This window comes from Paracoccus shanxieyensis, from assembly GCF_009711265.1.
GTDB classification, from domain to species: Bacteria; Pseudomonadota; Alphaproteobacteria; order Rhodobacterales; family Rhodobacteraceae; genus Paracoccus; species Paracoccus shanxieyensis.
In genome coordinates, this window is record NZ_WMII01000002.1 from 1 (window position 1) to 57,671 (window position 57,671).

At 63.7% G+C, this 57,671-nt stretch carries 50 protein-coding genes, 1 pseudogene and 1 riboswitch (1 of these 52 running past the window's edge); of the genes and pseudogenes, 38 read left to right on the forward strand and 13 right to left on the reverse strand.

Annotation, left to right across the window (positions count from 1 at the left end):
- Positions 1–73 precede the first annotated feature (73 nt).
- The 5 genes from GL284_RS02010 to GL284_RS02030 form a co-directional block, all read right to left on the reverse strand.
- Positions 74–529: an ABC transporter substrate-binding protein gene (locus GL284_RS02010; RefSeq protein ID WP_155042993.1), complete on the reverse strand. Its 456-nt coding sequence runs from the start codon at positions 527–529 to the stop codon at positions 74–76.
- A gap of 257 nt (positions 530–786) precedes the next feature.
- Positions 787–2,070 (reverse strand): ArgE/DapE family deacylase, encoded by a 1,284-nt coding sequence (locus GL284_RS02015; protein ID WP_155042994.1) that lies wholly within the window; start codon positions 2,068–2,070, stop codon positions 787–789.
- 88 nt (positions 2,071–2,158) lie between these two features.
- Positions 2,159–3,508: an aspartate aminotransferase family protein gene (locus GL284_RS02020; protein WP_230383118.1), complete on the reverse strand. Its 1,350-nt coding sequence runs from the start codon at positions 3,506–3,508 to the stop codon at positions 2,159–2,161.
- Positions 3,505–4,629 carry a phosphotransferase gene (locus GL284_RS02025; RefSeq protein ID WP_155042995.1) on the reverse strand — a complete coding sequence of 375 codons (1,125 nt, stop codon included), beginning with the start codon at positions 4,627–4,629 and terminating at the stop codon, positions 3,505–3,507. Before GL284_RS02025 ends, GL284_RS02020 begins: the two co-directional genes overlap by 4 nt.
- Positions 4,626–5,762 carry a M20/M25/M40 family metallo-hydrolase gene (locus GL284_RS02030; protein WP_155042996.1) on the reverse strand — a complete coding sequence of 379 codons (1,137 nt, stop codon included), beginning with the start codon at positions 5,760–5,762 and terminating at the stop codon, positions 4,626–4,628. The genes GL284_RS02025 and GL284_RS02030 overlap by 4 nt, the downstream gene beginning before the upstream one ends.
- Before the next feature lie 227 nt (positions 5,763–5,989).
- On the opposite strand from GL284_RS02030, the gene GL284_RS02035 reads away from it, so the two are divergent.
- Positions 5,990–7,462 carry an amidase gene (locus tag GL284_RS02035; RefSeq protein WP_155042997.1) on the forward strand — a complete coding sequence of 491 codons (1,473 nt, stop codon included), beginning with the start codon at positions 5,990–5,992 and terminating at the stop codon, positions 7,460–7,462.
- Between the two features lie 271 nt (positions 7,463–7,733).
- On the opposite strand, the gene GL284_RS02040 is transcribed toward GL284_RS02035, so the two are convergent.
- The 6 genes from GL284_RS02040 to GL284_RS02065 all read right to left on the reverse strand — a co-directional run bounded on the left by GL284_RS02040 (position 7,734) and on the right by GL284_RS02065 (position 11,997).
- On the reverse strand, positions 7,734–8,540 hold the full coding sequence (locus GL284_RS02040) for an IclR family transcriptional regulator (RefSeq protein ID WP_155042998.1): 807 nt from the start codon (positions 8,538–8,540) through the stop codon (positions 7,734–7,736).
- A 30-nt stretch (positions 8,541–8,570) separates the two neighbouring features.
- Complete coding sequence (locus GL284_RS02045) at positions 8,571–8,960, reverse strand: RidA family protein (RefSeq protein ID WP_155042999.1); 390 nt, start codon at positions 8,958–8,960, stop codon at positions 8,571–8,573.
- 22 nt (positions 8,961–8,982) lie between these two features.
- Complete coding sequence (locus GL284_RS02050) at positions 8,983–9,753, reverse strand: amino acid ABC transporter ATP-binding protein (protein WP_155043000.1); 771 nt, start codon at positions 9,751–9,753, stop codon at positions 8,983–8,985.
- Between the two features lie 11 nt (positions 9,754–9,764).
- Positions 9,765–10,424, reverse strand: a complete 660-nt coding sequence (locus tag GL284_RS02055; RefSeq protein ID WP_155043001.1) for an amino acid ABC transporter permease — start codon at positions 10,422–10,424, stop codon at positions 9,765–9,767.
- A 4-nt stretch (positions 10,425–10,428) separates the two neighbouring features.
- Positions 10,429–11,091: an amino acid ABC transporter permease gene (locus GL284_RS02060; protein WP_155043002.1), complete on the reverse strand. Its 663-nt coding sequence runs from the start codon at positions 11,089–11,091 to the stop codon at positions 10,429–10,431.
- A 66-nt stretch (positions 11,092–11,157) separates the two neighbouring features.
- The gene (locus GL284_RS02065) at positions 11,158–11,997 is read right to left on the reverse strand and encodes a transporter substrate-binding domain-containing protein (RefSeq protein WP_155043003.1); all 840 of its coding nucleotides are present in this window, start codon (positions 11,995–11,997) and stop codon (positions 11,158–11,160) included.
- 192 nt (positions 11,998–12,189) lie between these two features.
- On the opposite strand from GL284_RS02065, the gene GL284_RS02070 reads away from it, so the two are divergent.
- The 23 genes and pseudogenes from GL284_RS02070 (at position 12,190) to GL284_RS02180 (ending at position 41,364) form a co-directional block, all read left to right on the forward strand.
- Positions 12,190–13,263, forward strand: coding sequence for a D-TA family PLP-dependent enzyme (locus GL284_RS02070; protein ID WP_155043004.1), 1,074 nt, complete (start codon positions 12,190–12,192; stop codon positions 13,261–13,263).
- A gap of 113 nt (positions 13,264–13,376) precedes the next feature.
- Entirely contained in the window at positions 13,377–13,559 is a 183-nt protein-coding gene (locus GL284_RS02075) for a CsbD family protein (protein WP_155043005.1), read from the forward strand.
- A gap of 135 nt (positions 13,560–13,694) precedes the next feature.
- The gene (locus GL284_RS02080) at positions 13,695–14,255 is read left to right on the forward strand and encodes a PAS domain-containing protein (RefSeq protein ID WP_155043006.1); all 561 of its coding nucleotides are present in this window, start codon (positions 13,695–13,697) and stop codon (positions 14,253–14,255) included.
- Positions 14,248–17,682 carry a CheR family methyltransferase gene (locus GL284_RS02085; RefSeq protein WP_230383119.1) on the forward strand — a complete coding sequence of 1,145 codons (3,435 nt, stop codon included), beginning with the start codon at positions 14,248–14,250 and terminating at the stop codon, positions 17,680–17,682. Before GL284_RS02080 ends, GL284_RS02085 begins: the two co-directional genes overlap by 8 nt.
- A complete protein-coding gene (locus GL284_RS02090; RefSeq protein ID WP_155043007.1) occupies positions 17,675–18,043 on the forward strand; it encodes a response regulator in 369 nt (122 codons plus the stop codon). The genes GL284_RS02085 and GL284_RS02090 overlap by 8 nt, the downstream gene beginning before the upstream one ends.
- A 104-nt stretch (positions 18,044–18,147) precedes the next feature.
- Positions 18,148–18,348, forward strand: a riboswitch (cobalamin riboswitch).
- Between the two features lie 128 nt (positions 18,349–18,476).
- On the forward strand, positions 18,477–19,451 hold the full coding sequence (locus GL284_RS02095; RefSeq protein WP_155043008.1) for a DUF1852 domain-containing protein: 975 nt from the start codon (positions 18,477–18,479) through the stop codon (positions 19,449–19,451).
- 25 nt (positions 19,452–19,476) lie between these two features.
- A complete protein-coding gene (locus GL284_RS02100) occupies positions 19,477–20,508 on the forward strand; it encodes a methionine synthase (RefSeq protein ID WP_230383492.1) in 1,032 nt (343 codons plus the stop codon).
- Between the two features lie 185 nt (positions 20,509–20,693).
- Positions 20,694–22,343 (forward strand): Na/Pi cotransporter family protein, encoded by a 1,650-nt coding sequence (locus GL284_RS02105; RefSeq protein ID WP_155043009.1) that lies wholly within the window; start codon positions 20,694–20,696, stop codon positions 22,341–22,343.
- Positions 22,344–22,629: 286 nt separating this feature from the next.
- Entirely contained in the window at positions 22,630–23,679 is a 1,050-nt protein-coding gene (locus tag GL284_RS02110; RefSeq protein WP_155043010.1) for a TRAP transporter substrate-binding protein, read from the forward strand.
- Positions 23,676–24,284, forward strand: a complete 609-nt coding sequence (locus GL284_RS02115) for a TRAP transporter small permease subunit (protein ID WP_155043011.1) — start codon at positions 23,676–23,678, stop codon at positions 24,282–24,284. The genes GL284_RS02110 and GL284_RS02115 overlap by 4 nt, the downstream gene beginning before the upstream one ends.
- Positions 24,281–25,567 (forward strand): TRAP transporter large permease, encoded by a 1,287-nt coding sequence (locus GL284_RS02120; protein WP_155043012.1) that lies wholly within the window; start codon positions 24,281–24,283, stop codon positions 25,565–25,567. Before GL284_RS02115 ends, GL284_RS02120 begins: the two co-directional genes overlap by 4 nt.
- Positions 25,564–26,358, forward strand: coding sequence for a hypothetical protein (locus GL284_RS02125; RefSeq protein ID WP_155043013.1), 795 nt, complete (start codon positions 25,564–25,566; stop codon positions 26,356–26,358). The genes GL284_RS02120 and GL284_RS02125 overlap by 4 nt, the downstream gene beginning before the upstream one ends.
- Entirely contained in the window at positions 26,355–28,118 is a 1,764-nt protein-coding gene (locus tag GL284_RS02130) for a hydantoinase B/oxoprolinase family protein (protein ID WP_155043014.1), read from the forward strand. The genes GL284_RS02125 and GL284_RS02130 overlap by 4 nt, the downstream gene beginning before the upstream one ends.
- Positions 28,115–30,220 carry a hydantoinase/oxoprolinase family protein gene (locus GL284_RS02135; protein ID WP_155043015.1) on the forward strand — a complete coding sequence of 702 codons (2,106 nt, stop codon included), beginning with the start codon at positions 28,115–28,117 and terminating at the stop codon, positions 30,218–30,220. Before GL284_RS02130 ends, GL284_RS02135 begins: the two co-directional genes overlap by 4 nt.
- A 114-nt stretch (positions 30,221–30,334) precedes the next feature.
- Positions 30,335–31,051, forward strand: coding sequence for a GntR family transcriptional regulator (locus GL284_RS02140; protein ID WP_155043016.1), 717 nt, complete (start codon positions 30,335–30,337; stop codon positions 31,049–31,051).
- A 458-nt stretch (positions 31,052–31,509) separates the two neighbouring features.
- Positions 31,510–32,400: a UTP--glucose-1-phosphate uridylyltransferase gene (locus tag GL284_RS02145; protein ID WP_155043017.1), complete on the forward strand. Its 891-nt coding sequence runs from the start codon at positions 31,510–31,512 to the stop codon at positions 32,398–32,400.
- Positions 32,401–32,481 (forward strand): annotated as a pseudogene (locus GL284_RS02150) (NAD-dependent epimerase/dehydratase family protein); the annotation flags it as partial. It lies immediately after the preceding gene.
- Between the two features lie 145 nt (positions 32,482–32,626).
- Entirely contained in the window at positions 32,627–34,006 is a 1,380-nt protein-coding gene (locus GL284_RS02155; protein WP_155043018.1) for a DUF6212 domain-containing protein, read from the forward strand.
- Positions 34,003–36,669 carry a glycosyltransferase gene (locus tag GL284_RS02160; protein WP_155043019.1) on the forward strand — a complete coding sequence of 889 codons (2,667 nt, stop codon included), beginning with the start codon at positions 34,003–34,005 and terminating at the stop codon, positions 36,667–36,669. Before GL284_RS02155 ends, GL284_RS02160 begins: the two co-directional genes overlap by 4 nt.
- Entirely contained in the window at positions 36,666–37,220 is a 555-nt protein-coding gene (locus GL284_RS02165; RefSeq protein WP_155043020.1) for a hypothetical protein, read from the forward strand. The genes GL284_RS02160 and GL284_RS02165 overlap by 4 nt, the downstream gene beginning before the upstream one ends.
- Before the next feature lie 56 nt (positions 37,221–37,276).
- Complete coding sequence (locus GL284_RS02170; RefSeq protein WP_155097800.1) at positions 37,277–38,848, forward strand: hypothetical protein; 1,572 nt, start codon at positions 37,277–37,279, stop codon at positions 38,846–38,848.
- Positions 38,845–40,119 carry a glycosyltransferase gene (locus tag GL284_RS02175; protein ID WP_155043022.1) on the forward strand — a complete coding sequence of 425 codons (1,275 nt, stop codon included), beginning with the start codon at positions 38,845–38,847 and terminating at the stop codon, positions 40,117–40,119. Before GL284_RS02170 ends, GL284_RS02175 begins: the two co-directional genes overlap by 4 nt.
- 66 nt (positions 40,120–40,185) lie before the next feature.
- Positions 40,186–41,364 carry a polysaccharide pyruvyl transferase family protein gene (locus tag GL284_RS02180; RefSeq protein ID WP_155043023.1) on the forward strand — a complete coding sequence of 393 codons (1,179 nt, stop codon included), beginning with the start codon at positions 40,186–40,188 and terminating at the stop codon, positions 41,362–41,364.
- 111 nt (positions 41,365–41,475) lie between these two features.
- On the opposite strand, the gene GL284_RS02185 is transcribed toward GL284_RS02180, so the two are convergent.
- Entirely contained in the window at positions 41,476–43,434 is a 1,959-nt protein-coding gene (locus GL284_RS02185; protein ID WP_155043024.1) for an oleate hydratase, read from the reverse strand.
- 262 nt (positions 43,435–43,696) lie between these two features.
- Here GL284_RS02185 and GL284_RS02190 point away from each other — a divergent pair, with 262 nt between their 5' ends.
- Complete coding sequence (locus GL284_RS02190) at positions 43,697–44,818, forward strand: pyridoxal phosphate-dependent aminotransferase (protein ID WP_155043025.1); 1,122 nt, start codon at positions 43,697–43,699, stop codon at positions 44,816–44,818.
- A gap of 48 nt (positions 44,819–44,866) precedes the next feature.
- Here GL284_RS02190 and GL284_RS02195 read toward each other — a convergent pair whose 3' ends face one another.
- The gene (locus GL284_RS02195) at positions 44,867–45,349 is read right to left on the reverse strand and encodes an Lrp/AsnC family transcriptional regulator (protein WP_155043026.1); all 483 of its coding nucleotides are present in this window, start codon (positions 45,347–45,349) and stop codon (positions 44,867–44,869) included.
- Between the two features lie 124 nt (positions 45,350–45,473).
- On the opposite strand from GL284_RS02195, the gene GL284_RS02200 reads away from it, so the two are divergent.
- The 13 genes from GL284_RS02200 to GL284_RS02260 form a co-directional block, all read left to right on the forward strand.
- On the forward strand, positions 45,474–45,815 hold the full coding sequence (locus tag GL284_RS02200) for a DUF2849 domain-containing protein (protein ID WP_155043027.1): 342 nt from the start codon (positions 45,474–45,476) through the stop codon (positions 45,813–45,815).
- Positions 45,808–47,463: a nitrite/sulfite reductase gene (locus GL284_RS02205; RefSeq protein ID WP_155043028.1), complete on the forward strand. Its 1,656-nt coding sequence runs from the start codon at positions 45,808–45,810 to the stop codon at positions 47,461–47,463. Before GL284_RS02200 ends, GL284_RS02205 begins: the two co-directional genes overlap by 8 nt.
- On the forward strand, positions 47,456–48,187 hold the full coding sequence (locus GL284_RS02210; protein ID WP_155043029.1) for a phosphoadenylyl-sulfate reductase: 732 nt from the start codon (positions 47,456–47,458) through the stop codon (positions 48,185–48,187). Before GL284_RS02205 ends, GL284_RS02210 begins: the two co-directional genes overlap by 8 nt.
- A complete protein-coding gene (locus tag GL284_RS02215; RefSeq protein ID WP_155043030.1) occupies positions 48,184–48,555 on the forward strand; it encodes a DUF934 domain-containing protein in 372 nt (123 codons plus the stop codon). The genes GL284_RS02210 and GL284_RS02215 overlap by 4 nt, the downstream gene beginning before the upstream one ends.
- Before the next feature lie 53 nt (positions 48,556–48,608).
- Positions 48,609–49,448 carry a ferredoxin--NADP reductase gene (locus GL284_RS02220; RefSeq protein WP_155043031.1) on the forward strand — a complete coding sequence of 280 codons (840 nt, stop codon included), beginning with the start codon at positions 48,609–48,611 and terminating at the stop codon, positions 49,446–49,448.
- Positions 49,449–49,573: 125 nt separating this feature from the next.
- Positions 49,574–52,144 carry a type I DNA topoisomerase gene (gene topA, locus GL284_RS02225; protein WP_155043032.1) on the forward strand — a complete coding sequence of 857 codons (2,571 nt, stop codon included), beginning with the start codon at positions 49,574–49,576 and terminating at the stop codon, positions 52,142–52,144.
- Between the two features lie 176 nt (positions 52,145–52,320).
- Positions 52,321–54,057 (forward strand): gamma-glutamyltransferase, encoded by a 1,737-nt coding sequence (gene ggt / locus GL284_RS02230; protein ID WP_196216791.1) that lies wholly within the window; start codon positions 52,321–52,323, stop codon positions 54,055–54,057.
- Positions 54,058–54,112: 55 nt separating this feature from the next.
- The gene (locus GL284_RS02235; protein WP_155043033.1) at positions 54,113–54,817 is read left to right on the forward strand and encodes a CoA transferase subunit A; all 705 of its coding nucleotides are present in this window, start codon (positions 54,113–54,115) and stop codon (positions 54,815–54,817) included.
- Positions 54,817–55,461 (forward strand): 3-oxoacid CoA-transferase subunit B, encoded by a 645-nt coding sequence (locus GL284_RS02240; RefSeq protein WP_155043034.1) that lies wholly within the window; start codon positions 54,817–54,819, stop codon positions 55,459–55,461. The genes GL284_RS02235 and GL284_RS02240 overlap by 1 nt, the downstream gene beginning before the upstream one ends.
- Before the next feature lie 94 nt (positions 55,462–55,555).
- Positions 55,556–56,134 (forward strand): hypothetical protein, encoded by a 579-nt coding sequence (locus GL284_RS02245; protein WP_155043035.1) that lies wholly within the window; start codon positions 55,556–55,558, stop codon positions 56,132–56,134.
- On the forward strand, positions 56,131–56,541 hold the full coding sequence (ybgC, locus tag GL284_RS02250; protein ID WP_341870483.1) for a tol-pal system-associated acyl-CoA thioesterase: 411 nt from the start codon (positions 56,131–56,133) through the stop codon (positions 56,539–56,541). Before GL284_RS02245 ends, ybgC begins: the two co-directional genes overlap by 4 nt.
- Before the next feature lie 99 nt (positions 56,542–56,640).
- Positions 56,641–57,336, forward strand: coding sequence for a protein TolQ (gene tolQ / locus GL284_RS02255; protein ID WP_155043037.1), 696 nt, complete (start codon positions 56,641–56,643; stop codon positions 57,334–57,336).
- Positions 57,337–57,671: the 5' portion of an ExbD/TolR family protein gene (locus GL284_RS02260; RefSeq protein WP_155043038.1), read on the forward strand. 136 nt of this gene lie beyond the right edge of the window; 335 of the gene's 471 nt are visible here — the first part of the coding sequence; its start codon is at positions 57,337–57,339; the stop codon falls past the right edge of the window.

Genomic DNA, 57,671 nt, shown 5'->3' on the forward strand with positions numbered 1-57,671 from the left:
TCTGTCACAAGAATGGTCGCGCCACTGTCGGCGCTTCTCAGTTTGAACATCTGCGCCTCGGCGATTTTGCGGGTTATGACAGCCAGCATAGGGCAAAACGCCACCGTCGGCATGCTGTCCATATAATGTCGGCCAGCAGGGTCATCATCACCTGCCCGGTCTTGTCGACCTCGGCCCAACGCTTCAGCGAGGCCACAGCATCGGCCGAGGTCACATCGCTGCCGTCGTGGAATTTCAGCCCGTCGCGCAGGGTGAAGGTATAGGTCTTGCCATCCTCGGACACGGTCCAGCTGGCCATCTGCGGCTGCGGGGTGCCGTTGCTGTCGCGGGCCAGCAGCGTGTCATAGACCATATAGCCGTAATTGCGCAGGATATACGCGGTCGAGATCTGCGGATCGACCACCCGCAGCGGCGCGTGCGGAACCACGGTCAGCACCGTTTCCGCCTGCGCCGACAGGGCAGACGTGCCAAGCGCCAGCGAAAGAAGCGTGGCCTTGAACAGGCCGGAAGTCAGATTTCTGGGCAGCATCGTCAGATCCTCGGACCAGCGTGAAAATGGAAGGACGATTGTCGTCAATCATCTGATCCAAGGATAAGCGGCAGGGTTTTTATCTGGCAACGCCCAACCCGGCAGAAAGCGCCGAAAACGGGAAAAATCGGCGGTTTCTGCACGCGCTGGAGGTAAATGCATTAAAATTCATATACTTAAAACAAGTGCGGTCTGGCCGATATTTAGGCGGTTGATGAATATCGCCCCAGACCGTCCGTGGGGCGCTGAATTTGCGCCTAGACAGCCTCCGTCCCGCACCAGTCTGCGATGAACAGCGCCATGGCTTTCGTCACCTTGCGGACCGACGACAGGCTGACCGCTTCGTCGAAGCCATGCCCGGCTCTGGATTTCGGGCCATAGTTCAGAACGGGGATTCGATTGTAAAGCGCATAGACCCGCGCATCCAGATAGGCCCCGGAAAACGAGGTTTTCAGCGGCGTGCCGAAGGCGGTTTCATGCGCCTGCCCCAGCAGCGCCTCGGCGTCCGAGCCCGGCGCCAGCACATAGCCTTCGGCGTTGAAGCCGTTCTGGGTCAGCACCGGCGGGTTCTGGTTCAGGAAGCGGTCGCCACGGGCAAAGCCCGCGATATGGTCGCGGATCTCGGCATATTTCGCCTGCGCGTTCTGCCCGGCATAGATCGAGATGCGGACCTGAAACCGGCACCATGCCGGGACCGAGGATCCCCAGTCGCCGCCTTCGATCATGCCGATATTCATGTTGATCGGATGGTCGACCCCTGCGGTTTCGGGATGCGCGGCGGCTTCGGCATTCCAGCGGTTTTCGATGTCGCGCAGACTGGCGATGACGCGATGGGCCGCGTCGATCGCGTTGGTGCCTGCGCCCATCTCGCGGACATGGGTCGGAAAGCCCCGCACCTCGACCGTGAACCACAGCACACCGACATTGGCGCGGGTCAGTTCTTCGTCCATCGGCTCGGGGATCAGCGCGGCATCTGCGGTGTAGCCGCGCAGATAGGTCTGCAGCGCGCCGTTGCCGGTCGATTCCTCCTCGACCACCGACTGGACATAGACCGTCGCTGCGGGTTGCAGGCCGATGGCTTTCAGCGCCTGAAGCGCAAAGACATTCGCCGCCGCCCCCGCCTTCATGTCGCCCGCGCCGCGGCCATACATCCAGTCGCCGTCGATCTGGCCGCCATAGGGATCGTGCTGCCACATGTCACGCGGACCGATGGGAACCACGTCCAGATGGTGCTGAAGGATCAGCGACCGGCCGGTTTCCTGTTTCGGGTGATGGATGCCGACAACGATCGGCGCGCGCGAATGCTGCGGCGAAAACGGCGCGCCGCCCTCATGCGCGGTCAGCGCGGCCTCATCCATGTCGAAGCGGTCGATCTTCAGGCCACGGGCGGCATAGTCGCGCTGGATAAAGTCCTGAATGGCGAATTCCTGTCCGCGCTGCGACGCGAACGAGACCAGTTTCTGCGTATAGGCGATCTGTTCGTCAAAGCCTGCATCAACGGCGGCGAGGATCTTGTCGCGAAGCTGGGGGGAAAGCGGCATCGGGTGTCTCCTGTCGGTTGGTCGTGGCCGGGCGGTCGCGCCTGCGGGCAGAAAAAAGCCCCGCCATCTGAACGGCGGGGCTGCGAATTCAGGCAAGGACCTCGGCCATCACCTCGGCGCTTGCGCGCAGCAGCCAATCCACATCGGCATCGGTAAAGACCAGCGGCGGGCGGATCTTCAGCACATTGGCCCGTGGCCCTGTGGCCGAGATCAGCACGCGCTTTTCGCGCAGCCCGTTGACGATCCGGGTCGCCGCATCGGCATCCGCCGCCTTGGTGGCGCGGTCGGCGACCATCTCGACCCCGATGTAAAGCCCCGCGCCGCGCACATCGCCGATGCCGGGAAAGCGCGCCGCCAGACTGCGAAAGCCCGACTGGATCTTTTCGCCCATCGCCTTGGCATTGGCTTGCAGGTTTTCATCCCGCACCACCTGCAATGTCGCCATGGCCGCAGCCATGGCCACGCCATTGCCGCCGAACGTGTTGAAATAGCGCGTATCCCTGCCGAAGCGTTCCACCACATCCGGCACCACGGCAATGCCCGCGACCGGATAGCCATTGCCCATCGGCTTGCCCATCGAGACGATATCCGGGTCGATCCCGTGACGCTGAAAGCCCCAGAATTCATCGCCCGAACGGCCAAAGCCCGACTGCACCTCATCGGCGACAAACAGCCCGCCCGCCGCGCGCACCGCATCGGCCACGGGCTTCAGCACGCCCGGCGTGGCAAAGACGCCATCCGACGAAAACAGGCTGTCGGCGATGAACGCGGCCAACCCGTCGCCGTTGCGTTTCAGATGCCAGGCTTGCCGGGTGACATCCTCGGCCATCTTCTGACCCAGCGCGTCGGGATTGCCCAGATAGCTGTCGGGCGCGGGCACCGTGCGGACCCATTCGCCCAAGGGCGAGGCCTCGCCCAATGAAGCCGAGATGCCCGCGGTCAGGTCGGAATTGCCGTGATAGGCTTCTTCGGTGATGATGATGCCGCGTTTGCCCGTGGCATGTTTGGCGATGCGCAGCGCCAGATCGTTGGCCTCGGACCCGGTGCAGGTGAACATCATGTGCCCGCCCGCCGCGATCCGCCCGCCATAGCTGGGCAGCATGGTTTCCGCGTAATCCAGAATGCCCTCCTGGATATAGCGGGTATGGGTGCACAGCGTGCTGAGCTGTCGATGCACCGCCTGCACCACATGCGGATGGCAATGGCCGACCGAGACGACGTTGTTATAGGCGTCCAGATATTCGTGGCCCTGACTGTCGAACAGCCGCGTTCCCCGGCCTTCGCGCAGTTCGACCGGGTTCTGGTAGAACAGCCGATAGGCGGGACCAAGCAGGCGCTGGCGACGCTCGACCGCGGCGCGGCGGGCGGGGTCCAGCGCGGCCATGCTGTCGGCATTGAACGAATTCACCATCTTGCCACGGGTGGGAAGCGCGGTCATCGGGTCGTCTCCTTGAAGGTCAGGAAGGTCTCGGACAGGGCGTCGGGATCGCGCGACAGGAACCAGTCGAGCTGCGCCCAGCCCTGTTCGGTATTGCGCAGGATATAGGTGCGGTTTTTCGGAAACGTCCGGGTCCGCCACAGCGAGATCAGCCCGCGCGTCACGGCGCGGCCCATCACCAGATGCGGCAGCAGCGCGCGTTCTTCATCCGTCAGATCCGCCACCCGCAGATAGGCGGACAGGATGCGCTTGGCGTCATCCAGCAGATCGTCGCGGGGTTGTGTCGCCTGATCGCGCGGCAGCCAGTTCAGCATCGCGGTGGACACATCTATGGCCACGGCCGTTTTCACCACATCGCCAAAGTCGATGATGCCCGACAGGCGCGGCGGCGCGGTGCGGTCGACGACAAGGTTCGAGCGGCTGAAGTCATTGTGCAGCACCTGACGACGCAGCGCCTCGACGCGCGGGGCATAGGTCATATAGCGCGCCAGCGCGGCTTCCAGCAGGCGATGATGCGCGGGATCCTGAATCCCTGTCAGCAGCCCGGCAAGGCGCGGCAGCTGGCGGATGTCCCAGGCCAGAACCCGGTCGGCTGCGGGATGGTCGAACCCCGCCAGCGCCAGCCGCAACCGGCCCAGCGTCGTGCCGATTTCCGGCAGTTCGGCGGGCAGGGTCGCGGTGGTGTCCAGCACCGTCCCGTCCAGAAAACTGTACATCCTGACGATTCGCCCCGCGCCGGGGCCTGCCGCGATCAGGGGCAAGGCCTGACCGTCCAGCGTGTCGAACACACGCGGCACCGGCAATTCCGGATCGGCGGCCGCGATATGGCGCAGCGCGCGGACCTGCAGGTCAAGCTCGGCCATCTGCTCGCCGGGATTGGCGATCTTCAGCACATAGCCCGCACCGTCCGGCGACAGGATGCGGAACGTGTCATCCTGTTCGCTGGCGAAGCGGCGGAAATTCCCGGTGACGCCATACAGATCGCGCGCAATCGCCATCGCCTGTTCCACGGCGACCGAGGTGAACGGGGTCGAAAGCGATCCCATGTCCACGGCGGCGGGCGGCGATGCGGGGATCTGCGCGTGTTGCCGTTCTGCGTCCGGGCGGCGGGATGTCGTCATGCGGTCAGCGTGGTGAACAACCCGGCCAGCAGGCGGGCGCGCGGGATCAGGTTGTCGATGAAGATATGTTCGTCCAGCGTGTGCAGACCCGCCCCCGCAACCCCCAGCGAACACAGCGAGGGCACGCGCAGCGCCCCCGAGAAATTCGCATCCGACCCGCCGCCCTGCGACTGATAGGGCAGATCCATCCCCAGTTCGGCAGACAGGTCCTTGGCGATCTGGTAAAGCGCCATCGTCTCGGGCTGTTCGTTTTCCCAGACCGGGCGCACGACGGTTTTTTCGACGGTGAACTGCACGCCATTGCGGGTTCCGGCCAGCGCCAGCATCCGCTGCACGCCCTGATCCAGATCGGCCTGCACCTTGGCCATCGACAGGACCTGCGCCCGCGCGAAACTGGGCACGCAATTCACCCATTGCCCCGAGGTCACGTCATTCACCGAGAATGTGCAGTCATCCGAGGTCATCGCCTCGATCTCGATGATCCGATGCGCCAGTTCGCGGACGGCGGAAATGCCGCCCTTCACGTCAGATCCGGCATGGCTGGGCTTGCCCGAGGCGGTGATTTCAAAGCGGGCGATGGCATACCGCCCGGTGGTCACCGCATTGTCTTGGCCCGCTGGTTCGGGACACAGGAAATAGCGGTTTGCCAGCGCCTCGGCCTCGATCAGGCCACGGGTATAGGGCGATCCGATTTCTTCGTCCGGGGTGAACAGGAAGGTCACGGGCAGCGGCGTGACGATGCCCGCCCGCTGGATCAGGCGCATCGCCTCAAGCGCGATGTAATTGCCGGATTTCATGTCCTGAATGCCGGGACCATAGGCGCGACCCTCGGTGATGCGGAACGGGTTTTTGGCCAGCGTTCCCACCGGATGCACCGTATCCATATGGCCTGACACAATGATGCCGGGCTTGCCCTGATCGGGATGCGGCATCCGCGCCCGCACCGACGGCCCGCTGCCGGGCTTGCCCGGAATGATCTCGACCGAGGCGCCCGCTGCCGCGCAGTCAAAGGCCACCAGATCCATCATCCGCGCCAGCGCCGCCGGATCATAGGTCGGGCTTTCGCATTCGATCCAAGGCCGCAGCCCGGCAAGCATCGCATCCGTATCGAAGGGCAGGTCGGGCAGGGGCATCGCGCAGGCTCCGTCTGGTCGGGATCGGGGAAAGGCCAGGGTTGGTCTTGACCTAGTGAATGACGAATGACGATTGTCGTCAATGTTTGGGCAGAACATTCCCGAAGCCCGGAACAGATGCCTGCGGATTGGGCGGCGACGGGCGGAGCTGGTCGAAAATTCCCCGCTGCGTTGACAGTTTAACGCGCATCTCTAGCGTCGGGCACAACTGGCAAGGAACGAAAGACATGACACAGGTGATGAGCTGGGACGACTGGATCGCCCATGACGCGGTGGCGCTGGCGGGTTTGGTCCGCAAGGGCGAGGTGACCGCTGCCGAACTGGCGGCGCAGGCTGCGGCCGGGATCGCCAAGGTCAATCCGGCGATTTCCGGCGTGGTCGAGGTCTTTGACGATGCCGTGGCCGATCCCGCCGTGAATGGCGCCGATCCGACGGGGCCGTTCGCCGCTGTGCCGTTTCTGATGAAGGATCTGGGCCCGACCGTCGCGGGGCGGCTGCAAGAGCAGGGCTCATTCTATATGCAGGGCAACCGCCCGGCCTATGACAGCTTTCTGACGACGAAGATCAAGGCGGCGGGGCTGAACATCATCGGGCGCACGACGACGCCGGAATTCGGCTGCTGTTCCTCGGCCGAGAACCCGGCGATGTATGTGACGCGCAACCCGTGGGATCCCGATTATACCAGTTGCGGATCGTCGGCAGGTGCGGCGGTGACGGTCGCGGCAGGCGTGCTGCCGGTTCTGCATGGCAGCGACGGCGGCGGCTCGATCCGGATCCCGGCGGGCTGCTGCGGTGCGATTGGGCTGAAAGCCTCACGCGGGACCTATTCGATTTCGCCCTATGGGTCGGATTTCACCTCGGTTGTGTCGACGCAGGGCTGTCTCAGCCGCACGGTGCGCGACACCGCCACCTTTGTCGATGCCTGCCGGGGCGGTGCGCCGGGCGAATTCATGCCGTTCTGGTCGCCCGAGGAGCCCTTCGCACACCTGATCCAGCGCGACCCGAAGCCGCTGCGTATCGCGTTTTCGCATGAATGGGGCCCCTATAAGGCCACGCCCCATATCGCGGCCGAGCTGGCGAAGACCGCGGCCTTCCTTGAAAGCCTTGGCCATCATGTCGAGGAGGTGGTTCCGCAAGTGGATTTCGCCCGCGCCTACGGCGCGCAGACGCATTGCTATATCACCAATTTCGCGCAGACGGTGAACAGCCTGTTGCGGATGCGCGGTCTGGACGCGCCGCCCAGCGACCTGATCGAGCCGATGAATATCCGGATCTGGGAACAGGGCAAGGATGCAAGCTATACCTCGCGCGCGGATATGCAGCTTGATTTCAACGCGACGGCGCGGGCCTTCGGCGCGTTCTATCAGGATTGGGACGTGATCCTGACCCCGACCACTGCCCGCGAAACGCCAAGGATCGGCACGACCGAATATCTGACGATCACCGACAATCCCTCGGCGCTGGACTGGTTCGGCAATCTTTGGGGCTTCTTTGCCTATACGCCGCTGACCAATCTGTGCGGCACGCCCGGCATCTCGTTGCCGATGGCGGCACATGAAAACGGGCTGCCGCTGGGGATGCATGTTCAGGCCGCGCAGGGCAAGGACGGGATGCTTCTGCAACTGGCGGCGCAGATCGAGCGGGCGCTTGGCGGCGTCTGGAACGGCGGCCGCCAGCCGCAGGTGCATGTGGCGGCGTGACGGTGTGATTGTTTGTGGGGTGACGCCGACCTGACGTCAGGGCTTGCGAGGCACTGCCAGACCGGGATCGCGCGTGCCGCGATCTCATTCCGGTCTGGCGCGCAAGCACAGCCGTGTGGGCAGAGCCAACAGCCCAGTTCTTCATAGCTTGCCAAGCGCCGATCCGCCGCTTGCGCAGCCAGATACGAGGAGTGATTGCGCCGAAGGATATGTTTCCAGCCGCTCCGATCCTGCCGAACGCGGCCAGTTGTACTTACCTGCGAAGGCAAGGCTATCTCAGGCTGGCTCTTTGCCGTTCGTCCGGATGGTAGCCCAGCTTTTCCGAAATCTCGCCAGCGGCCGCCAGCAGGCTGTCCAGATAGGCTGAGCGGTTGCGCAGGCCATCCTCGCGCGGGGCAACCAGACACAAGGTCGCAATGCAGGCGCCGTCCGCCTGATGCACCGGCACGGCAAAGCAATGGGTGAAGTTCTCGACTTCGCTGTTGAAGGTGAAATAGCCGTCACGCGCGGCCGCGCGGACTTGAGCGATGAACTCTGCCGGATCCAGACGGCGGCCATCGGGCAGAGTGAAATCCTCGGGCGGGATCAGGTCGATGATCTGCGCATCCGACAGATGCGAGACCAGAAGCCGCCCCGAGGCGGTCCACGGAATGGACACCAATTCACCGACATTCGACGAAATGCGGAATGGCCGGATGCCTTCGCGCATCATGGCGACGGTATATTTGCGCCCCTCCAGCAGGCACATCTGCGCGGTTTCGCGGGTCTCCTCGGCCAGCCGGGTCAGCATCCGGTCGCATTCGCGCATCAGATCGACCTGCTCGGCATAGGCCGTGCCTAGGAAATACAGCCTGCGGCCGAGAAACACCCGGCCTTCGTCCTGATGATAATCCAGCATGCCATGCGCCAGCAGCAGGTTGACCAACTCATAGACCGATGAGCGCGGCGCACCGATCGCCGATGCGATCTCGTTGGGGCGCATCGGCTGGCGTTTGACCCTCAGGAACTCCAAGATCTCGAAAGCGCGGTCCAGACCCCGCGTCCGGCGCGTCGCGGTCTCGGGGGCTGGTTCGGTCATGCGGTTTCTCTCTTTTCTCGGGCGCAGGGATCAGGCGCGGTCGGCGCGATAGGCCACGCAATCGACCTCGACCCGGCAATCGACCATCATGCTGGACTGGACGCAAGCACGGGCGGGCGGGTTGTCCCCAAAATATTCGGCGAAAACGCCGTTGAAGCTCCAGAAGTCGCGTGGGTCGTCCAGCCAGACGCCGATGCGCACGATATCAGCGACATCATAACCAGCCTCGTTCAGGATGGCGATCATGTTCTCGATGGCCTTGCGGCTTTCGCTGATGATGCCGCCGGTCACGATCTCGCCCTTTTCCATCGGCACCTGCCCCGAGACGTAAAGCCAGCCTGCGGCTTCGGTGGCGCGGGCAAAGGGCAGGGGCTGGCCGCCGGCACCGCGTTCCCCGGCTCCGTAACGTGTGATCGTCATGGTCTGTCTTTCTTTCTTGGTCTCAGTTGAAGCTTGAGCTTTTCAGGAATTCGGCCAGCCGCTCGGTGCGGGGCCGGGCAAACATATCGCGCGGATTGCCTTCTTCGCAGATCACGCCCTGATTCATGAAGATCACGCGGGACGAGACATCGTGGGCGAAGCGCATTTCGTGGGTGACCAGCAGCATGGTCATGCCTTCGGCAGCCAGCCCCTTGATCACCTGCAAGACCTCGCCCACCAGTTCGGGGTCAAGGGCCGACGTCACTTCGTCAAACAGCATCAGCCGGGGCGACATGGCAATGGCGCGGGCGATGGCCACACGTTGTTGCTGGCCGCCCGACAACTGGCCGGGGAAATGGTCGCGTCGTGCCGCCAGTCCCACGCGGTCCAGCCATGTCTCGGCGATGGCGCGGGCTTCGGGGCGTGACATCTTTTTGACCTTGACCAGGCCCAGCATGACATTGTCCGCCGCCGACATATGCGGGAACAGATTGAATTGCTGGAACGCCATTCCGGTCAGCGCGCGCTGGCGGGCAATGTCCTTTTCGCTTTTCCGGCGGCGGGTCGCGCCCTCGGTGTGATAGCCGATCTCCTCGCCGTCCAAACGGATGCTGCCGCCTTGGAATTCCTCAAGCATGTTGATACAGCGCAGCATGGTGGTCTTGCCCGAGCCGGACGATCCGATTATCGAGATCACCTCGCCTTCGTGGACGGCGCAGTCGACGCCCTTCAGCACCTCGTTCGTGCCATAGGTCTTTCGCAGCTTGTCGATTTCCAGAATTGTCCTGACCATGGCGGATCTCCTCAGGCGGACAGGGCGGTCTTGCGTTCGACATATCTGCCCAGACGCTCGATCGCGAAGTTGACGATGAAGTAAAGCGCCCCGGCCAGAAAATAGAACTGGAGGCTCATGAAATTGCGCGAGATGACTTCCTGTGTGCGCAACAGCAACTCGGTCACGCCGATCACGGACAAAAGCGTCGAGGCCTTGACCATCTCGGCTGCGGTATTGACCCAGGCGGGCAGGCATTGCCGCAGGGCCTGAGGCCAAAGGACCGATGTGAAGGTCTGCCCGAAGGTCAGGCCGACGGCTTTGGCGGCCTCGGTCTGGCCGCGCGGGATGGCCTGCAAGGCACCGCGCAGGATTTCCCCCACATGCGACGAACAGAAGATCGCCAGCGCCAGCACGCCCGAGGCGAAGGGCGACAGATCCACCCCGACCCCGGCCGAGATGTAATAGCTGCCCAGCACCAGAACCAACACGGGCGTGCCACGGATGATATCGGTATAGGCCCGCACCAGCAGGCGCAGCGGCGCGCGGCCATAGGCCAGCGCCAGCCCGACAAGCACGCCAAGCGCCGAGCCCGCGACGATGGCCAGCGCCGAGATCGCGACCGTGACCCCCAACCCGTGCAGAATGACGAAGCGGGCGATCCAAAGCTGGTCTAGAAAGGAATGTGACATCGGATTACCTCGGCAGGGCCAGACGACGCTCGATCAGGCGCAGGCTGATGGCGATGAGGAAACAGGTCGCGACATAAAGGCCCGAGGTGACGATCCACGTTTCGATCACGCGGAAGCTTTCCACATTGATCTTGCGCGCCGCGAAGGTCAGTTCGGGCACCGCGATGGCGGCGGCCAGCGAGGTGTCTTTGAACAGCGAAATGACGGTCGAGGACAGCGAGGGCAGCACATTGCGCAGCATCAGCGGCGCGATGATGCTTTTGCGGATCTGCATCCCGGTCAGGCCGATGGCCAGTCCCGCCTCGGTCAAGCCTTTGGGGATCGAAAGCAGGCCGGCGCGGAACACTTCGGCCAGATAGGCGCCGGAATACAAGGACAGGACCAGCACGAAACTATGGATCTTGCTCAGCCGCAGCCCCATCTGTGGCAGCGCGAAATAGGCAAACAGCACCAGCACCAGAATGGGCAGGTTGCGGATCACCGTGACATAGGCGCGCGCGGGCAGCCGGACCAGCGGGTGCTTGGCCATCAGCGCGAAGGCGGTGATCAGGCCAAGGACCGCGCCGATCAGGATCGAGACCACGGCCAGACCCAAGCTTAGCCCCAGACCGGCCAGCAAGGCGTCGAAATTGCGCCAGACCACGGCGAAATTCAGATTGTAGTCCATCGGATGGGCTTTCGGGCAAAGGGCGGGCAGGAAAGGGCGGGGCGGGATGGCCGCCCCGCCCGGCGGTCACTTGTATTCGACCGGGAAGCCGATCTGCGGCGGGGTCAGCTCTTTGCCGAACCAAGTTTTGAACGAGTTGGCATAGAAGTCGAATTCGACGCCGGTCATCGCCTCGTGCAGGGCGGTGTTGACGAAGTTCAGCCAGTCGGCATCGCCGCGCTTGACCGCGCAGGCATAGGTCTGCGGGTTCCAGCCATAGCCCGCGTCCTTATAGCGGCCCGGATTTTGCGTCATGTACCATGCCAGCGACGACTGGTCGGTCGCCACCGCATCGGCCCGGCCCGATTCCAGCGCTTGATAGATCAGATCTACCGAGTCGTATTGATCGACCGTCGCTTCGGGCAGAGCGGCATGAACCATGTCCTCGGCATAGACGTTTTGCAGCACGGCGATGGTCACGCCCGATCCTGCGGACTTCAACGCCGCGTAATCGGCATATTGGCCGTCGGCCTTCAGCATCAGGCCGACACCTTCGCGGTAATAGGGAATGGTGAAGTTGACCTGCTGGGCGCGTTCGCCGGTCACGGTCATGAACTGGCAGGTGATGTCCACCTTGTCGGTGGTGATGTTCGGGATGCGCGCGTCCGAGGACTGGTTGACATATTCGACCTTCTCGGGGTCGCCGAACAGGGCCTTGGCGATGATATGGCCCATGTCCACGTCGAAGCCCTGCAGCTTGTCGTCGGCGCTTTTGAAGTGCCAAGGCGCATTGGTGCTGCCGGTGCCGACGATCAGGTGGCCACGGGCCAGAACCTCGTCAAGCTTGCTGCCTTCGGCAAGGGCAGGGGTGGAAAGCAGCGAAGCTGCGGCAAGTGCGGCCAGGCTGGCGCGGATCGAGATGGTCATGATGGCTCCCCTTGGATGAACCGGTGAATCTTTCTGTCCGTTATATCGGACATGTGTCTGTTTTATTGGATTGACACAGAAAGCGCGCGGCGTGATATTCTGTCAAGCGCGACGTTGAAAAATTTTGATGCGTCCTAGAAAATCGCCTGCTTTTTGGGCATCGTCCTGTTCCTAACCAAAGGCTGAATGCGCATGACCGACGACCTGCTGAACAGCATCGACACGCCCGCAGTGCTGGTCGATCTGGATGTCGCCCAAAGAAACATTCAGCGATTTCAGGATTATGCACGCGCGCATGGGTTGGCGGTCCGCCCGCATATCAAGACGCACAAGCTGCCCGCCATCGCCCGGATGCAGCTTGAGGCCGGGGCCTGCGGCATCACCTGCCAAAAGGTTTCGGAGGCCGAGGCGATGATCGCGGACTGCCCCCAGATCACCGATGTGCTGATCACCTATAACATTCTGGGTGCGTCCAAGCTGACCCGTCTGCGCGCGCTGGCGCAAAAGGTCCGGCTGTCGGTGGTGGCCGACAGCAAGGCGGTGGTGCAAGGTCTGTCAGGCGCTTTTGCCGACGCGCCCGCGCCGCTGGCCGTGCTGGTCGAATGCGACACCGGCGCGCATCGCTGCGGAGTTGCTTCGCCGCAAGCGGCAGCGGATCTGGCCCAAATCATCGCCGATGCGCCGGGTCTGACCTTCGGCGGGCTGATGACCTATCCCCCGGCAGGGGGCGAAGCCGGTGTCGAAACCTTCATGACCGCAGCCAAGCACCTGATCGAAGCGTCCGGTCTGGCCGTGCCCGTCATCACGTCGGGCGGCACACCCTCGATGATGCATGCGGCCGAAGCGCCGGTGACCACGGAATACCGCCCCGGCACCTATGTCTATAACGACCGCTCGCTGGTCGCGCGCGGTGTCTGCGGCTGGGAGGATTGCGCGCTGAGCGTGGTCGCCACTGTGGTTTCCGTCCCCGCGCCCGACCGGGCGATCATCGATGCGGGATCCAAGGCGCTGACCTCGGACCTGCTGGGGTTGACGGGCTATGGCCATGTGCTGGGCCGCGACGACATCACCATCGACCAGTTGTCCGAAGAGCATGGCCGTCTGGTCAGCGCCGGTCCCATCGGTCTGGCGGTCGGCGACCGGGTGCGGATCGTCCCGAACCATGCTTGTGTCGTGACAAACATGGTCGATCAGATTCTGGCCATTGGTCAGGGACGCGCCACACCCGAAACATTCCCCGTCGCCGCGCGCGGTTGCATCCGGTGACGGACAGACTGAGGCCCGGACACAGCGATCCTGCCGTTCACCATTTCTCGATCCGGGAACTATTCGCCCCTGATGACGCTTGAGTGGCAGTGACATCGAAAGGGCACATGATAATGAGCGCGATCACCGATAAAGCCAAAGCCGCAGCCAATAAAACCGCGGGCACCGTCAAGGATGCCGTCGGCAAGGCGACCGGCAATACCGAGCTTCAGGCCGAGGGCAAGGCCCAGAAAGCCAAGGGTGCGGCACAGGACGTGTCCGGCAGCATCAAAAGCAAGCTGGGCGACAAGATCTGATCCCGGACAGACGAAGGGGCCCTGCTTGGCGGGGCCCTTTTTGCGTTCCCGGACCGGGCCCGGCTGCATCCGATCCAGGCTGTATGCCGCCGCGGAAAGCCTTATAACTGCGTGAACCCAGCCCGCGTGGAGCCGATGACCTCAGACTTGCCGGATGATCTCAAGACGTTTTGCGCCGCCTCGAATGTCGCATTGGCGATAGCCTCGCCCGATGGTGATTGTCCGCTGCTGATGGTGAATGAAAAATTCAGCGCCCTGACCGGATTTGCCAATGCCGAGGTCGTGGGGCGCAACTGCCGGTTCCTGCAACGCGACGCCGACAATGCCGAGGCCCGCGCACAGATCCATAGCTTCTTCGACACGCCCGAGCAGGCGAATGTGCGCACGGATCTGGTGAATTTCCGCAAGGACGGCACACCCTTCGTCAACCTTCTGTACATGTCGAAGCTGCGCAATCGCGACGGCAGCGTGCGGTTCTTCTTTGCCTCGCAATTCGATATCAGCCGCACGCGGGCCGACCTTCTTGCCGATTACGATGCCGCGCTTGAACATACCTTGGGCCGTCTGCGTCCGCTGATGTCCGAAACCGGAACTATCCTTGACGGATCGCTGATCACCATCGCAAACAGCGCCACGATGATCGCGCAGGCGAAACTTCTGCTGTCCACCCTGACCGAGACGCCCGATCTTGGATGACCTGACCGCAACCGACACAGCATATCCTGACGCGACCGACATGCCGACGGTGGTGGGGATCGGCGCCTCTGCCGGCGGGCTTGAGGCCCTGCGCGAAATGCTGATGGCGGCCCGCACGCCCACGGGCATGTGCTTTGTCGTCGTGCAGCATCTGGACCCGACGCATGAAAGCATGCTGGCCCAGTTGCTGGACCGTCATACCGAACTGACCGTGCTGCAAGCCGAAGGCGGCGAACAGATCGAGGCTGACAAGGTGTTCATCATCCCGCCCGGCCACGGTCTGGCCATCACCGATGGCCGGCTGGAGCTGACGGATTTCACCCAGCCGCGCGGGATGCGGCGTCCCATCGACGATTTCTTCATCTCGCTTGCGGCGGATCAGCAGCGCAAGGCGGCCTGTGTCATCCTGTCTGGCACCGGCGCGGATGGCACCACGGGCCTGCGCGCGGTCAAGGAAAACGGCGGCGTCTGCGTGGCGCAAACGCCCGAGACCGCGAAATATGACGGGATGCCCCTGTCTGCCGTGGGCACGGGCCTTGTGGATTATGTGCGCCCTCCGGCCGAGATCATGGACTGCCTCAACCGCTTCTATAATCGCAGCGGTCAGGCCGATCCCGCCGAGGCAAAGGTGGTTGCCGATCATGTGGATGAGCTGTGCAACACGCTGCGCACCGCCATCGGCCACGATTTTTCCGGCTATAAGCGCAGCACGCTGGTCCGGCGGGTGGAACGGCGCATGCATGTTCTGGGCATCGGGACCGGGCCGACCTATCTGTCGCGGCTGAAATCGGATCGCGGGGAATGCGATGCGCTGTTTCGCGATCTGCTGATCAATGTCACGCGGTTCTTTCGCGATCCCGCCGCGTTCGACGCGCTGAAGACCAAGGCGCTGATCCCGCTGCTGGATGCGCGGGAACCCGGTCAGGAGCTGCGGATCTGGGTCGCGGGATGTTCCAGCGGCGAGGAAGCCTATTCCATCGCCATGCTGCTGGCGGACCTGATGCGCCAGCGCAGGGAAAGCTTTGCCGTCCAGATCTTTGCCACCGATATCGACGAACAGATGCTGCAAACCGCGCGCGAGGGGCGTTATCCGCTGTCCTCGATCGTCGATATTCCGCAGGATCTGCGCGAACGCTATACGATCCCGCATCCCGACCATTTCACCATCACCACCGACATCCGCGACGCGATCCGGTTTTCCAGCCATAGCGTCGTCAAGGATCCGCCGTTTTCCAAGGTCGATCTGGTGTCGTGCCGCAATCTGCTGATCTATTTCGACGACGCGCTGCAAAAGGCGGTGCTGCCGCTGTTTCACTATGCGATCCGGCCGGGCGGCTTCCTGTTTCTGGGCCCGTCCGAAAGCATCGGTCGGTTCGATCAGCTGTTCCCGGCCGTGGACCAGCAGGCGCGGGTGTTTGAACGCTCTCTGGGCGCGCCGCGCTATCAAATCGATCTGCCCGGAAACTATCGCTCGACCGAGCCGCGCCGCCCCTTGCGCGACGAACCCGAACGGCGCGGGGCCGATACAGGCGACAGCCCCGCCATCCGGCGCATGATCGAACGCTATGCCCCCGCCAGCATGGTGCTGGACGGCGATGCGGGCATTCTGGCCGCCTATGGCCGGCTGGGCCCCTATTTCGATTTTCCGGTTACCCGCACCGGCGGCTTCAGCGCCATCACCCTTGCCCGGCCTGGCCTTCGCGCCGTCATCGGCCCGCTGCTGCGGCAGGCGCGGGACGGGCGGCGGCGGTCGGTGGCGCGAGATATTCAGGTGACCACCGAATTCGGCACGCAGCCCGTCAACGTCATCTGCGACCCGCTGGGCGATGGTACCACGCTGCTGGTCATCACCGAAAGCGGCGTGTTCCACCCCGAACGCACCGACGACATGGCCGAATTCCAGCAGACCGACGACAATCTGGATGCGCTGGAGGACGAGCTTCGCCTGACCCGCCACCGCCTGCGCACAGCGGTCGAGGAACTGGAGACGGCGAACGAAGAGCTGAAAAGCTCGAACGAAGAAATGATGTCGATGAACGAAGAGCTTCAATCGACGAATGAGGAACTGGCCACCGTCAACGACGAATTGAAAACCAAGGTCGATCAGCTGACGGTCGCGAATTCGGATCTGCGCAACTTCTTCGCCTCGACCGATCTGGCGGTCGTGGTGCTGGACAGCGGGCTGAACGTGCGCAGCTATACCAATGCCGCGCGGGCGATTTTCCCGTTGCAGCCGACGGATCAGGGGCGGCCTCTGGCCGATGTAAGCACCCGGCTGACCGAGACCGAATATCTGGCGGACAGTCAGGCCGTGGCCGCAGGCGGCAATGCCCGACAGCGCCGTGTCTATAGCCGCGTCGAGGATCGCACCTTCTCGCTGCGGACCTTGCCCTATCGCCTGCAGAACGGCGAGGTGGACGGGGTCACGCTGGTCTTTACCGACATCACCGACATTCTGGACATGGAGCGTGATCTGGCAGCGGCCCGCGACTGGCGCGATCTGGCGGTGAAGGCGGCCGGGATCGGCGTCTGGGAATATTTCGTGGACACGGGCCGCTGCGTGCTGGACGAGGCCGAACAGGCGCTGCTGAACAGCAGCGAAGAGGAACATATCGACGACCTGCTGGAGCGGGTGATCGTCGAGGAGGACCGGAACGAGGTGCGGCGCCTGCTGAAGCTGTCCGGCGAAAGCGGCGCGGATTTCGAGGCGAATTTCAGGGTGCATACCGCTGATGGCACGGTCCGCTGGGTCAAGGGCCTTGGCCGCGCCGTGCCCAAAAGCGATCCGGGCCGGATCGTCGGGGTTTCGGTCGATATCACGGCGGAATATGCCGTCGCGGAAACCCGCGACCTGATGGTGCGCGAGATGAACCACCGGGTGAAAAACCTGTTCGCCATCATCGGCAGCATGATCATCGGCGCGTCGCGGACACAGACCGACGTGCGCGCCTTTGCCTTGTCCATGCGCGAACGCATCACCGCGCTTGGCCGCACGCATTCGCTGGCCACCGCCGACCGCCGCGATGAGGCCATAGACCTGTCCGAGATCATCCGCACCACGATCGCCCCCTATAACGATCACGCCATGATCCTGATCGACGGCCCTGTGGTGCGGGTGCCGCCGTCGAACCTGTCGCCCTTGTCGATGATGCTGCATGAATGGGCGACGAACGCGGCCAAATACGGGGCGTTTCGCAATGCGACGGGTCGGCTGGACATCACTTGGGAAAAGATTCCCTCGGGTGTGGAACTTATCTGGCGGGAAACCTTTGAACAGACTGGCACCACGAAAGGGTCATCGGGCTTTGGCACGCGTCTGGTCGAAATGTCGGCCCAGCAGATCGGTGCACGGCTTGAGCAGTCGATAACAGGGGATCGGGTCGAACGGATCCTCACCATACCGGGCGATGTGTTTGCAGATGAATGACAGCGTATTTCTGGTCGAGGATGAGCCTCTGGTCGCCATGGAGATCCAGGACCTGATCGAAGAGGTCGGGCTGAAAGCCGATGGCCCCTATGCGACCGTTGCCCGTGCGCAGTCCGCCCTGCTGGAGAGCACCCCTTCCTGCGCCGTGCTTGACGTGCGTCTGCGCGACGGAGAGATCTTCCCGGTCGCGGATGAATTGCAGGCGCGGGGCATCCCGATCATCTTTCATTCCGGCCATGCGTCGCCACGGCAGCTTCTGGACCGCTATCCCGGCGCGACGGTCTGCGAAAAGCCCTGCTCGCCTTCCTTGCTGGTGCGGGCCATTGAACAGGCGACGAGTGCCGACCGGCAGGTCGCCTGAGCGGTCATGCGGCTGCGACCCGGCGGCTTTGCCCGCGTGCCGCTCATAATCAACATGAAAATTTCCACGACCGGGCCGCGTTGACATGACGGCGGTTCCAGCCGATTTTGCGCCCAGATCAAGGTGCCGGGGGAAACCTCGGGTAAAAGGGAATCCGGTCAGGCATCTGCCAAATCCGGAACTGCCCCCGCAACTGTAGGCGGAGAGCCTGTCTGACATGCCACTGGCGCGGATCGCGCGCCGGGAAGGCCGGACAAGGCACAGACCCGCAAGTCAGGAAACCTGCCTGTGATCGATCACCTGTTCCGGCCGCGGTGGGCGTGTCGGGGGCGGCCTTTTCCGCAAGGTGACATCGCCGCTTCGCGACCTCCGTCGCGGGCAGTCATTTGGTTTTCCGGCCTGCGCGTGCGGGCCGATCAGAAGGCATGTCAGGATGAGCCAGGACCTTGTCTATTCCATCAGCCGCATTCGGTTCGACGAAACCTATCGCCCTGCGGACCAGACCCGCGCCACGACGAATTTCGCCAATCTAGCCCGCGGCGAACAGCGGCAGGACAATCTGCGCAATGCGGTCACGATGATCGACAACCGCTTCAACGCCTTGGCGGATTGGGACAATCCGACCGGCGACCGCTATTCGGTCGAGTTGCAGATCATCTCGGCCGAAATGCGGATCGGTGACGACGCGGCCTTTCCGCTGATCGAGATTTTGCAGCCGACTGTTCTGGACCGCAAGACCGGCAGCAGGATTGCGGGCATCGTGGGAAACAACTTCTCATCCTATGTGCGGGATTATGATTTCAGCATCGTTCTGCCGCAGCACAATGCAGGGCAGGGCGGGTTCACCGCGCCCGAGGGCTTTGGCGATCTGCACGGAAACCTGTTCAAGTGCTTCCTGAATTCGGCGGCTTTTCGTGAGAATTTCCACAAGCCGCCGGTGATCTGCCTCAGCGTCTCCAGCAGCCGGACCTATCAGCGGACCGACAACCGCCATCCGGTGCTGGGGGTGGAATACCGGCAGGACGCGTTTTCCCCGACCGATCGCTATTTTGAGAAAATGGGGCTGCGGGTCCGCTATTTCATGCCCAAGGGCAGCGTGGCCCCCTTGGCCTTCTATGCCTCGGGTGACCTGCCCAACGACTATTCGGCCTTGGAGCTGATCGGAACGATCGCCACGATGGAGACGTTCCAGCGGATCTATCGCCCCGAGATCTATAACGCGAATTCTGCCGCGGGCGCGGTCTACCGGCCCAGTCTGACGCATCAGGACTATTCACCGACGCGCATCACCTATGACCGCGAAGAGCGCGGCCGGTTGGCGGTCCAGCAGGGGAAATTCGCCCAGGACCATTTCATCACCCCCTATCGCGACATTCTGGACCGCTGGTCCGCCCAATATGCCGCCTGATCCTGAACACATAAAAGGTTACGCCATGATGAACATGCTTTTGCCCACCTCGACCGCAGGCAGCCTGCCCAAACCGCTGTGGCTTGCGCAGCCCGAAACGCTGTGGTCGCCTTGGAAATTGCAGGGCGAGGAACTGATCGAAGGCAAGCAGGACGCGCTGCGCGTGGTGCTGCACGATCAGCAGCAGGCCGGTATCGACATCGTCAGCGACGGCGAACAGACGCGCCAGCATTTCGTCACCACCTTCATCGAGCATCTTGAAGGCGTCGATTTCCAGAAACGCGAAACCGTGCGCATCCGCGACCGCTATGATGCCAGCGTGCCCTCGGTCGTGGGGGCGGTGTCGCGCCCGAAACCCGTCTTCGTCGAGGATGCCCGGTTTCTGCGCGCCCAGACCGACCGCCCGATCAAATGGGCGCTGCCCGGTCCGATGACCATGATCGACACGCTGTATGACGGCCATTACAAAAGCCGCGAAAAGCTGGCTTGGGAATTCGCCAGGATCCTGAACCAAGAGTCGAAAGAGCTGGAGGCCGCAGGCGTCGATATCATCCAGTTCGACGAACCCGCCTTCAACGTCTTCTTCGATGAGGTGAATGACTGGGGGATCGCGGCGCTGGAAAAGGCGGCCGAGGGTCTGAAATGCGAAACGGCGGTCCATATCTGCTATGGCTATGGCATCAAGGCCAACACCGACTGGAAACAGAGCTTGGGCGCGGAATGGCGGCAATATGAGGAAGTGTTCCCCAAGCTGCAGAAATCCAGCATCGGCATGGTGTCGCTGGAATGTCAGCACGCGCGTGTGCCCATGGACCTGATCGAGTTGCTGCGCGGCAAGAAGGTCATGGTGGGGGCCATCGACGTGGCGACCGACGTGATCGAGACGCCCGAGGAAGTGGCCGACCTGCTGCGAAAGGCGCTGCAATTCGTCGATGCCGACAAGCTGTATCCCTGCACCAATTGCGGCATGGCGCCGCTGTCGCGCCGGGTGGCGAACGCAAAGCTGAGGGCGCTCAGCGAGGGTGCGGCATTGCTGCGCCGCGAACTGACGGCCTGACCGGGCTTTCAGATCTGCTGTCCGGAAAACGTGAAGCGCCGCAAACGCCTGAATAACCAGCAGAACCGCCGGGTTCGGGTCTTGCGGCGCAGCTTTCCGCTGGGCAGCATTTGCCAGCAGCCCTCTGTCGTGCGACAGTTTTGTAACAAAAACATGAAACGACGACGAGGCAGCGAGGCACCGGTATGAACTCAATCGCAGTCATCCTGCAACTGGCGGGCGCGGTGGCGCTGCTGCTGTTCGGCCTTGGGCTGGTGCGGGACGGGATGCTTGAGGCATTCGGGCTGCGGCTGAAGATGATCCTTGGCTTCGGCACCCGCAGCCAGCCCCGCGCCTTCGGCTCGGGGTTGCTGGCCACGCTGGGGCTGCAATCCTCGACCGCGACGGCATTGCTGACGGCCTCGTTCGTGGACCGCCAGATGATCGGCGGGCGCATGGCGCAGATCGTGCTGCTGGGCGCCAATGTCGGCACGGCGCTGACGGCGGTGCTGGTGTCGATCCAGATCGAGGCCGTGGCGCCCGCGCTGATGCTGCTGGGCTATGTGCTGCGCAAGCGGGGCAATGTGCTGGCCGCTGGCATCGGCGGTGCGCTGATCGGCGTGGGGCTGATGCTGGTGTCGCTGGCGCTGCTGGAACATGCGACGCTGCCCATGCGGGATTCGCCCCTGCTGGCCGCGTTCCTGCCGATGCTGGACAATGCATGGCCCGTGGCGCTGCTGATGGCGGCGGGGATTGCGGTGGTGTGTTCGTCCTCGCTGGCGGCGGTGCTGCTGATCGCGTCGATCCCGTTGCCGCCGGAACTGACCATGGTGCTGGTGCTGGGGGCCAATCTGGGCGGCGCGGTGTCGCCGGTGCTGGCCAGCGCCGGATTGGGCGCGGTCGCCCGGCGGGTCGCGGTCGGCAACCTTCTGGTGCGCGGCATCGGCTGTCTGGTTGCGCTGCCGCTGGTCGCGACGCTGGCGCCCCTGCTGGCCGGTCTGCCCACCCATCTGACCGGGCTGGCGGTCGAGGGGCATCTGGCCTTCAACCTTGCACTTGCCGCGCTGATCTGGCCGCTGAACGGTGCCATCGGCGCCGTCGTGGAACGCATCCTGCCCGATGATCCGCCCGTGACCACCGCCCGGCGCAACTGGCTGGATGACACCGTGCTGGACGCCCCGCTTCTGGCGCTCAGCGGGGCCAGCCGCGAGGTGCTGGCCATCGGCGACAAGGTGGAACGCATGCTGTCGCAGACCCGCACCGCCTTTGCCAGGGACGATACCAGCCCGCTTGCCGAGGTGGCCGAGATCGAGGATCAGATCGACACCCGCCAGCAAGAGGTGAAGAATTACCTGTCGCGGCTGACCGGCGATGCCTCGGAGGACGACCGCCGCCGCGCCATCGACATTCTGGATTACGTCATCAATCTGGAACATATCGGCGACATCATCGACAAGGGCCTTGGCCCGGAAGTGCGCAAGAAGATCGGCCTTGGCCTGCGCTTTTCGGACGAAGGCTATCAGGAACTGGAACGCCTGTTTCTGGTCACGCAAGAGGCGCTGCGCATGGCGCAGACCGTTTTCATGACCCGCGATCACGACATGGCGCGTCGGCTGATGGAGCTGAAGATCGAGATCCGCAAGCTGGAGCGTCAATCCGCCCAGCGTCACCTGATCCGCCTGCGCGAGGGTCAGACCGAAAGCCGCGAAACCTCGTCGTTGCATCTGGACATCCTGCGCGATCTGAAACGGATCAATGCCCATGCCGTCTCGGTCGCCCATCCCATTCTGGATGAACAGGGGCTGCTGGTCGAAAGCCGCCTGCGTGCCGCGCCTCGGGCCGCGCACAAGGAATAATCCCAGACAATCCGGCCCGGCCCGGGCGGCGGTCGCGCCTGCCGGGTGACCTGGACTGTCAGGCGGCGGCTGTTTTGCAGCGCGCGCCTGTCGCGGTCGCATCACTGCTCCAAAAAGGTGCATGGCCGCCCGAATGCCGCGCGATTCAGATGCGTGCCCATGAATTTTCATGGCGCGATCCGATTTCCTTACCCGAATCCGGGGCTGCATATATTCTGCGTATACTTTCACGCCGAATGGCAGCCCGCGGCAATGACCGCCTCCCCAACAGAGAGGATCTTCCCGAATGTTTCTGTCGAAACTCAGCCGGCCGATGCTCGCATCGGCGCTTTGCGGCGGCCTTGCCGTGTCGGCCGCGCAGGCCGAAGACGTGCAAATCCGCGCGCTTGGCTATACCTCGAACCTGTATCTGTGGAAGATGGAGGAGGCCTTCTACAAAGGCCCCTTCAAGGAAGCGGCGGGGGATCTGGTCTCGATCGAGGCGGTCCCGCATGACATCGCGGGCATCAAGGGCCCCGAGGTCCTGTCGATGCTGCAGGACGGCACGCTGCAACTGGCGGTGCAGAACATCAGCTATATGGCGGGCGAAGATCCCCGGTTCGAGGCGCTGGATCTGTCCGGCGTCACCCTGACCAATGCCGATGCGAAAAAGGCCACCGACGCCTATCGCCCGGTGCTGGCCAAGGTGCTGGAGGAGAAGTTCAACACCCATCTGCTGGGTCTTGCGCCGCTGCCAAGTCAGGTCTTCTGGTGCCGCGATGAGATCGACGGCCTTGCCGATCTGTCGGGCAAAAAGATCCGCGTCTTCAACGCTACCCTGTCCGATTTCGTCGGCGCGCTTGGCGGCACCACCGTCACCATGCCCTTTGTCGATGTGATCCCGGCGCTGCAACGCGGTGTCGCGGATTGCGCGGTCACCGGCACGTCCTCGGGCAATACCGCGCGCTGGTTCGAGGTGACGAAATCCATCTATCCGATGAATGTCGGCTGGTCGACGCTGTTCTGGGCCGCCAACAAGGACGCATGGGACAGCTGGCCGCCCGAGGTGCAGGCGCTGCTGACCGAACAATATGCCAAGCTGGAAGCCGAGGCATGGCAGGCGCAGATCGAACAGGACACCGATGCGCTGGCCTGTTCGACGGGCGGCGAATGCAAGATGGGTCTGCCCGCCTCGATCAAGCTGGTGGAACTGACCGATGCCGACCGCGCCAAAAGCGCCGAGATCGTGCAATCCGCCGTGCTGCCGAACTGGGCCAAGCGCTGCGGCGCGGAATGCACGCAGGAATGGAATGACACGGTCGGCAAGGCCATCGGCATTCAGGCGCCGCTGCCATGATCATGCGCGGTCTGGACAGGCTGCTTGCCTGCCTGCGGCTGATCTCGGCGGGGGGTGTCTGGGTCTGCGGCGGGCTTCTGACCTGCTTTTGTCTGGCGGTTGGCGTCGAGGTGCTGATGCGCCGCTTCGCCGGCCACAGCTTCGGCGGGCTGGATGAACTGGGCGGCTATATGCTGGCCTTTATCGGGGCGGTGGCCTTTACCGAAACGCTGCTGAACCGCGGGCATATCCGCATCGACCTGCTTCAGGCGCGGCTGCCGCGCTGGGGGCAGGCGGTTCTGGATCTGGTGGCGCTGGCGGCGATGATCGGCTTTTTCGGGCTGCTGCTGAAATTCGCCGCGGCATTGCTGATGCGCAGCGCGACGATGGGCACGAAATCCGTCACGCCGCTGGCCGTGGTGCAATGGGTGCCTCAGGCCTTCTGGGTGGCGGGGCTTGCGCTGTTCGTCGCCACGGCGGTCGTGCTGTTTCTGCGCGCCGCCATCGCGCTGGCCATGGGCGACATCGCCACCGCGCAGGCGCTGATCGGCGCGCGCAGCGCCGATGACGAACTGGCCGAGGAACTGGAACTGAACGAAATCGCCGCAGGGGAGAGCCGCGCATGATCGTCGCCACGCTGATTTCGCTGTTCGGGCTGTTGCTGCTGTCGGTCCCGGTCGCTGTGGTGATGGGGCTGACCGGAGTGATCCTGTCGGGCATGTATTCCTTTATCCCCGCCACGCGCGGCGTCGCCACCATCGGCTGGCAGTCGATGAACGACGCCGTGCTGGTCGCCGTGCCGCTGTTCGTGCTGATGGGAGAGATCCTTTTGCGCTCGGGCGTGGCGTCGCGGATGTATGGCGCGCTGTCGGGCTGGCTGGTCTGGCTGCCGGGCGGGCTGATGCACGCCAATATCGCCACCTCGACGATGTTTGCCGCGACCTCGGGCAGTTCGGTCGCGACGGCGGCCACGGTCGGCACCACGGCAATCCCGGAAATCCGGCGCCATGGCTATCACGAGCCGCTGTTTCTGGGCTCGATCGCCGCCTCTGGCACGCTGGGCATCCTGATCCCGCCGTCGATCAACCTGATCCTTTACGGGGCGATGACCAATACCTCGATCCCGGGGCTGTATCTTGCGGGCATCATTCCGGGTCTTGGGCTTGCGGTGCTGTTTTCGGTCACGGTCTGGCTTAGTTGCAAGCTGCGTCCCGAATGGGGCGGGCGTCGGATCGAGGTCAGCTGGCGCGAGCGGCTGAGCGGGTTGCCGCATCTGATCCCGCCGCTGTTCATCTTCATGCTGGTCGTGGGATCTATCTATGCCGGCTGGGCCACCCCGACCGAGGCCGCGGCGCTTGGCGTGCTGGGCGCGCTGTTCGTGGCGGCGCTGGGGCGCAGCCTGACAAAGGCGATGCTGCGGGCGGCCTTTGCGGGCACGATCCGCACGACGGGCATGTTGATGGCCATCACCACGGCGGCCTATTTCCTGAACTTCGTCTTTGGCAATATCGGCCTGACCACCAGTGTCGCCAATTTCTTCAGCGACCTGAACCTTGGGGCCACCGGCACGCTGCTGGTCATCATCGCTCTGTATCTGGTGCTGGGCCTGTTCATGGAAACCCTATCGCTGATGGTCGCGACCGTGCCGATCTTCACGCCGATCCTTGTGGGGCTGGGCTATGATCCGGTCTGGTTCGGCATCCTTGTCATCCTGCTGATCGAAACCGCGATGATCACGCCTCCGGTCGGGGTGAACCTTTTCGTGGTGCAGGGCGTGCGCGGGCGCGGATCGCTGAGCGATGTGGTGCGGGGCGTCTTGCCATTTCTGGGCACTCTGCTGCTGGCCATCGTGCTGATCGTGCTGTTCCCGCAGATCGCGCTGATGCTGCCGAACTGGATGCAGCATTGACCGAGACGGCGATCATCCTTGTTCGGGCGCTCAGCTGCGGGGCGGTGGTCTGGATCATGATCCGGGCGGTCGAGGATGCCCCGCCGCCCTTGGCCGCATGGATCATCGCCCTGCCGCTGACCATGGCGGCCGGACTGCTGGCGGTGGCGGGGACGCAAGGCGATGCCTTTGTGCAGCGTGCCGCCGTCAGCGCCTGCATGTCCTTTCCGGCGATGCTGACCTTCATGATGCTGGCGGCACGGCTGTTCGACCGACTGCCTGCGCTGCCATTGCTGGCCGTCAGCCTGTCGGGCTGGCTGGCCGCGATTTCGGCCATCACCGCGACCGGACCATGGAGCCTGACGACCTGCCTGATCGTCGCCGTCGCGGCCTTTGCCCTGTCGCATCTGATCCTGCCGTTCCGGCTGGCCTTCACGGCCCGCGTCATCTCGCCCACGCAGCGCCGGGCGCTGATCCCGGCCGCGCAGGCGGTGGTCATGGTGCTGGTGCTGTCCACGCTGTCAGGCCGGATCGGTCCGGTCTTCAGCGGCTGGATCGCCGCCGCGCCGATGGCGATGACCTTTGTCACGCTGGGGCTGAAACGCGCCGGCAGCCGCAACGCGCAATCGACCTTTCAATCGGCGCGGCTGGGGATACCCGCCCTGTTTGCCTATCTCGCGTCGGTGATCCTGCTGACGCCGCATCTGGGGGGCATGACCGCCACCCTTGCCGCCGTCCTGCCCTCGCTTGGCCTCTCGGCCCTTGTCGTGGCCGGACGGCTGACCCTGACCCCAAAGGAGATCGCCCCATGAGCGCATCCGCCGCCCGCGCCCCCGCGCATGACACCAGCAGCGGGATCGCCGATCCCATCGCCTTTCAGCTGTTTCGCCACGCCATCACCGGCGTCGCCAATGAAATGGCGCTGACGATTTTCCGCACCGCCTATTCCGGCGTGCTGAAGAACATCATGGATTACTCGACCGCCATCTGCGACCGCGAGGGGCGGCTGGCGGCGCAGGGCCTGTCGCTGCCCGGCCACCTGTGTTCGATCCCTGTGGCGCTGAAGGCGTCCATCGCCGCGATCAAGGAGCCGATCGAAGAGGGCGACATTCTGGTCATGAACGACCCCTATTCCGGCGGGATGCACCTGCCCGATATCTTCACCTTCAAGCCGGTCTTCGTCGAAGGCGAAATCGTCGCATGGGCCTGCGCCGTTTGCCACCACACCGATGTCGGCGGCCGGGTCGCGGGCTCGAACGCTTCGGACAGCACCGAGATCTATCAGGAAGGCATCCGCATCCCGCCCTTGAAACTGCATCGCAAGGGGGTGGTCGATGAAACCTTCATGGCGATGATGCGCTCGAACGTGCGGATGCCGGAACGCTTTGACGGCGACCTGCGCGGCCAGATCGCCGCCTGCCGCATCGCCGAGCAGGGCATTCAGGCGCTGGCGCTGTCGCGGGGCCGCGATACCTTTGTCGCGCTTGTGGACGGGTTGCTGGATTATTCCGAAATCCTGACGCGCGAGGCGATCAAGGGCCTGCCGGATGGCGAGGTGACCTTTACCGATTACATCGACGATGATGGCATCGACGTGGGCCAGCCGATCAAGCTGGTCTGCACGGTCCGCAAGTCGGGCGACCGGCTGGTCGTGGACTGGACCGGCACCGCGCCGCAGGTCAAGGGTGCGATCAACAACACGTTTTCCTATACCGCTGCGGCATCCTATACCGCCGTCAAGACGGTTCTGGCCGATGGCGCGCCCAACAATGACGGCGTGTTCCGCGCGGTCGAGGTCATCGCCCCTGCGGGCACCATCGCCAATGCCGTGATGCCCGCCGCCTGTGCCGCGCGCGGCCTGACCGGGTTCCGCATGGCCGATTGCGCCTTCGGTGCGATGGCGAAACTGGCGCCGGGCCGGGTCTTTGCCTGCGGCGATGGCGGCAATACCAATGTCTCGATCGGCGGCTGGACGGCGGACCGCAAGCCCTACATCTTCGTGGATTTCTTTTCCGCCGCCTGGGGCGCGCGGCCTTGGGCCGACGGGCATGAGGGCAACACCACCATGTTCGCCAACATGGCCAGCTATTCCACCGAAACCGTCGAAGGCGAAAACGCCATCGTCATCACCGTCAACGAATTCGCCGATGACAGCGCCGGTCCCGGCAAGTATCGCGGCGGCACCGCCATGCGCCGCGATTACATGCTGACCGAGGACGAGGCCGTGCTGTCCGTCCGCGCCGACCGTCAGTCGCATCGCCCTTACGGCCTTGCGGGCGGGCATGACGGCGCGCCGGGCGTGTCGCTGATGAATGGCGCGCCGCTGTCGTCGAAATTCACCATGACCATGCGCAAGGGCGACATCCTCAGCCATACGCTGCCTTCGGGCGGCGGATATGGCGACCCGCTGGAGCGTGACCCCGCCGCCGTGGCCGAGGACTGGCTGGACGATTATGTGTCGACCGCCACCGCCCGCGACATCTATGGCGTGATCCTGACGGCCGACGGCGCCGTCGATCCCGCCGCCACCACGACCCGCCGCGACGAACTGCGCAAGGAGGCGACGAAATGACCAGCCAAGTGACCAAAGCCCGCCTTGCCATCGACATCGGCGGCACCTTCACCGATTTCATCCTGCAAGACGCGACCGGCGATCTGCACACGTTCAAGACGCTGACCACGCATGACGACTATACCGTGGCGATCGGCGAAGGCATCGACCGCCTGCTGGAGCGCACCGGCATCACCGCCGGTGAAATCGGGCAGGTGCTGCACGCGACGACGCTGGGCTCGAACACGCTGCTGGAACGGTCGGGGGCCAGGACCGGGCTTATCACCACCAAGGGCTTTCGCGACGTGCTGGAGATCCGGGATCTGCGGATGCCGCGCCTGTATGACCAGACATGGGAAAAGCCCAAGGCGCTAGTGCGCCGCCGCTATCGCCGCGTGGTCGAGGGCCGCATTCTTGCCGATGGCTCGGAGATGACTCCGCTGGACGAAAGCGCGGTGCGCGATGCGGTCCGGATGCTGCGCGCCGAAGGCATCACCTCGGTCGCGGTCTGCCTGATCAACGCCCATGCCAACCCCGCGCATGAGATCCGCGTGGCCCAGATCCTGCGCGAGATCTGGCCCGAGGTGCATCTGTCGCTGTCCCATGAACTGCTGCCCGAAGAGGGCGAATATCCCCGCACCTCGACCACGGTCATCAACGCCTATGTCCAGCCGGTCATCAAGGAGTATGTCGCGCGTCTGCTGGCGATGATGCAGGGGCGCAAGATTGCCGCGCCGCTGTTCTTCATGCAGTCGAATGGCGGCCTGACCCCCGCCCGCGTTGCCGCCGAACAGCCGATCCACATCATCGAAAGCGGTCCGGCGGCGGGGGTTGTCGGCGCCTCGATCATCGGCACGCAGACCGGTTCGCCCACCGTCATCACGCTGGATATCGGCGGCACCACCGCCAAGGCCGCGCTGGTGGAAAACGGCACGCCCGGCAAGGCCACCGAATTTCAGGTCGGCGGCCACGTCCTGCAGGTCGAGCGCCTGCTGTCGGGCGGCGGCTTCACCCTGCGCGTTCCCGCCATCGATCTGGCCGAGGTCGGCGCGGGCGGCGGCTCGATCATCGCGCTGGATGCGGCGGGCGTGCCGCAGGTCGGCCCGCGCTCGGCAGGCTCGAACCCCGGCCCGGCCTGCTATGGGCGCGGCGGCACGGAACTGACCGTCACCGATTGCAACCTGACGCTGGGCTATCTGAACGAGAACTCGATCGCGGGCGGCGAGATGGTGCTGTCGCGCGATGCGGCGGTCAAGGTCGCCAAACAGCAGCTGGCCGATCCCATCGGCCTGCCGGTGGAAAAGGCCGTGCATGGGGTCTTTACCCTGTCCTGCGTCACGATGATTCAGGCGATCCGCGCCGTGACGACCGAACGCGGGCAGGATCCCCGCGATTTCGCGGTCTTTGCCTTTGGCGGCAATGGCCCGTTATTCGCGGCGGGCATCGCCCAGACGCTGGGTTGCCCCAAGGTGATCGTGCCGCCGGCTCCGGGGGTGTTTTCGGCGCTTGGCCTGCTTTGCGCCGAGGTCGAGATCCACAAATCCCGCAGCTTCCGCGCGACGGTCAGCCCGCAGACTGTGGCCGAAGCCCAGACCATGCTGGCCGATATGGCGGAACTGGCCAAGGCCGAGGCCGCGCAGCCGGGGGGCCGTGTCAGCGTCACCGCGCGGATGCGCTATGCCGGCCAGTCCTCGGATCTGCAGGTGGTGCTGGGTGCGCCCGACACGCTAAACGCCGATGCCGTCCGCGCGGCCTTTGTCGCCGAACATGACCGGGTGTTCAAATTCACCGCCCCCGAGGGCGAGCCGGTCCGCTTCACCGCCATCGAGGTCGCCTATGCCATCCCGGTGGGCCAGCTTGACCTGTCCCGCCGCCGCCTGCCGACCGAAGGCCATGCGACGACCCAGCGGGCATGGTTCGGCGATCATGGCTGGCTGGACGCGCCGGTGATCCCGCGCACGGCGCTGCGGCAGGCCGAAGGGCCTTGCATCGTGACCGATCCTGATGCAACGACCTTGGTGCCGCCCGGCGCCAGCGCGGTGCTGACCCCGCTTGGCGGTATCGAGATCACCTTGCCGCAACCCGCAGTGAAAGGCGCCTTGCGCCATGTCGAACCCGCCTGACCCTTGGGCCTGTCCGGGCGATCCGCCCTGTCCCGCCGGCTTTGCTGCCGCCCGTCCTGACGCGGGCCTGCGCGCCTGCGCAGGCGACACCGCCGCTTGGGGACGGGCTGGCTGATGGAGTCCGCGCAGATCTCTCAGGTCGAGGCGGCGGTGGCGCTGCTGCGCGACCGGATCATGGATCTGACGCTGGAACCCGGCAGCCGGATCGACGAACGGCTGCTGACCGACCGCTTCAATCTCGGCCGCACCCCCGCGCGCGAAGCGATGAACCGGCTGTCGGCCGAGGGCTTCGTCGAGCTGCGCCCGAACCGCGAAGGCGCCTTCGTCGCCCCGCTGGGGTTTGGCGATTTCGCCCAGCTGATCGAGGCGCATCAGTTCTGCGAGGCGATGCTGGGCCATCGCCTTGCGCTGGATCACCCCGGCCTGCTGGACGATCTGCACGCCATTCAGGACAGCTATGTCGAGGCGGTGACGGCCCGCGATTTCCTGCGCATCACCCATATCAACATCGCCTTTCACATGCGGCTTTACGCGACGCTGGACAACGCCTTCATCGAAACCTTCGCGCTGAAGATCCACCGCCATGTCGCCCGCGTCCTGAACTATACCTATCAGAACGAACTGCCCGAGCTTGCGCATCAGGATGAACAGTTCCGCCTGAATCTGGGCCAGCATGTCGATATCCTGACAACCGTTGCCGACAAGGACCGGGCGCGGCTGTCCACGCTGCTGCTGGAACATGCGCGCTATGTGCAGATCCGGCTCACGCATCTGCTGCAGCGGCGCGGGTTGCCGTCCGGCACATGGCTTGATCTTGGCCCAGGCGGTTAGAAACGGGCAGGGGATGTCGGGGCTGACGCGTCATCCCCGGCGCTGGAGCAGTGCGTCATCCCCGCCAGTTGGAGCCGGGCCAAGCTAGCCATCAGAGAATTTTCTTCTATGAGACGCCGATCAGTCAGGGTAAATTAAGTCTAATAAACCTGAGCCTGTATCAATGAAACCTGCCCGTTTTTTGGCCCGATTTTCCGGGCGTTACGATTATTTTGTATCAGATTTATTATTTAATCCATAAGGCTGGAAACCGCATTGACTTGCATCGCCCGGCTTGGTTAATGCGACTTAGTTACTGGATGATCAGCCAAGGCAGCCATACGGCATTCCTGTGTTTGGTCCTTTGTTGTCGCAGCGACAAGCCCCCGCTGCTGCTTTTAACGATATGAGCATTTTTCTTGGGCATGACGCCCTCGCGTGGTGCCGCAAGGTGCCATCTGAAAGAAAGATATCCCGCGATGAGTCGCACCGTCACGAAGGCCATTTTCCCTGTAGCAGGTCTTGGCACGCGCTTTCTGCCCGCCACGAAAAGCATCCCGAAAGAGATCATGACGCTGGTGGACCGGCCGTTGATCCAATACGCCATCGATGAGGCGCGGGCAGCGGGGATCGAGGAGTTCATCTTCGTGACCTCTCGGGGCAAAGGCGCGCTCGAGGATTATTTCGATCACGCGCATGAACTGGAATCCAGCCTGAAGAAATCCGGCAAAAACGACCTGCTGGACATTCTGCGCGAGACGAATATGGACAGCGGCGCCATCGCCTATGTGCGCCAGCACAAGGCGCTGGGTCTGGGCCACGCGGTCTGGTGCGCGCGTCGCCTGCTGCAGGACGAGCCTGTGGCCGTGGTGCTGACCGATGACGTGATCATGGGTGAGCCGCCCTGCCTTCAGCAGATGATCGAGGCCTATCAGGAAACCGGCGGCACCATGGTCGCGACCATGGAAGTGCCGACGGAAAAGACGAAATCCTATGGCGTTCTGGACGTGGCCGAGGATATGGGCGCCATCGTCCGCGCCCGTGGCATGGTGGAAAAACCCAAGGAAAACCCGCCCTCGAACCTTGCCGTGATCGGTCGCTACATCCTGGCGCCGACGGTGATGGAGAACCTGAACAAGCTCAAGCAGGGCGCGGGCGGGGAAATCCAGCTGACCGACGCCATCGCCGATGAGATCGAGGCCGGGCGCGACGTGTTCGGCCTGCGCTTCCGCGGCCAGCGCTTCGATTGCGGGTCCAAGGCGGGCTTCCTGCAGGCGACCGTGGCCTTCGGTCTGGCCCGCGATGAGCTGAAGGACGAATTCGGCGATTACCTGGCCGATGTGATGTCGATGCGCAAGGCTGCCGAGTAAATGACAACGGTTCTGGTGACAGGCGGCGCGGGCTATATCGGCTCGCACGCCTGCAAGGCATTGCGCGAGGCGGGGTTTTCGGCTTCAGGGAACAATTGCTTCATTCCTCTGCGCGATTATCGAGGGATTGCTATCGAATAACAATCTGGCGGTTTGTCCAAGAATATAAAACGCGGGCGATTATGATAATTCGCCCGGCATTATCCTGATATGTAGAGAAATGAATATGTCAACGCTCATCGTCGATGCGCGCGTGGAAGATATTGCCCGCCGCCTTCTGCCCGAAAGTGTCGAGATAAAGCTTTTTGATGTCGTCACCCGTAAATTCGCCGATGGTCCCGTGGTCAACGGTGCCGTCATTGGTGCCGTTGCCGCATTGGATGAAAAAAAATCGATCAAGGCGGCTTTGGCAAAGGGGCCGTTTGCCAAGGTCGATATTTTTGAAATCAACCCTGACGAGCCGAAAGCCTTTTCGCAGACGATCATCCAGCTTTTGCTGGGCGAACTGAGCACAGCGCGGCGCGATATCGGCGAGGCGCGGCTGGCTGCGGCGCAGCTGCGCTCGGAAAGTCTGGGCACGAAAGCGCGCCTGCGCGAGATTGAAAACCTGCTTTACGGGCTGGGCAATCCGCAAGTGTCGAATGCGCTGGCATGGCAACCCTCGGGGCGCGCGCTGGAACTGGCGGCCCCAGACCATGCCATGCAATTTCTGCCGATCGACGCCGTGGGTCTGAGCGCGGTCGATCTGTGGTTTCCCGAACGCGTCATGCCGGTGATCGCCGATCTTTCGGTGGCGCTGGTCGATGCGGCGGACCGCGTCTATCCGCTGAACGTCGTCGCACCCGAACTGGGGTTTGAGACCGGCTGGCTGCGGTTTTCCCTGCCCAGCCCCGTCGAGGGCATCGGGCGGAATGGACGCCTGCGCATCGAAGTTCAGGGCGACACGCGGATCGCGCTGGGGCTGGCCTTGCCGGTTCCCGATCCGCGCTTTCAGGTCAGTGGCCCGAACGGTCCGGCTGCCGAAGAAACGCTGGCTTTGCGGGTCTGGCGGTCGCTGGGCGGGGTGCGCCTGCCGCCATGTACGCCTGCCTTGTCGGGCAGCCGTGCCGTCAGCATTGCCACCACGCGCTTCGTTACCCCGCAGGCGCTGCCCAGACCCGAGATCTTTTCGCTGCCGATGACGGCAGCCGATCACGTCTCGACGGCGCTTTGGGAAAACGAGAACGCCATTCTGGTGCATCCGTCGCGCAGCGGCCCGGTTTGCGCGGTGATCCGCGATGTCGATCTGGCGGGGCTGTCGCATATCTCGGCGCTGGTGACGGTGGGACATGCCCGCGCGCCCAGCCTGAACTTCGCAATCGGCGTCGCGCCGCATGGCAAGGTCGATGAGGACGGCTTCTGGCAGCGCCGCATCGGCCCGTGGGTGTCGGGTCTGCCCGCGCAGGGCTGGGCGCAGGCGCATTGCATCCCCGTCGATCCGATCCTTGGCCGGGCGGACCTGCTTTTGGCGGTGTCGCTGGCGACCGATGTGCCCAACGATCTGAGCTGGGGCCTGTTTCGCGGCTTTCGCATTTCCTGCGACGACATTCAGGGGCGTGCGGCATGACCGACCCGAAGGTGACGCCGATGAAACCCCGGGCCAAATTCGCCCGCGCCATAACCGTGATCGTGCCGATCAAGGGTCATCCGGTGCTGATCGACGACGCCATCGCCTCGGTTCAGCGCGAGATCGAGGCGGGCACGGTCCAGCGGCTGATCGCCGTCAACGACGGTTGCGAATATGCCGAGACGCTGGAAAGCCTTGCGGCATGGCAGGCGCTGATGGGCGACCGGATGCGCGTGCTGCATTGCCGCAACGCGGGCCTTAGCGCGGCGCGCAACCGGGGCATCGAGCTGGCTGTGCAGACCGATCCGGGGCTTGAGGCGATCTTTCTGCTGGATGCCGACAATATGCTGGTCGAGGGCGCGGGCGGCAGAATGCGCGCTTTGCTGGAGCGCCACCCGCAGGCCGACTGGTTTTATCCCGATTTCGATTTCTTCGGGCAGAACGGGCATTACATCACCGAACGCAGCTATGACCTGCTGTTTCACGCCCAGATCAACCTTTGCGAGGCGGGCAGCCTGATCCGCAGGCGCGTTCTGGATCAGGGCATCCGCTTCGACGAAAACATGAAGCGCGGCTATGAGGACTGGGACTTCTGGCTTTCGGCGGCGAAGGCGGGCTTTCGGGGACATTCGGCGGCCCAGCCGCTGCTGCTTTATCGCAAGCGTCCGGCCAGCATGCTCAGCAATTCGCACGATGCCGATGCCGAACTGCGCCGCTATCTGAAGCAAAAGCACGCCTGGCTGTTCAATACGCCCAAACTGCTGGCGCTGGAGGCCGCGCGCTTCCCCCGCTTTGCGGTGATCGAGGGCACGGGCCCCACCGCCCGCCTGATGACCGATCCTGCGCAGTCCCGCGATGTGACGCTGGAAGAGCTGGAGCGGCAGATCATGGCGCATCTGGCCGAACCCTTTGCCAATCACGCGCCGCAATATCTGGTGTTTCTGCGCGAAGGTGTCTCGGCCCGGCTGATCGAACATCGGCTGATCCACAATTTCTTCTGGACGGCGGAACGCCGCTGGACCCGCGCCGAACATCGCCCGGATTTCGATCTGTTCTTCCTTGACCGCTCGGTCCAGGGGCATCGCATCTGCAATGATCGTGGCAATCCGGCGCATATGGCGGACGGCGTCATCATCGACCTGCGCGCCTTGCATGATCTGATCTCCGGCCAACCCGAGGATCGTCTGCGCCAGATTGACCACGCGCCCTCCGGGTTCAACATCAGCAGCTGGTCTTTGTCGCCTGAACAGATGACGCCGCTGGACAGCAGCAGAACCGCCAGCGCGCCCGAATTGCTGCGCAGCTTTGTTCTGACGCTCAGCCGCAGCCGCTTTCGTTCGGCGCTGGCGCAAAGCTGGGAATGGCGTGAACAGGGCGGGGCCATCGACCGCGCCACCGCGAACCGCATTCCGCGCAGCGTCGTGGATGGCGGCGTGGTCTTTCCGCTGCTGAAGCAGGCGGGGCGGCGCGATATCGGTTTCGTCGTGCCGATCTTCGATTTCGGCGGGGTCGAAAAGGTCGTGGCCTCGATGGCGCGCGAATTCGCGGAGCATGGCTGGCGCTGCCATTTGTTCGTGGCCTCGGACCGCCCGATCCATCCGGATGGCTGGGCGCTGCAGGCCTTTGCCTCGGTCAACTGGCTGTCCGATCCCAGCGCGCTGGACTGGACCGGGACCGAGTTTCTGGGCACGGCGGAACCCAGTTGGGGCAACTGGCACGAAAAGGCCGACCTGATCGGCTTGCTTTCGGGCATGGATGTCGTGGTCAACGCGCATTCGGGGGCATTGCACAAGGTTGCCGACCACCTGCGCCGTCTTGGCGTCATGATGATCGACCATGAACATCTGCTGGAACGGTCGACCTATGGCCGCAACTATGGGCCGCCCAAGCTGGCTCTGGCTTATGAATACGCCTATGACCTGATCCTGACCTGTTCCGAGGCGCTGCGCCGCTGGATGCACAGCCACGGCACGCCGCGCGAAAAGCTGATGGCGGTGGTCAACGCGCCGGGATACCCGCTACCGCATGGCGCGCGCGAACGCATCGCAGCGCGTCCCCCGCGCGAACCCGGCCAGCCGTTGCGCGTGCTGTTCATGGGCAGGTTGGACCCGCAGAAAGGCGTCCACCGGCTGTCCGCCATCTTCCACAGCCTTGCGCTTTCCGCGCCGCAGATCGAGCTGACCATTGCAGGCGGTTCTGTCGTCGATCCGCATCAGGTGGATTTCACCTTTCCGCGCGGCACCCGGATGCTTGGCCCCGTGCGCGGTGCCGAGGCGCTGACGGACCTGCTTCTGAACACCGATATCATGCTGCTGCCGTCGCATTACGAAGGGCTGCCGCTTTCCGTGCTTGAGGCGCAGCGCTGCGGCGTCGTCGTCATCGCGACCGATGTGGGCGCCATGGACGAGGCGATCCAGAACGGCACCACCGGCTTCATCCTGCCCGAGGCGGGCTGCGAGGCTGCGTTCGTGACACAGATCCTTGCGCTTGAGGCCGATCGCGCCCTGCTGGCTCAGGTCTCGCGCGATGCCGACCGGATGGCGCGGGACTGGTCCTTGGCCACCCAGCCTCTGCTGGTCTGGCTGAACAGAAGGGAGAGCGGCGCAAACGCCGCCTTGGATGAGGGAGCGGAAGATCTGGACATGTATAGGAGTATGAAATGACGACTATTTTCGACGCTGCCATGCGCAATTTCCGTGCGGCTGCGGATATTCTGGAAGCGTTGCAGGCCACGCGGCTGGACATGGTGGCCGAGGCCCGCAGCGGTCTGGTCGGTCGTCCGCGCCTTGGACTGGCGGGGGGCTATAACAATGTCACCCCGAATGTGGGCGTCTGCCTGCCGACCAGCGCGCGCGCGGAATTCCTGATGGCGGAAAACGCGAGCGGTGTAGAGCTGCGTTGCACGGGGGCTGACTGGATGACGCTGGAAGGCACGCTGCCCGCCGAGGCCCCCATGACGCAATGCTATCTGGAAATGCAGGTCAGCGCCGAACGCCCGGTCGTGGCGGATGTGTTCCTGCGCGAGTTTCTGGAGGACGGCTCGGTCCGCGATGCCGGTCACCGCGAATGTCAGATGACCGTGGGGGCCGTGACCGTGTGCATGCTGAACCTGCCCGAAGCCTCGGATGACACCGTGGGCCGGCGCGTCATCGTGCATCTGCGTCAGCCCGCGCCCCGGATGATCCTTGACCGTCTTGCGGTCACGCTGGCCTGAGCCGCAGCCATGCGCGCAGCAAGCAACAGCCTCGGCAATACAAGGGATCAGGCGGCATGATGATGAACCTCGACTTCTGTTTCATGGACGATGCGCGGATTGTGGCGGTCGCGGGCTGGACCACCAGCGCGCGCCCCGATCTGCGGCTGCATGTCGATGACGAGGTGCTGATGCCCGTCCTGATCGCCCGGCATGTCCGGCGCGATCTGCGCAGTTCCGAGCCCTTGGGGGCCATTGCGCTGTTCGATCTGGCCGCGCTTGGCGATACCTTCGACGCAGGTTCCGCGACCGTTCACCTTGCCGAGGGGCAGGATTTCATCGAAATCCGCACCCCCCGCCTGTCCGAGGATGCCGCGCGTCTGATCCAGATCGGGGTGGATGAGGTGTTCTTTGCCGTGCTGCGCCTGATTGCCACGCGCCATCTGGTGCTTGCCGATGACAGCACCGGGCGGGATATCTCTGCCCGGCTGCGCCTTTCGCCCTCGGCCGGGTCTGAAACGGAAAACCACATCCTTGCCATTGACCGCTGTCATGCCAGCACGACCGGGCAGGGGGCGGTGATCGGTTGGTATATGCCCGCAGGCCACGCCCCCGACGCGCTGTGCGCGCTGGCCCTGGCCGATGACATGGTGGTGCCCGTCGACCTGTTTCCCGGCGTGATGACGCGCGCCGATCTGGCGCCCTATGCGCCGCGCTATCGCTTCACGGGCCGCGACGGCTATGGCGGCGGCTGGCGTTTTCCTGCCGCGCCCACGGGGCCGGTCCGGGTTCTGCTGATGGTGCCGGGCGAATATGTCCTGCCCGGCATCTTTGCCACGGCTCATCCGACCGGGGCCGCAGATCTGGCGCAGCAGGTCGCCACGGCCGCGCTTGGCATGGACAACACCGCCGACCGCGACCGCCTGCGCCGCGCGCTGCTGCCCGCGTCTTTGCCCGATCCGCAGCCGCTTGAGGCCCCCGACACCTTCACCGACCCCGGCACGGATACGCTGCTGATCCTTGACCATGACCTTGCCGATCACGATCTGCGCGACGTTCTGCGCCGGATTGGCCCGCATATTCCCGCAAGCCTGCGCCTGCATCTGCTGCGTCCCTGCCTGACGCCCGCCCTGCAGAACGGCATCGACGGGGCCCGGCGGGAAATCCCGGGCGATTTGCGGCTGGAAGGCGTCTCGCTGGATATTCCGCAGCCGGGCCGGTTGCCCGCGCGCGTGGTCTTTGCCCGCTCGGGGACGCTGTTTCAGTTCAACGCGGCACAGCTTTTCGCGGCAAGCCCCACGAAGCCGCGCCTGATGCTGCTGGACCCGATCGGCGCGGTGATGCCCGATGCGAAGGCCAGCGCCGACCGCTTTGCCCGTGACCTGCTGCCCTTTGCCCTGTCCATCGAAGCTGCCGCCTTTTTCGGCCATCTTGCGCAGATCCCCGACTGCTTCCTGACGCAAGAGGCCCGCATCCGCATCCTTGCCGAACGCCTGATGGCGCAGGATCGCGCAGAACTCAGCCGCGCCGACATCTTCCGCTATTTCGAAGGCAAATCCGGTCCGCACAGCCAAAGCCTGACCCAAGGCACGGACTGGCACGCCCATGATGCCGAAAGCCGGCGTCTGATCCGAAAGGACGCCGCATGAGCCGCACCGTCATCGTTTCGCATTCCCATCCCAACCTGCGCTATGGCGGTGGCGAGGTCGCGGCCTATCGCCAGTTCGAGCATCTGCTGGCGCTGGGTCAGGATGTGTATTTCGTCGGCTCGACCATCGGCCCCGAGGACAGCGCGAAATTCTTCGGGGCCAGCCAGCAGATCATCAGCTTCGGCCCGCGCGATTTCTGCCTGCGCGGACGTGGCATGGACAGTTTCACCATGGAACATGCACAGGTTCAGGATGAGGACTGGATCTTTGAGTTTCTGCTGGCCTTGCAGGGCGACATCTATCATTTCCACCATTTCTGGAACATCGGCGCGGGCACCATCCGTCGCCTGCGCGCGGCACTTCCGCAGGCAAAGTTCATCTGCACCCTGCATGAGCTGACGGCGATCTGCGCCAATCACGGCCAGATGGTCAAACGCTCGGGCGAGCTGTGCTATGCCTCGACCGAGGTGGCCTGCGCGGCCTGCGTGGCGCGTCCGCCCATCGACTTCGTGCTGCGCAAGACGCGGATGCTGGACATGCTGGCGCTGTTCGACCACCTGCTGTCGCCCAGCGAATTTCTGCGCCTGCGCTTCGAGGACTGGGGCATCGCCGCGGGCCGTATCGCGGTGATCGAAAACGGCCTTGACCATCCGCAGACCTTGGCCCCGGAAACCGAGGCGCAGCTTCTGGCCAAATCCGGCCGCTTCGCCTTCTTCGGGCAGGCCACGCCGACCAAGGGCCTTGACGTGCTGATCCGCGCCGCAGCCCTGATCGAGGCACAAGACGACGCGCCCGCCATCCCCCTGAGCATCGAGATCCACGGCGTCGACCGCGACAGCTTCGCCCGGATGTGGCCCGATCTTGAAATCCCCGCCTGCGTGCATTTCCGCGGCCGCTATCGCCCGCAGGATTGCGTCACCATCATGCGCGGCTATGGCTGGATCATCATCCCGTCGGTGTGGTGGGAAAACTCACCCGTGGTCATTCAAGAGGCACGGGCGGCAGGCACGCCGATGATCGCCTCGGATATCGGAGGGATGGCCGAAAAGACCGAAGGCTGGGGCGTGCAGTTCCGCGTGGCCGATCCCGCCGCGCTGGCCAGCGCCATCTTGTCGGTCCATGGCGATCCGCAGGCACTGGCCGATCACAAGTCCCGCATCAGCGCCCCGCTGGACCTGTCGGGCTTCGCAACCGAATGGGCCGAGGCTTGCGCGATCGCTTTCACAGAGCAGCAGGAGAAACCGCATATCGGCCGGCGCAAGCGCGCTTGAGCGCCCCCGATCAGTCTCGACCATCACATGCATGAACCTGAAAATTATAGAAAAGTAAGGAAAACCATGAAAATCGCTCTTCTCTGGGAAAGCAAGGACTGCGGTCTTTATTCAAATTCAAGCTTCGAGACGCTTTATCGCAATATCGGCCATAACAACGGCAACTTGGCCTTTGTTCATGCGGTGAAGACGCAGATCCAGGGCGATATCTCGTTCCATCCGTGGCACACGCGTCCCGAAGTCTTCAACCAGGCGGATTTCGTGGTCATTCCCTGCGCAAATCAGCTTGGCAAGCATACCGACCTTGGCGGACTGGCCAATAATCTGGCTGCGGTCGAAAAGCCGATCGTCGCCATTGGTCTGGGGGCTCAGGCCAAGGAATTCGGTGCAGATGTCGAACTGACCGAAGGCACCCGCGCATGGCTGGACGTGCTGATCGAGAACGGTCGCCGTCACGGCATCCAGAACATCTATACTCGTGGCCCTTATACCTCGGAACAGATCGCCAAGTTGACCGGCGCGGAAACCATGGCCAATGGCTGCCCGTCGCATTTCATCAACCCGCGTCCCGATCTTGGGATGCAGATTGAAAAGAACTGGAACGCCAATCCGCTGCCCCAGCGCATTGCAGTCGCAGGTGGCCACGAAAGCTGGCGGAATACGCGCGAAATTGAGCAGCAGCTGATCTCGTTGATGATGGATCCGCAGTTTCCCGGCATCTACATCGTTCAGTCCATGGGCAATATGATCAAGATATCGCGCGGGTTGTTCGACGAGATCGAACCGGAGGTGCTGGACCGGATCCACCAGCATACCGTCCCGCATTACAGCCGCGAGCAGTTCAAGACATGGGCGCTGAACTATGCCCGCTCATTCTATGATGTGGCGGCATGGATGGATGAATTGCGCCGCTATGACCTGCTGATCGGGCCGCGTTTCCATGGCGCGCAGCTGGCGATTCAGGCCGAGCGCATGGCCTGCACCGTGACCATCGACACCCGGACCGAAGAGATGTGCCGCGAAACCGGCGTCCCCTATCTGCGCGCCGACGACCTGACCCAGCCCCTGACGCGGGCGCGGATCAAGCAATTGGTCAAGTTCGACGGGGCTGCTTACGACCGCCACCGGGCGGCGAAATGCGCCCGCTATGTCGGCTTCCTGCAAGCCGCCGGCCTGACGCCAGCCGCCTATCTGCCGCAGATCGCCGCTGGTGCTGCGGACGGGGCCGATCAGGCCGCAGCGTAAGGGGGCAGTCGCGAAGGCCCGCGGGCCTTCGCGTCATCACCTGAACCTGATGCGGGCGCGCAGCGGCATTGTCGCAGCCCGCCCACCAATGGGCATCCTCGCGCCACCCGGCTATTTCCGCGAGCGCGCCTTCATCTCATCGCGGGTCTTTTGCAGCCATGCGGCCACCCCGGCCAAGGCACTGCCCCCGGCCCCCAGCAGCGACTTCAGCTCGGTCTCGGCGGCTTCGCGGGTGGTCTGGGTCGCGTCGGGCATGGGTGGCAGGATATGGGCGTAATAGGTCTTGCCCAGCAGCCGGTGCAGCAGCCGCTCGCCGGGAAAGGGCTGGTTGCTGTTGATCGTGCGGGCCGCCTTGATCAGCGTGCGGATATCATATTGCACCGGGCTGATATCGGGCACCTGCTTGTGCAGCCCCAGCAGCGTATAGACGCCGATCCGAGCCGTGCGGATCGAGCTGTCCATGGTGAACACGATGTCATTGGCCGTCTCGACGAACTGGCCCATCAGCGCCAGATTGGTGCAGCCCTCGGGGACGACATGCGGGCGGTCGCCCTTGGCGCGCGGCATGAACATCGAGGTGATATAGGGCATCAGCGCCAGCCGCACCTTGGTCTTGGCCACGACCGCCTCGACATCCGCGATGCCCAGATGATGGCAAAGCTCCTCAAGGATCTCGCGGCCGGTGCAGGCGGGCATGGGCTTGGCGACCTTGTTGCCGTCCTTGTCCATCAGCAGCGCATAGACCCACAGGACCAGCACATCGCCGGGCTGGTCGGGAAAATGCGGCTGGCGGTTGCAGGTCACGCTCATGACCCAGTTCGAGTCGGTGAAGGTGATGATGCCGCCGGTCACCGTCTTGCCGGAAAACGGGTCGTTGACCGACAGCTCTTTCAGGCGCTCGACCAGCGGCGAGGCCGTGCAGGTCAGCGTGGCCGATTCCCACATCGACTTGTCGACATCGCCATAGAATTTCTGCGGCTTGCCAAAGACCGGCGATTTCGCGGCCAGGTTCTGCCACAGCGCCCAGTCGCTGTCCGGACCGGGCTCTGAACGGCCTCGCTCCAGCACCGGCGCGTGGTCCATATCGCCGTAAGCCGTGCCCTCGGTCATTGATCCGGTCAGCGCAAAGACCACATCCTTGGGATCGACGGCAATGCGCTCCTCGCGCCCGTCCACCTTGGCCAGAAGGCCCGTCACCGTGCGGCTGCCGGCATCGTCCAAGATCTCCAGATCATGAACGCGGGTTGCGAACTGCACCTGAACGCCCAGCGTCTTCAGATGCTGGACCAAGGGCTTCACGAAGGTGTCGTGCTGATTGTATTTCGGAAACACAAGGCAGGACATGTCCGCGAACCCGTCGATGGAATCCAGAAAGCGGTGCATGTACAGCTTCATTTCCAGCAGGCTCTGCCAGTTTTCAAAGGCGAACATCGACCGCCACAGGAACCAGAAATTAGACTGCAGGAAACCTTCGCTGAAGTAATCCTCGATGGTCAGGTCATCCAGATCCTCCTTGCGCTTCAACAGCAGCCGGATCAGTTCCCATTGCTGCGATTTGCTGAGGCCGAAGGTCGAGAAATCCTTGATCTCGCCCTGATTGTGCATCAGTCGGGCCTTGGACCAGTTCGGGTCGGTGTCGTTGACCAGCCGGTATTCGTCCAGCACGCTGTAGCCCTTGGGCAGTTCCAGTGCCTGCACATCCTGAAACATGTCCCACAGATTGTCGTAGTTGAAATTCATCTCGCGCCCGCCGCGGATGATATAGCCGTCCTCGGGGTTTCCGGCCCCGTCCAGCGACCCGCCGGTCACATCCAGCGCGTCCAGAATGGTGATGTCGGATCCCTTCATGCCGCCGTCGCGGATCAGGTAGAAGGCCGCCGCCAGACCGGCGATGCCGCTGCCGATGATCCACGCCTTGCGCCCCTCGACCTGATTGCCGGGATAGGGGCGGTTGCGCATATAGGCGCCCATCATATCGGGCAAGGGCAAGGTGTTGGCCGGTCGGTTGGACCAATAGCCTGCGGTGGCGTCATTCTCGACATTGAATGTCTTGGGGGGATCGGCGCTCATGCTAGGTCTCCTGTCTGATCTGTTTCGACGCGGAAGATGTCGCAGCTTTACGGTCATGGGCGCAGCGGCCCACCTGAATTCCGTGCCGCCTGAAAGCTTGCAAAGAAAAGCCATTGCTTTCAAGCGCTGAGGCCAGCCTCACGATCAATTGCCCGATGCGCCCACGCCACGCAGCCCCTTGGATCGCGGCGCTTGGCTGCCGCGTCAACGGGCGCTCCACCCCACTTGCACCCCAGCCGGATTTGCGCTTCTGCTAGGCGCCATGACCAGATTACGCTTCGCCCCGATCCCCGCCACATTGCCCGCGACCGTGCCCTTTACCGGCCCCGAGGCGCTTGAACGCCAGCGCGGCACCCCCTTCGTGGCCCGGCTGGGCGCCAATGAAAACGGCTTCGGCCCGTCGCCTCACGCGGTCGAGGCCATGATGCGCGCCGCGCCCGAGATCTGGAAATACGCCGATCCCGACAGCCATGACCTGCGCCACGCGCTGGCCGCGCATCACGGCGTCGCGCCGGACAACATCATGATCGGCGAAGGCATCGACGGTCTGCTGGGCCTTCTGGTGCGCCTGACGCTGGCGCCCGGCGAAACCGTGGTCACCTCGGACGGCGCCTATCCGACCTTCAACTATCACGTCGCAGGCTTTGGCGGGCTCTTGCACAAGGTGCCCTATCGCGACGATGCCGAAGACCCCGAGGCGCTGGTCGCCGCCGCCCGCGAAAACTTCGCGCGGCTGGTCTATCTGGCCAATCCCGACAACCCGATGGGAAGCTGGCATCCGGCCCCGCGCATCACGGCGATGCTGGACCAGATGCCGCAGGGCTCGCTTCTGGTGCTGGACGAGGCCTATGCCGAATTCGCCCCGGATGAGGCCATTCCCCAGATCGACCCGCAGGATGACCGGGTGATCCGCTTCCGCACCTTCTCCAAGGCCTATGGCATGGCGGGCGCAAGGGTGGGCTATGCCATCGGCCCTTCGGAACTCATCGCGGGTTTCGACCGCATCCGGAACCATTTCGGCATGAACCGCATGGCGCAGATCGGCGCGCTGGCGGCACTGCAGGATCACGAATGGCTGACCGAAACCCGCCGTCAGGTCGCGGCGTCGCGGGACCGAATCGCGGATATTGCCCGCGCGAATGGCATGACCGCCCTGCCATCCGCCACCAATTTCGTCGCGGTGGATTGCGGCGCGGATGGCGCCTTTGCCCGCCGCCTGCTGGCGGAACTGGCGGTGCTGGGCATTTTCGCCCGGATGCCCGCCGTCGCCCCGATGGACCGCTGCATCCGTATCTCCTGCGGACCCGCGCGCGACCTCGACGCCTTTGCCGAGGCACTGCCGACAGCCTTGCAGCGCGCGCAAGACGCCTCGCGCGACGCCTGAGGTTTCTTCGTTCTTCAAATACTCATGCGGCCGCGCCACCCGGCGCGGTCAGCTCAGCGGCAGCGCGGTGGTCGCCTTCAGCTCTTCCATGGACAGAAGCGCGGTGACGTTGTGGATCTTCACCTCTGAAATCAGCGCCTGATAGAACCGGTCATAGGCGCGCGCATTCCGCACCCGCACCTTCAGGATGTAATCGATGTCGCCCGCCAGCCTGTGCGCCTCGATCACCTCGGGACGGGCACGCACGGCGGCCAGAAAGCGCTTGGCCCAGTCGGGGTCATGTTCGCTGGTGCGGATCAGCACGAAGAAACAGGCGTCCAGCCCCAGCGCATCGGGATCCAGCAGCGCCACCTGACCCCGGATCACGCCTGCCTCGCGCAATTTACGAATCCGGTTCCAGACCGGGGTCTTCGACGCCCCCACACGGGCAGCGATATCGTCCAGCGACAGCGTGGCGTCGTCCTGCAGCAGGGAAAGGATTTTGCGATCTGTCTCGTCCAACCGGGCCGGTGTTTGTCTGTCATCGCTCATCGCGAAACCTGTTCCTTTTTCCACGCGCTAACTGCGGAACCTGTTTCTTATTTTTCTGCCCCACTCGTCAATATGCAGGACAATTTTCTATATAGAGAGAACCCAAACCGAAAGGCAAAAGGCGATGTCCAAGACCTTCACCCCCACCGCTGCAAGACCCGGCGTCATCACTGCGAATGATCTGCGAATGGGCCATTGCGTGTGGATGCGTGACGGCGCATGGACCGCCGACCCGCGCGAGGCCGAGCTCTTCGAGGATGAGGCGATTGCCGATCTGGCGATGCTCGACGCCATGTCGCAGGCGGGCATCGTCGTCGATCCCTATCTGGCCGAGGCCAAGCGCGGTGCAGATGGCCGCCCCGAACCCACCCATTTCCGCGAGGCGTTCCGCCGTCGCGGCCCCTCCAACTACTTCCATGGCAAGCAAGCCGAATTCGGATCCGAAATCGAGGCCAGCAATGTTTGACGCCCGCCCGCAACATAACGAATACCTGCGCCACCGTTCGGCCCAGTTCCGCCAGCAGGTGCAGCGCCGCCTTGACGGCTCGCTGACCGAGGCCGAATTCAAACCGCTGCGGCTGATGAACGGCGTCTATCTGCAACTTCACGCCTATATGCTGCGCGTGGCCATTCCCTATGGCACGATCAGCCCCGACCAGATGCGCACGCTGGCTTTGCTCGCGCGCAAATGGGACAAGGGGTATGGCCATTGGACCACGCGTCAGAACATCCAGTATAACTGGCCGACGCTGGTCGATATCCCGGACATGCTGGATGCGCTGGCCGAAGTCGGGCTGCATGCCATCCAGACCTCGGGCAACACCATCCGCAACGTCACGACCGACGCCTATGCCGGCGCTGCGGCCGATGAGGTCGCCGATCCGCGCCCCTATGGCGAACTTATCCGGCAATGGTCCACCGATCATGCGGAATACCAGTTCCTGCCGCGCAAGTTCAAAATCGCCATCACGGGGTCCGAAAAGGACCGCGCAGTGATTGCCGCCCATGACATCGGCCTGCGCCTCAAGCGCAACGACAAGGGCGAAATCGGCTATCAGGTCTGGATCGGCGGCGGCCTTGGCCGCACGCCCATGATCGGTCAGGTGGTGCGGGAATTCCTGCCCGAAGCCGACCTGCTGCCCTATATCGAGGCGATCATCGCGGTCTATAACCTCTCGGGCCGTCGCGACAACAAATACAAGGCCCGCATCAAGATCACCGTCGCCGAGCGCGGCCTTGACGTGATGCGCGAGGAAATCGAGGCCGAGTTCCTGAACCGCCGCGAAGTCTTCTCGGGCGTCGATCAGGATTATCTGGCCGCGCTGAAAGCCATGTTCGCCGCCCCCGATTTCCGCAATGCGGACGACGGCGACTATGAGGCGCAGCGCGCTGCGAACCCGGCTTTCCGCAGCTGGACCGACACCAATTTCATGCCCCACAAGGCGCCCGGCTATGCCAGCGTCAAGATCAGCTTCAAGGCACCGGGCCAGACGCCGGGCGATGCCTCGGCCGAACAGATGGACCTGCTGGCCGATCTGGCCGAGCGTTACGGCCATCATGATCTGCGCATCAGCCACGATCAGAACGTGGTCATGCCGCATGTCCACAAATCGGACCTGTTCGCGCTGTATCAGGACCTGAAAGCCGCGGGGCTGGCCACCGCCAATGCCGGGTTGATTTCGGACATCGTGGCTTGCCCCGGCATGGATTACTGCGCGCTGGCCACCGCGCGCTCGATCCCGATTGCCGAAGAAATCGCCGCGCATTTCCGGGCCCGCGACATCGAAAGCGAGATCGGCAAGATCGACATCCGCATCTCGGGCTGCATCAATGCCTGCGGTCATCACCATCTGGGCCATATCGGCATTCTGGGGCTGGATCGCGCCGGGGTCGAAAACTACCAGATCACGCTGGGCGGCGACGGCTACGACATTCCCGCCGTGGGCCAGAAGCCCGGCGCGGGTTTCGGGGCCGAGGATGTCGTGGCGGCCGTGGACCGCATCATCAACACCTATCTTGAGGTGCGCGAGTCCGAAGAAGAGCGTTTCATCGACGCTTACCGCCGCGTGGGGATGGCTCCGTTCAAGGCGGCGCTGTATCCGGCCCATGCTTGATGACACGCTGGATGCGCGCGCTGCGCGGCTGAATGATCGCTATAAGCATCATGCCGCGACCGAGGTGCTGCGCCGCGCCCTGAAGGATCCCGATCTGGGATCGACGACGCTGGTGTCGTCCTTCGGCTCGGAATCGGTGGTGCTTTTGCACATGGTCTCGGTCGTGGCGCCGGGCACGCCGGTTCTGTTCATCGACACCATGATGCTGTTTCAGGAGACGCTGGATTATCAGCTTGAGGTCACGCAGAAGCTGGGCCTGACCGATGTGCGGGTGATCCGCGCCACGGAACGCGAAGTGGCGCTGAACGACCCGGACGGCACGCTGCATCAGTTCAGCACCGATGCCTGCTGCGATTTCCGCAAGACGATCCCGCTGGAGCGCGAGTTGTCGAAATTCGACGCGTGGATCACCGGGCGCAAGCGCTTTCAGGGCGGCGAGCGGCAGGAGTTGCAATTCTTCGAATCCGAGGCGCCCTCGCGTCTGCGCATCAACCCGCTGGCGCATTGGCGGCGCGAGGATGTGCAGGAATATATGGCGGAAAACAATCTGCCGCGTCACCCTCTGGTCGCCAAGGGCTATGCCTCGATCGGCTGTGCGCCCTGCACCTCGCCCATCAAGCCGGGCGAGGATCCCCGGGCGGGCCGCTGGCGCGGCCAGTCCAAGACCGAATGCGGCATCCATTTCATCGGCGGCAAGATGGTCCGCGCAGGAGCAGGTTCATGAGCGATTTCTTCATCGTCCGCGACGACGGCTTTCACCCCGATGACGGGGCCGAGCCCATCGTTCTGGCCCCCGATACCGACCCCGCGACGCTGGCCGACCATCTGGACCAGCCGCTGATCGCCGTGGATTTTCCCGCCTTCAGCGACGGGCGGGGCTTTACGCTGGCCCGGCTTTTGCGCGAGAAGGGATTCTCGGGTCGCCTGCGTGCCGTGGGCAGCCTGATCGCCGATCAATACGCCATGGCGCGTCGGGTGGGCTTTGACGAAGTCCGCATCTCGGCCGCACTAGCCGCCCGCCAGCCACAGGATCAGTGGCTTTATCGTGCCGACTGGCAGGAATGGGACCACCGTTCGCGCCTTGCCGGATGATGCCGGGGTTTTCCCCAGCGCCTTTGTGACCTAGAAAGACCGGGATTTATCATATGACCCTGGACGTGCCCGTGGCCGATACTGCCGCCAAACCCGCAAAGACCATGCCCGATGCCCAGACCGTCACCTCGGTCAAGCATTGGTCGGATACGCTGTTTTCGTTCCGCGTGACGCGGCCTGCATCGCTGCGGTTCCGGTCGGGCGAGTTCGTGATGATCGGCCTGCCCGGCGATAACGGCAAACCGATCCTGCGCGCCTATTCCATCGCCTCGCCCAACTGGGACGAGGAGTTGGAATTCTATTCGATCAAGGTGCCGGACGGGCCGCTGACCTCGAAGCTGCAAAAAATCCAGCCGGGCGATGAGATCATCCTGCGCCCCAAACCCGTCGGCACGCTGGTGCTGGACGCGCTGCTGCCCGGCAAGCGCATGTGGTTTCTGGCCACCGGCACCGGCCTTGCGCCCTTCGCCTCGCTGATGCGCGACCCCGAGCTTTACGAGCGCTATGAGCAGGTGATCATGATGCATACCTGCCGCACCGCCGAAGAGCTGACCTATGGTCGCGAACTGGTCGAGAACCTGCGCCACGATCCGCTGCTGGGCGAGATCTATGGCGAAAGCTTCGCCGAGCGGCTGCTGTATTATCCCACCACCACCCGCGAAGAATCGCCGCTGATGGGCCGGATCACCGATAACATGACCTCGGGCAAGGTGTTTGCCGATCTGAGCCTGCCGCCGATGGATGTCGCCACGGATCGTGCGATGATCTGCGGCAGTCTGGCCTTTAACACGGATGTGAAGGCGGTGCTGGAAGGCTTTGGTCTGGAAGAGGGCGCAAACAGCGATCCCAAGCAGTTCGTGGTCGAAAAAGCGTTCGTCGGCGACGGTGTCTGATGCCGCGACCGGGGGTTTCACACCCCCGGACCCCCGTGGAGTATTTTCAGAACGAAGAAGGGCAGCGTTGACAGTTCGTTGAGGGATGCCCATTTTCTCGGGCCGAATCATCTGAAGGAATTTTCATGCCTGTCGTCGTCGTCGAATCTCCTGCCAAGGCCAAGACGATCAACAAATATCTGGGCGACGACTATACGGTTCTGGCCAGTTTCGGGCATGTCCGTGATCTGCCGCCGAAGGATGGCAGCGTCGACCCGGATGCGGATTTCGCCATGAAATGGGAAGTCGCGTCGGAGTCGAAAAAGCACGTCAAGGCGATCAAGGATGCGCTGGCATCCGATCCGAACCTGATCCTTGCGACCGACCCCGATCGCGAGGGTGAGGCGATTTCCTGGCATCTGCTGGAGGCCTTGGCTCCGGCCCTGAAGAAGGGTGCCGAGGTCAGCCGCGTCACCTTCAACGCGATCACCAAGACGGCCGTGACCGAGGCGATGGCAAATCCGCGCCAGATCGACCAGCCGCTGGTCGATGCCTATCTGGCGCGTCGGGCGCTGGATTATCTGGTGGGGTTCAACCTGTCGCCCGTGTTGTGGCGCAAGCTGCCGGGGGCGAAATCGGCGGGTCGGGTGCAGTCGGTCGCGCTGCGGGTGATCGTCGACCGCGAGATGGAGATCGAGGCGTTCAAGGCGCGCGAATACTGGTCGGTTCATGCGAAGCTCGCGACGCCGCGCGGCGATCAGTATGACGCGACCCTGACCGTCTTTGGCGGCAAGAAGCTGGAGCGCTTCGATCTGGCGACGGAAAAGGATGCGATGCTGGCAGTGTCTGCCATTGCGTCGCGCGATCTGAAGGTGGCGAGCGTCACGGCAAAGCCCGCAAGCCGGAACCCATGGCCGCCCTTCATGACCTCGACCCTGCAGCAAGAGGCCAGCCGCAAGCTGGGTCTGGGCGCGCGCGCCTGCATGGGCTCGGCCCAGCGGCTGTATGAGGCGGGCTATATCACCTATATGCGGACCGACGGCATCGACATGGCGCCCGAGGCCGTGATGGCCGCGCGCGATGCCATCAAGAAGCGCTTTGGCGAGGAATATCTGCCGAAATCGCCGCGCATGTACAAGAACAAGGCCAAGAACGCGCAGGAAGCGCATGAATGTATCCGCCCGACCGACATGATGCTGTCGCCCGACAAGCTGTCGGTCACCGACAAGGACCAGAAGGCGCTGTATGATCTGATCTGGAAGCGCACCATCGCCAGCCAGATGGAATCGGCGCGCATGGAGCGCACCACGGTCGAGATCGCCAGCGCCGACGGCGATGTCGGTCTGCGCGCCAATGGTCAGGTCATGCAGTTCGACGGTTTCCTGAAGGTCTATGATCAGGGCCGCGACGATGAGGAGGACGAGGACGGTCGCCGTCTGCCCCTGATCGAGCAGGGCGAGGCCGCATCCAAGCGTGGCGTCACCCCCGAGCAGCACTTCACGCAGGCGCCGCCGCGCTATACCGAGGCCACGCTGGTCAAGCGCATGGAAGAATTGGGAATCGGGCGCCCCTCGACCTATGCCAGCATCGTGACGACCATTCAGGACCGCGATTATGTCCGCAAGGAACAGTCGCGCCTGATCCCAGAAGACAAGGGGCGGCTGGTCACGATCTTTCTGCTGAAATATTTCCCGCGCTATGTCAGCTATGACTTCACCTCGAGCCTTGAGGGCGAGCTGGACGATATTTCCTCGGGCGAGCGGGCCTATCGCGAGGTGCTGCGCCGGTTCTGGAAAGACTTCACCGCGGCGCTGGAAGGCACCAGCGAGCTGCGCATCACCGAGGTGCTTGAGGCGATCGACGAGGCGCTGGCCCCGGCGCTTTACCCGCCGCGCGCCGATGGCAGCGATCCCCGCGAATGCCCGCTGTGCCACAAGGGCCGGCTGCATCTGAAAACCGCCCGCTCCGGCGGGGCCTTCGTCGGCTGCACGAATTATCCCGAATGCCGTTTCACCCGTCCCTTGGGCAACCCCGATGCCGAGGCGGTGGGCGACAGCGTGCTGGGCGTGGATAATGGCGATGAGATCAGCCTGAAGAATGGCCGCTTCGGCCCCTATGTCCAGCGCGGAGAGGCCACGGCGGATGTGCCAAAGCCGCCGCGTGCCTCGGTGCCCAAGGGGTGGGAACTGGCCTCGGTCGATCTGGAAAAGGCGCTGGCGCTGCTTGCGCTGCCGCGAGAGATCGGGCCGCATCCCGAAGATGGCGTCGTCGTTGAGGCGGGGATCGGGCGATACGGCCCCTATGTGAAGCATGGCGCGAAATACGCAAACCTGCCGGATGTCGATGAGGTCTTCAGCATCGGCATGAACCGCGCGGTCGAGGTGCTGGCCAGCAAGCCCACCCGCGGCAGGGCGGCCCCCGCCGCGCCGCTGGCCGAACTGGGCGAACATCCCGATGGTGGCCCGGTGCAGGTGCTGAACGGGCGTTACGGACCCTATGTCAGATGGGGCAAGGTCAATGCGACCCTGCCACGCGATCTGGAACCGGGTGCGGTCACGCTGGAACGTGCGCTTGAACTGATCACCGAAAAAGCCGGCAAAGCGAAAAAGCCCGCTGCGAAGAAATCCGCAGCAAAAGCTGCGGAGAAAAAGCCTGCTGCGAAAAAGGCACCGGCAAAAAAGGCGCCTGCCAAGAAACCCGCCAAACCTCCGGCGTAACTCCCGGCCCGGATGTTCATTTTGGGTATTTGGAAAACAAGGAGAGCTATCAGGCTTCCTTGTTTTTCAAATACCCATTTGACGACATCGCCACCCGCGCAGCGTTTCCCAACTCGCGCGTTTTGACCTTGGCGGACAGCCTGCTAGGCTAAGCTGGTCCAAGCGGAGGTATCGGCATGTCAGTCCTGCGGTTTTCTGGGGTATTCACTATCGGTATCGGCATCGCGCTGGCCGGACAGGCTGGGGCGCAGGATGCGGCCGCGTTCTTTTCCAATATGGATCGCATCCATCCGGTCTGGGCGCAGAACGGCATGGTGTCGGCGCAAGAGCGTGTCGCCGCCGGGGTCGGGCGCGATATTCTGGCGCGGGGTGGCAATGCTGTCGATGCTGGCGTCGCGGTGGCGTTCGCTTTGGCGGTGACCTTGCCGCGGGCCGGCAATATCGGTGGGGGCGGTTTCATGCTGGTTCATGACGCCGCAAGCGGTCAGACGCAGGCCATTGATTATCGCGAGATGGCGCCTGCCGGTGCATCCCGGGACATGTTCCTGAATGCCCAAGGCGAGGCCGACAGCGAGAAGTCCTTGCGCAGCGGTGCGGCTTCGGGTGTGCCGGGGACGGTGGCCGGGATGCGCATGGCGCTGGAACGTCATGGCAGCATGGATTGGGCCGAGGTCATCGCCCCCGCGATCCGTCTGGCCAGCGAGGGCATCACCGTCACGCCGGAGCTTGCCGACAGCATCGAGGCCTCGCGCGAGGAGCTTTCGGCTCATCCGGCCAGCGCGGCCATCTTCTTCAAGCCCGACGGCAGTGGCTGGCAGCCGGGCGAGGTGCTGGTACAGGCCGATCTGGCCCGGACGCTGCGGGCGGTGGCCGAGCAGGGTCCGGACGGGTTTTACAAGGGCCCCGTCGCCGAAGGCATCGCCAGGGCCGTGCAGGCTGCCGGCGGTCCGATGACGGTCGAGGATCTGGCTGCCTACAAGCCGGTGCTGCGCGATCCGGTGCGGGGCAGCTATCGCGGCTATGACATCGTGTCGATGCCGCCGCCATCCTCGGGCGGGGTGCATCTGATCCAGATCCTGAACATTCTGGAGGGCTATCCGATCGGGGCTTTGGGCCATAACAGCGCCGAGACCATCCATCTGATGGCCGAGGCGATGAAGCTGGCCTATGCCGACCGGTCTGAATATCTGGGCGATCCGGATTTTGTCGATGTGCCGGTCGCGGCGCTGACCAGCAAGGATTATGCCGCCAGTCTGCGCGCAAAGATCCAAAGCGGGTTTGCCATGCCCTCGGACATGATCGGGCCGGGCGATCCGGGGCCTTACGAATCCGATCAGACCACGCATTTCTCGATCATCGACAAGGACGGCAACGCGGTTTCCAACACTTATACGATCAATCTGGACTATGGCTCGGGTCTGGTCGCCGAGGGCACGGGCGTGCTGATGAACAATGAGATGGACGATTTCTCGGCCAAGCCCGGCGTGCCCAACGCCTTCGGGCTGATCGGCGGCGAGGCGAATGCGGTGGCGGCGGGCAAGCGGCCGCTGTCTTCGATGACGCCGACGCTGGTCTTGAAGGACGGCAAGGTCTGGCTGGCGACGGGTTCGCCCGGCGGTGCGCGGATCATCACCACGGTGCTGCAGGTGGTCATGAACATGATCGACCATGGCATGAATGTGGCCGAGGCCTCGACCGCGCCGCGCATCCATCACCAGTGGCTGCCCGACGAGTTGCGCATCGAAGAGGGCATCAGCGTCGATACCCTGCGGTTGCTGGCCGCCAAGGGGCATGTCATCCGCGAACAGCCCACGATGGGCTCGACCCAATCGATCATGCGCGACGGGCAAAGCGGTGCGCTGCTGGGGGCCTCGGACCCGCGCAGGCCGGATGCGGCCACGGTTGGGTTCTGATTGACAGGGCTTCGCCGCACCTGCACAAAATCCTTGAGGAAGTCCGGAGGATCGAATGAAGAAACTTTACCCGAGCGCGGATGCCGCGCTTGCCGATGTGTTGCAGGATGGGTTGCTGATTGCAGCCGGTGGCTTTGGTCTGTGCGGCATTCCGGAACTGGCCATCGAGGCGATCCGCAAGTCCGGCGTCAAGGATCTGACCGTGGCTAGCAACAATGCCGGTGTCGATCATTTCGGTCTGGGCGTCCTGCTGGACAGCCGCCAGATCCGCAAGATGATCAGCAGCTATGTCGGTGAAAACGCCGAATTCATGCGGCAATATCTGGCGGGCGAGCTGGAACTGGAATTCAATCCTCAGGGCACCTTGGCCGAACGGATGCGCGCGGGCGGTGCGGGCATTCCGGGATTCTACACCAAGACCGGCGTCGGCACGGTGATCGCCGAGGGCAAGGAGCATAAGGATTTCGACGGCGAGACCTATATCCTTGAGCGCGGCATCGTCGCCGATATCGCCATCGTCAAGGGCTGGAAGGCCGACGAATCCGGCAATGTGATCTTTCGCAAGACGGCGCGCAATTTCAACGTGCCTGCGGCGAAATGCGGCCGGATCTGTGTCTGCGAGGTCGAGGAGATCGTGCCCACGGGCAGCCTTGATCCCGATGCCATCCATCTGCCGGGCATCTATGTCCACCGTCTGGTGCAGGGCGCGCATGAAAAGCGCATCGAACAGCGCACCACGCGCAAGAAGGAGGCCGTGTGATGGCCGATCAGATCAAGGGCTGGGACCGCAACCAGATGGCGGCGCGCGCCGCGCAGGAATTGCAGGACGGCTGGTATGTGAATCTGGGCATCGGCATTCCGACGCTGGTGGCCAACTATATCCCCGAGGGCATCGAGGTCACGCTGCAATCGGAAAACGGCATGTTGGGGATCGGCCCCTTTCCCATCGAGGGCGAGGAGGATGCCGATCTGATCAATGCCGGCAAGCAGACCGTGACGGCGCTGCCGCAGACCTCGTTCTTTGACAGCTCGGAAAGCTTTGCCATGATCCGTGGCGGCAAGATCGCCATGGCGATCCTTGGCGCGATGGAGGTTGCCGAAAACGGCGATCTGGCGAACTGGATGATCCCCGGCAAGCTGGTCAAGGGCATGGGCGGCGCGATGGATCTGGTTGCGGGCGTCAAGCGTGTGGTGGTGGTCATGGACCACACCAACAAGGCCGGTGAATCCAAGGTGCTGAAATCCTGCACGCTGCCTTTGACCGGCCAGTCGGTCGTCAATCGCATCGTCACCAATCTGGGCGTGCTGGATGTGGTGCCGGGCGGGCTGAAGATCGTCGAGACCGCCCATGGCGTTACCGAGGACGAGCTGCGCGCCGCGACCGAGGCCACCATCGTCGGTTGAGCTTTCGGCATCCACGCATTAGGGGGCTGTCTGCCCCCTCTTGCGGCTTTGCCGCAATTCACCCCCGAGAGTATTTGGAAAACGGAGAAACGCTTTGGAGCCGGACCGGATCGCCCAGCTTTTCACCCGTGACGGCCGGTATCTGTGCGCGCGCTGGGGGCGGCCTGTCGCCCCGGTGATCTTTGGGCTGGCCGATGAGACGCTGGATATCTTTCGCGACGTGACCCGCGCGGCCCTGGCCCATGCCCGTCATCCCATCGCCGAGACCGATCCCGAGATGGGCGCGAACATGATGAGCTTTTTCCTGCGCGACTGGGACGAGTTGGCCAGCGTGCCGGATCTGGCCGAACTGACCGGGCAGCCCGATCTGCCCGCGCGTCTGGCCGGTCATGGTGCAAGCCAGTATCGCATCTTTCGGTTTGACGCCGATGGCGGCATCCGCGCCTGCATGACATTCGTCAATATGGGCGGCGTGCTGGCGGATGCCCATCCCGCGCATCTGGCCGAAGGGCTGGTCATGCGGGCCATGCTGACATTCGCGCAGGATGTGCCGCCTTCGGCCGAGCTGGCGGCGCTGATCCGCGCGGCCTATGATCCGGTGATGCCGGTCGTAGGCACCGACCCCTCGCACGCGCTGCGGCTTTCGGCGCGTATGGCGGCGGGGGCTGTGTGATGCATCGGTTTCCCATTCGCGTCTATTACGAGGATACCGATCTGGCCGGGATCGTCTATTACGCGAATTATCTGAAATTCACCGAACGCGCCCGCAGCGAATGGCTGCGCGATCTGGGCGTCGATCAGCTGGCGATGAAGCGCGATGCGGGCGTGGTCTTTGTCGTGCGCCGGATCGAGGCGGATTATCTGGCTCCGGCGCAGTTCGACGATCTTTTGCAGATCGAATCGCGCCTGCACGAGATCGGGCAGGCCCGCATCACCATGTGCCAGAAAGTGCTGCGCGAGGGGCGGGTGCTGTTTTCCTTGGTGGTGACGCTGGTCTGCATGTCGGCGCGCGGTCGGCCCGTGCGCCTGCCTGCCGAGCTGATCCAGCGCATGGCCCCGGCGTCACCAGGTTGCATCTGACGCAGAATTGACACGCGGATGGCTTTGTCCCTGCGCGTCATTCTGCTAATCGGCGAAGCAGAAGCCGCAGTCCAGCGGCCATAGCACAGGCCTTTTTCGATGGAACAACTTGCGGGTGCCGGGCAGCCGGTCGATTTTTCAGTTCTGGCGCTGTTCGTGCGCGCATCGCTGACCGTCCAGATCGTCATGGTGATCCTGCTGGCGGCCTCGTTCTGGGGCTGGGCGATCATCATCCAGAAGATCATCACCTTCCGTGCCGCCAAGGCCGAGGCGAACCGCTTTGACCGCGCCTTCTGGTCGGGCCAGCCGCTGGATGATCTGTTCGACCGCATCGGCGACAATCCCAAGGGCGCCTCGGAGCGGATCTTTTCGGCGGGCATGACCGAATGGCGGCGCAGCCACCGCGATGATGGCGGGCTGATTGCGGGGGCGACCTCGCGCATCGACCGGGCGATGAATGTCGCGATCAACCGCGAAAGCGACCGGCTGAACAGCGGGTTGTCGTTTCTGGCGACCGTCGGGTCGACCGCGCCCTTCATCGGGCTGTTCGGCACGGTCTGGGGCATCAAGATCGCCTTCGAGGATATCGCGATTTCGCAAAACACCTCATTGGCGGTCGTGGCACCGGGCATTGCCGAGGCGCTGGTGGCCACCGCGCTGGGTCTGTTGGCGGCTATCCCGGCAGTCATCCTGTACAACAAGCTTTCGGGCGATTCCGACCGGCTGGTCGGCAATTACGAAAGCTTTGCCGATGAGTTTTCGACCATCCTGTCGCGTCAACTGGACGACGAATAAATGGGTAGCGGGGTCGTGAAAAAGGCCGGTCGGGGCGGCAGGGGGCGCAAAAAGTCCCAGCCCATGGCCGAAATCAACGTCACGCCCTTCGTGGACGTGATGCTGGTGCTGTTGATCATCTTCATGGTGTCGGCGCCGCTGCTGACAGTTGGCGTGCCGCTGGAGCTGCCAAGGACCGCCGCGCAGTCCGTTCCGTCCGAGACCGAAGAGCCGCTGGCCGTGTCGGTGACGCCGGAAGGTCCGATCATGGTGATGAACAGCGAAGTGCCCGAGGATGAGCTGGTCACGCGCCTGCGCGCCGTGGCTGCCGAACGCCAGAGCGACAAGATCTATCT

Excerpts from the sequence above, each read along its gene's own strand:
- GL284_RS02010 (WP_155042993.1), bottom strand. The coding sequence starts at position 529 with ATGCTGCCCAGAAATCTGACTTCCGGCCTGTTCAAGGCCACGCTTCTT.
- GL284_RS02015 (WP_155042994.1), bottom strand. The coding sequence starts at position 2,070 with ATGCCGCTTTCCCCCCAGCTTCGCGACAAGATCCTCGCCGCCGTTGAT.
- GL284_RS02020 (WP_230383118.1), bottom strand. The coding sequence starts at position 3,508 with ATGACCGCGCTTCCCACCCGTGGCAAGATGGTGAATTCGTTCAATGCC.
- GL284_RS02025 (WP_155042995.1), bottom strand. The coding sequence starts at position 4,629 with ATGACGACATCCCGCCGCCCGGACGCAGAACGGCAACACGCGCAGATC.
- GL284_RS02030 (WP_155042996.1), bottom strand. The coding sequence starts at position 5,762 with ATGCCCCTGCCCGACCTGCCCTTCGATACGGATGCGATGCTTGCCGGG.
- GL284_RS02035 (WP_155042997.1), top strand. The coding sequence starts at position 5,990 with ATGACACAGGTGATGAGCTGGGACGACTGGATCGCCCATGACGCGGTG.
- GL284_RS02040 (WP_155042998.1), bottom strand. The coding sequence starts at position 8,540 with ATGACCGAACCAGCCCCCGAGACCGCGACGCGCCGGACGCGGGGTCTG.
- GL284_RS02045 (WP_155042999.1), bottom strand. The coding sequence starts at position 8,960 with ATGACGATCACACGTTACGGAGCCGGGGAACGCGGTGCCGGCGGCCAG.
- GL284_RS02050 (WP_155043000.1), bottom strand. The coding sequence starts at position 9,753 with ATGGTCAGGACAATTCTGGAAATCGACAAGCTGCGAAAGACCTATGGC.
- GL284_RS02055 (WP_155043001.1), bottom strand. The coding sequence starts at position 10,424 with ATGTCACATTCCTTTCTAGACCAGCTTTGGATCGCCCGCTTCGTCATT.
- GL284_RS02060 (WP_155043002.1), bottom strand. The coding sequence starts at position 11,091 with ATGGACTACAATCTGAATTTCGCCGTGGTCTGGCGCAATTTCGACGCC.
- GL284_RS02065 (WP_155043003.1), bottom strand. The coding sequence starts at position 11,997 with ATGACCATCTCGATCCGCGCCAGCCTGGCCGCACTTGCCGCAGCTTCG.
- GL284_RS02070 (WP_155043004.1), top strand. The coding sequence starts at position 12,190 with ATGACCGACGACCTGCTGAACAGCATCGACACGCCCGCAGTGCTGGTC.
- GL284_RS02075 (WP_155043005.1), top strand. The coding sequence starts at position 13,377 with ATGAGCGCGATCACCGATAAAGCCAAAGCCGCAGCCAATAAAACCGCG.
- GL284_RS02080 (WP_155043006.1), top strand. The coding sequence starts at position 13,695 with ATGACCTCAGACTTGCCGGATGATCTCAAGACGTTTTGCGCCGCCTCG.
- GL284_RS02090 (WP_155043007.1), top strand. The coding sequence starts at position 17,675 with ATGAATGACAGCGTATTTCTGGTCGAGGATGAGCCTCTGGTCGCCATG.
- GL284_RS02095 (WP_155043008.1), top strand. The coding sequence starts at position 18,477 with ATGAGCCAGGACCTTGTCTATTCCATCAGCCGCATTCGGTTCGACGAA.
- GL284_RS02100 (WP_230383492.1), top strand. The coding sequence starts at position 19,477 with ATGATGAACATGCTTTTGCCCACCTCGACCGCAGGCAGCCTGCCCAAA.
- GL284_RS02105 (WP_155043009.1), top strand. The coding sequence starts at position 20,694 with ATGAACTCAATCGCAGTCATCCTGCAACTGGCGGGCGCGGTGGCGCTG.
- GL284_RS02110 (WP_155043010.1), top strand. The coding sequence starts at position 22,630 with ATGTTTCTGTCGAAACTCAGCCGGCCGATGCTCGCATCGGCGCTTTGC.
- GL284_RS02115 (WP_155043011.1), top strand. The coding sequence starts at position 23,676 with ATGATCATGCGCGGTCTGGACAGGCTGCTTGCCTGCCTGCGGCTGATC.
- GL284_RS02120 (WP_155043012.1), top strand. The coding sequence starts at position 24,281 with ATGATCGTCGCCACGCTGATTTCGCTGTTCGGGCTGTTGCTGCTGTCG.
- GL284_RS02130 (WP_155043014.1), top strand. The coding sequence starts at position 26,355 with ATGAGCGCATCCGCCGCCCGCGCCCCCGCGCATGACACCAGCAGCGGG.
- GL284_RS02135 (WP_155043015.1), top strand. The coding sequence starts at position 28,115 with ATGACCAGCCAAGTGACCAAAGCCCGCCTTGCCATCGACATCGGCGGC.
- GL284_RS02140 (WP_155043016.1), top strand. The coding sequence starts at position 30,335 with ATGGAGTCCGCGCAGATCTCTCAGGTCGAGGCGGCGGTGGCGCTGCTG.
- GL284_RS02145 (WP_155043017.1), top strand. The coding sequence starts at position 31,510 with ATGAGTCGCACCGTCACGAAGGCCATTTTCCCTGTAGCAGGTCTTGGC.
- GL284_RS02155 (WP_155043018.1), top strand. The coding sequence starts at position 32,627 with ATGTCAACGCTCATCGTCGATGCGCGCGTGGAAGATATTGCCCGCCGC.
- GL284_RS02160 (WP_155043019.1), top strand. The coding sequence starts at position 34,003 with ATGACCGACCCGAAGGTGACGCCGATGAAACCCCGGGCCAAATTCGCC.
- GL284_RS02165 (WP_155043020.1), top strand. The coding sequence starts at position 36,666 with ATGACGACTATTTTCGACGCTGCCATGCGCAATTTCCGTGCGGCTGCG.
- GL284_RS02170 (WP_155097800.1), top strand. The coding sequence starts at position 37,277 with ATGATGATGAACCTCGACTTCTGTTTCATGGACGATGCGCGGATTGTG.
- GL284_RS02175 (WP_155043022.1), top strand. The coding sequence starts at position 38,845 with ATGAGCCGCACCGTCATCGTTTCGCATTCCCATCCCAACCTGCGCTAT.
- GL284_RS02180 (WP_155043023.1), top strand. The coding sequence starts at position 40,186 with ATGAAAATCGCTCTTCTCTGGGAAAGCAAGGACTGCGGTCTTTATTCA.
- GL284_RS02185 (WP_155043024.1), bottom strand. The coding sequence starts at position 43,434 with ATGAGCGCCGATCCCCCCAAGACATTCAATGTCGAGAATGACGCCACC.
- GL284_RS02190 (WP_155043025.1), top strand. The coding sequence starts at position 43,697 with ATGACCAGATTACGCTTCGCCCCGATCCCCGCCACATTGCCCGCGACC.
- GL284_RS02195 (WP_155043026.1), bottom strand. The coding sequence starts at position 45,349 with ATGAGCGATGACAGACAAACACCGGCCCGGTTGGACGAGACAGATCGC.
- GL284_RS02200 (WP_155043027.1), top strand. The coding sequence starts at position 45,474 with ATGTCCAAGACCTTCACCCCCACCGCTGCAAGACCCGGCGTCATCACT.
- GL284_RS02205 (WP_155043028.1), top strand. The coding sequence starts at position 45,808 with ATGTTTGACGCCCGCCCGCAACATAACGAATACCTGCGCCACCGTTCG.
- GL284_RS02210 (WP_155043029.1), top strand. The coding sequence starts at position 47,456 with ATGCTTGATGACACGCTGGATGCGCGCGCTGCGCGGCTGAATGATCGC.
- GL284_RS02215 (WP_155043030.1), top strand. The coding sequence starts at position 48,184 with ATGAGCGATTTCTTCATCGTCCGCGACGACGGCTTTCACCCCGATGAC.
- GL284_RS02220 (WP_155043031.1), top strand. The coding sequence starts at position 48,609 with ATGACCCTGGACGTGCCCGTGGCCGATACTGCCGCCAAACCCGCAAAG.
- topA (WP_155043032.1), top strand. The coding sequence starts at position 49,574 with ATGCCTGTCGTCGTCGTCGAATCTCCTGCCAAGGCCAAGACGATCAAC.
- ggt (WP_196216791.1), top strand. The coding sequence starts at position 52,321 with ATGTCAGTCCTGCGGTTTTCTGGGGTATTCACTATCGGTATCGGCATC.
- GL284_RS02235 (WP_155043033.1), top strand. The coding sequence starts at position 54,113 with ATGAAGAAACTTTACCCGAGCGCGGATGCCGCGCTTGCCGATGTGTTG.
- GL284_RS02240 (WP_155043034.1), top strand. The coding sequence starts at position 54,817 with ATGGCCGATCAGATCAAGGGCTGGGACCGCAACCAGATGGCGGCGCGC.
- tolQ (WP_155043037.1), top strand. The coding sequence starts at position 56,641 with ATGGAACAACTTGCGGGTGCCGGGCAGCCGGTCGATTTTTCAGTTCTG.